52 protein-coding genes and 2 pseudogenes (1 of these 54 running past the window's edge) are annotated in these 57,671 nt (G+C 53.8%); 45 read left to right on the top strand and 9 right to left on the bottom strand.

The window, feature by feature from the left end; translation table 11 throughout:
- The 21 genes and pseudogenes from B9Y90_RS16320 to B9Y90_RS16215 form a co-directional block, all read left to right on the top strand.
- Positions 1 to 1,719, top strand: partial view of a type VI secretion system Vgr family protein gene (locus B9Y90_RS16320; protein WP_085541879.1) — the 3' portion only. Its footprint begins 633 nt before the window's first position; only the last 1,719 of its 2,352 coding nucleotides appear in the window; the start codon falls outside the window, past its left edge; it ends in the stop codon at positions 1,717 to 1,719.
- 14 nt (positions 1,720 to 1,733) lie between these two features.
- Positions 1,734 to 3,941 (top strand): M23 family metallopeptidase, encoded by a 2,208-nt coding sequence (locus B9Y90_RS16315; protein WP_085541878.1) that lies wholly within the window; start codon positions 1,734 to 1,736, stop codon positions 3,939 to 3,941.
- Between the two features lie 14 nt (positions 3,942 to 3,955).
- A complete protein-coding gene (locus B9Y90_RS16310; protein ID WP_085541877.1) occupies positions 3,956 to 4,558 on the top strand; it encodes a hypothetical protein in 603 nt (200 codons plus the stop codon).
- Between the two features lie 156 nt (positions 4,559 to 4,714).
- Positions 4,715 to 4,966 (top strand): hypothetical protein, encoded by a 252-nt coding sequence (locus B9Y90_RS27340; protein WP_254902709.1) that lies wholly within the window; start codon positions 4,715 to 4,717, stop codon positions 4,964 to 4,966.
- A 268-nt stretch (positions 4,967 to 5,234) separates the two neighbouring features.
- Positions 5,235 to 5,447, top strand: a complete 213-nt coding sequence (locus tag B9Y90_RS26930; RefSeq protein WP_176227877.1) for a hypothetical protein — start codon at positions 5,235 to 5,237, stop codon at positions 5,445 to 5,447.
- Complete coding sequence (locus B9Y90_RS27670; RefSeq protein ID WP_085541876.1) at positions 5,407 to 5,688, top strand: XAC2610-related protein; 282 nt, start codon at positions 5,407 to 5,409, stop codon at positions 5,686 to 5,688. The genes B9Y90_RS26930 and B9Y90_RS27670 overlap by 41 nt, the downstream gene beginning before the upstream one ends.
- Before the next feature lie 144 nt (positions 5,689 to 5,832).
- Positions 5,833 to 6,462, top strand: coding sequence for a hypothetical protein (locus tag B9Y90_RS16295; RefSeq protein WP_254902708.1), 630 nt, complete (start codon positions 5,833 to 5,835; stop codon positions 6,460 to 6,462).
- 41 nt (positions 6,463 to 6,503) lie between these two features.
- The gene (locus B9Y90_RS16290) at positions 6,504 to 7,712 is read left to right on the top strand and encodes a hypothetical protein (RefSeq protein ID WP_085541875.1); all 1,209 of its coding nucleotides are present in this window, start codon (positions 6,504 to 6,506) and stop codon (positions 7,710 to 7,712) included.
- The gene (locus tag B9Y90_RS16285; RefSeq protein ID WP_085541874.1) at positions 7,709 to 11,191 is read left to right on the top strand and encodes an ImcF-related family protein; all 3,483 of its coding nucleotides are present in this window, start codon (positions 7,709 to 7,711) and stop codon (positions 11,189 to 11,191) included. Before B9Y90_RS16290 ends, B9Y90_RS16285 begins: the two co-directional genes overlap by 4 nt.
- The gene (tssA, locus tag B9Y90_RS16280; RefSeq protein ID WP_085541873.1) at positions 11,191 to 12,792 is read left to right on the top strand and encodes a type VI secretion system protein TssA; all 1,602 of its coding nucleotides are present in this window, start codon (positions 11,191 to 11,193) and stop codon (positions 12,790 to 12,792) included. The genes B9Y90_RS16285 and tssA overlap by 1 nt, the downstream gene beginning before the upstream one ends.
- Positions 12,793 to 12,822: 30 nt before the next feature.
- Complete coding sequence (locus B9Y90_RS16275; protein WP_085541872.1) at positions 12,823 to 13,995, top strand: YwqJ-related putative deaminase; 1,173 nt, start codon at positions 12,823 to 12,825, stop codon at positions 13,993 to 13,995.
- 137 nt (positions 13,996 to 14,132) lie between these two features.
- Positions 14,133 to 14,390 (top strand): annotated as a pseudogene (locus B9Y90_RS16270) (type VI secretion system baseplate subunit TssF); the annotation flags it as partial.
- Between the two features lie 170 nt (positions 14,391 to 14,560).
- Positions 14,561 to 15,835, top strand: coding sequence for a PAAR domain-containing protein (locus B9Y90_RS16260; protein ID WP_085541871.1), 1,275 nt, complete (start codon positions 14,561 to 14,563; stop codon positions 15,833 to 15,835).
- Positions 15,836 to 16,261, top strand: coding sequence for a hypothetical protein (locus B9Y90_RS16255; protein WP_254902707.1), 426 nt, complete (start codon positions 15,836 to 15,838; stop codon positions 16,259 to 16,261). It abuts the gene before it with no gap.
- Positions 16,262 to 16,770: 509 nt separating this feature from the next.
- On the top strand, positions 16,771 to 17,199 hold the full coding sequence (locus B9Y90_RS16245; RefSeq protein WP_085541869.1) for a hypothetical protein: 429 nt from the start codon (positions 16,771 to 16,773) through the stop codon (positions 17,197 to 17,199).
- 596 nt (positions 17,200 to 17,795) lie between these two features.
- Positions 17,796 to 19,550 (top strand): type VI secretion system baseplate subunit TssF, encoded by a 1,755-nt coding sequence (gene tssF / locus B9Y90_RS16240; protein ID WP_085541868.1) that lies wholly within the window; start codon positions 17,796 to 17,798, stop codon positions 19,548 to 19,550.
- Complete coding sequence (gene tssG / locus B9Y90_RS16235) at positions 19,514 to 20,599, top strand: type VI secretion system baseplate subunit TssG (protein ID WP_085541867.1); 1,086 nt, start codon at positions 19,514 to 19,516, stop codon at positions 20,597 to 20,599. The genes tssF and tssG overlap by 37 nt, the downstream gene beginning before the upstream one ends.
- Complete coding sequence (gene tssJ / locus B9Y90_RS16230; protein ID WP_085541866.1) at positions 20,577 to 21,122, top strand: type VI secretion system lipoprotein TssJ; 546 nt, start codon at positions 20,577 to 20,579, stop codon at positions 21,120 to 21,122. Before tssG ends, tssJ begins: the two co-directional genes overlap by 23 nt.
- Entirely contained in the window at positions 21,122 to 21,580 is a 459-nt protein-coding gene (gene tssE, locus B9Y90_RS16225) for a type VI secretion system baseplate subunit TssE (protein WP_085541865.1), read from the top strand. The genes tssJ and tssE overlap by 1 nt, the downstream gene beginning before the upstream one ends.
- Positions 21,581 to 21,618: 38 nt before the next feature.
- The gene (locus tag B9Y90_RS16220) at positions 21,619 to 23,010 is read left to right on the top strand and encodes a VasL domain-containing protein (protein WP_085541864.1); all 1,392 of its coding nucleotides are present in this window, start codon (positions 21,619 to 21,621) and stop codon (positions 23,008 to 23,010) included.
- 38 nt (positions 23,011 to 23,048) lie between these two features.
- Entirely contained in the window at positions 23,049 to 23,693 is a 645-nt protein-coding gene (locus B9Y90_RS16215; RefSeq protein ID WP_085541863.1) for a hypothetical protein, read from the top strand.
- Positions 23,694 to 24,301: 608 nt separating this feature from the next.
- Here B9Y90_RS16215 and B9Y90_RS16210 read toward each other — a convergent pair.
- The 5 genes from B9Y90_RS16210 to B9Y90_RS16190 all read right to left on the bottom strand — a co-directional run bounded on the left by B9Y90_RS16210 (position 24,302) and on the right by B9Y90_RS16190 (position 30,244).
- A complete protein-coding gene (locus B9Y90_RS16210; protein ID WP_254902706.1) occupies positions 24,302 to 25,378 on the bottom strand; it encodes a restriction endonuclease in 1,077 nt (358 codons plus the stop codon).
- On the bottom strand, positions 25,314 to 26,453 hold the full coding sequence (locus tag B9Y90_RS16205) for a DNA cytosine methyltransferase (RefSeq protein WP_085541861.1): 1,140 nt from the start codon (positions 26,451 to 26,453) through the stop codon (positions 25,314 to 25,316). Before B9Y90_RS16205 ends, B9Y90_RS16210 begins: the two co-directional genes overlap by 65 nt.
- 535 nt (positions 26,454 to 26,988) lie before the next feature.
- Positions 26,989 to 27,870 carry a ParB/RepB/Spo0J family partition protein gene (locus B9Y90_RS16200; RefSeq protein ID WP_085541860.1) on the bottom strand — a complete coding sequence of 294 codons (882 nt, stop codon included), beginning with the start codon at positions 27,868 to 27,870 and terminating at the stop codon, positions 26,989 to 26,991.
- Between the two features lie 15 nt (positions 27,871 to 27,885).
- Positions 27,886 to 28,752 carry a ParB/RepB/Spo0J family partition protein gene (locus B9Y90_RS16195; RefSeq protein ID WP_085541859.1) on the bottom strand — a complete coding sequence of 289 codons (867 nt, stop codon included), beginning with the start codon at positions 28,750 to 28,752 and terminating at the stop codon, positions 27,886 to 27,888.
- A gap of 1 nt (position 28,753) precedes the next feature.
- Positions 28,754 to 30,244, bottom strand: coding sequence for a recombinase family protein (locus B9Y90_RS16190; protein WP_085541858.1), 1,491 nt, complete (start codon positions 30,242 to 30,244; stop codon positions 28,754 to 28,756).
- Positions 30,245 to 31,418: 1,174 nt separating this feature from the next.
- Here B9Y90_RS16190 and B9Y90_RS16185 point away from each other — a divergent pair.
- From B9Y90_RS16185 to B9Y90_RS16065, 24 genes are all read left to right on the top strand, one after another.
- Positions 31,419 to 32,219: a PFL_4669 family integrating conjugative element protein gene (locus B9Y90_RS16185; protein ID WP_085541857.1), complete on the top strand. Its 801-nt coding sequence runs from the start codon at positions 31,419 to 31,421 to the stop codon at positions 32,217 to 32,219.
- Positions 32,216 to 34,243 carry a DNA topoisomerase III gene (locus B9Y90_RS16180; RefSeq protein ID WP_085541856.1) on the top strand — a complete coding sequence of 676 codons (2,028 nt, stop codon included), beginning with the start codon at positions 32,216 to 32,218 and terminating at the stop codon, positions 34,241 to 34,243. The genes B9Y90_RS16185 and B9Y90_RS16180 overlap by 4 nt, the downstream gene beginning before the upstream one ends.
- A 793-nt stretch (positions 34,244 to 35,036) precedes the next feature.
- Positions 35,037 to 35,525 carry an STY4534 family ICE replication protein gene (locus B9Y90_RS16175; RefSeq protein WP_085541855.1) on the top strand — a complete coding sequence of 163 codons (489 nt, stop codon included), beginning with the start codon at positions 35,037 to 35,039 and terminating at the stop codon, positions 35,523 to 35,525.
- Positions 35,526 to 35,602: 77 nt separating this feature from the next.
- Entirely contained in the window at positions 35,603 to 35,806 is a 204-nt protein-coding gene (locus tag B9Y90_RS16170; protein ID WP_085541854.1) for a hypothetical protein, read from the top strand.
- A 13-nt stretch (positions 35,807 to 35,819) separates the two neighbouring features.
- Positions 35,820 to 36,371, top strand: a complete 552-nt coding sequence (gene ssb / locus B9Y90_RS16165) for a single-stranded DNA-binding protein (protein ID WP_085541853.1) — start codon at positions 35,820 to 35,822, stop codon at positions 36,369 to 36,371.
- A gap of 78 nt (positions 36,372 to 36,449) precedes the next feature.
- Entirely contained in the window at positions 36,450 to 36,887 is a 438-nt protein-coding gene (locus tag B9Y90_RS16160) for a DUF29 domain-containing protein (RefSeq protein WP_085541852.1), read from the top strand.
- A 162-nt stretch (positions 36,888 to 37,049) separates the two neighbouring features.
- Positions 37,050 to 37,703: a PFGI-1 class ICE element type IV pilus protein PilL2 gene (pilL2, locus tag B9Y90_RS16155; protein WP_085541851.1), complete on the top strand. Its 654-nt coding sequence runs from the start codon at positions 37,050 to 37,052 to the stop codon at positions 37,701 to 37,703.
- Positions 37,700 to 38,422, top strand: coding sequence for a hypothetical protein (locus B9Y90_RS16150; protein WP_085541850.1), 723 nt, complete (start codon positions 37,700 to 37,702; stop codon positions 38,420 to 38,422). Before pilL2 ends, B9Y90_RS16150 begins: the two co-directional genes overlap by 4 nt.
- 7 nt (positions 38,423 to 38,429) lie before the next feature.
- The gene (locus tag B9Y90_RS16145) at positions 38,430 to 39,155 is read left to right on the top strand and encodes a TIGR03759 family integrating conjugative element protein (protein WP_085541849.1); all 726 of its coding nucleotides are present in this window, start codon (positions 38,430 to 38,432) and stop codon (positions 39,153 to 39,155) included.
- A complete protein-coding gene (locus B9Y90_RS16140) occupies positions 39,134 to 39,709 on the top strand; it encodes a lysozyme family protein (protein WP_085541848.1) in 576 nt (191 codons plus the stop codon). The genes B9Y90_RS16145 and B9Y90_RS16140 overlap by 22 nt, the downstream gene beginning before the upstream one ends.
- Positions 39,706 to 40,242, top strand: a complete 537-nt coding sequence (locus B9Y90_RS16135) for an integrating conjugative element protein (protein ID WP_085541847.1) — start codon at positions 39,706 to 39,708, stop codon at positions 40,240 to 40,242. The genes B9Y90_RS16140 and B9Y90_RS16135 overlap by 4 nt, the downstream gene beginning before the upstream one ends.
- The gene (locus tag B9Y90_RS16130; RefSeq protein ID WP_085541846.1) at positions 40,242 to 40,817 is read left to right on the top strand and encodes a restriction endonuclease; all 576 of its coding nucleotides are present in this window, start codon (positions 40,242 to 40,244) and stop codon (positions 40,815 to 40,817) included. Before B9Y90_RS16135 ends, B9Y90_RS16130 begins: the two co-directional genes overlap by 1 nt.
- A gap of 331 nt (positions 40,818 to 41,148) precedes the next feature.
- Entirely contained in the window at positions 41,149 to 43,299 is a 2,151-nt protein-coding gene (traD, locus tag B9Y90_RS16120; protein WP_085541844.1) for a type IV conjugative transfer system coupling protein TraD, read from the top strand.
- Positions 43,280 to 44,038 (top strand): TIGR03747 family integrating conjugative element membrane protein, encoded by a 759-nt coding sequence (locus tag B9Y90_RS16115; protein WP_085541843.1) that lies wholly within the window; start codon positions 43,280 to 43,282, stop codon positions 44,036 to 44,038. The genes traD and B9Y90_RS16115 overlap by 20 nt, the downstream gene beginning before the upstream one ends.
- 598 nt (positions 44,039 to 44,636) lie before the next feature.
- Positions 44,637 to 44,975, top strand: a complete 339-nt coding sequence (locus tag B9Y90_RS16110; protein ID WP_085541842.1) for an integrative conjugative element protein, RAQPRD family — start codon at positions 44,637 to 44,639, stop codon at positions 44,973 to 44,975.
- On the top strand, positions 44,975 to 45,217 hold the full coding sequence (locus B9Y90_RS16105; protein ID WP_085541841.1) for a TIGR03758 family integrating conjugative element protein: 243 nt from the start codon (positions 44,975 to 44,977) through the stop codon (positions 45,215 to 45,217). The genes B9Y90_RS16110 and B9Y90_RS16105 overlap by 1 nt, the downstream gene beginning before the upstream one ends.
- A gap of 44 nt (positions 45,218 to 45,261) precedes the next feature.
- The gene (locus tag B9Y90_RS16100) at positions 45,262 to 45,648 is read left to right on the top strand and encodes a TIGR03745 family integrating conjugative element membrane protein (protein ID WP_085541840.1); all 387 of its coding nucleotides are present in this window, start codon (positions 45,262 to 45,264) and stop codon (positions 45,646 to 45,648) included.
- Between the two features lie 19 nt (positions 45,649 to 45,667).
- Complete coding sequence (locus B9Y90_RS16095) at positions 45,668 to 46,036, top strand: TIGR03750 family conjugal transfer protein (protein WP_085541839.1); 369 nt, start codon at positions 45,668 to 45,670, stop codon at positions 46,034 to 46,036.
- On the top strand, positions 46,033 to 46,692 hold the full coding sequence (locus tag B9Y90_RS16090; RefSeq protein WP_085541838.1) for a PFL_4703 family integrating conjugative element protein: 660 nt from the start codon (positions 46,033 to 46,035) through the stop codon (positions 46,690 to 46,692). The genes B9Y90_RS16095 and B9Y90_RS16090 overlap by 4 nt, the downstream gene beginning before the upstream one ends.
- 92 nt (positions 46,693 to 46,784) lie before the next feature.
- The gene (locus B9Y90_RS16085; RefSeq protein ID WP_254902710.1) at positions 46,785 to 47,648 is read left to right on the top strand and encodes a TIGR03749 family integrating conjugative element protein; all 864 of its coding nucleotides are present in this window, start codon (positions 46,785 to 46,787) and stop codon (positions 47,646 to 47,648) included.
- Positions 47,645 to 49,168, top strand: a complete 1,524-nt coding sequence (locus B9Y90_RS16080) for a TIGR03752 family integrating conjugative element protein (RefSeq protein WP_085541836.1) — start codon at positions 47,645 to 47,647, stop codon at positions 49,166 to 49,168. Before B9Y90_RS16085 ends, B9Y90_RS16080 begins: the two co-directional genes overlap by 4 nt.
- A gap of 16 nt (positions 49,169 to 49,184) precedes the next feature.
- Positions 49,185 to 49,640 (top strand): TIGR03751 family conjugal transfer lipoprotein, encoded by a 456-nt coding sequence (locus tag B9Y90_RS16075; protein ID WP_085541921.1) that lies wholly within the window; start codon positions 49,185 to 49,187, stop codon positions 49,638 to 49,640.
- A 77-nt stretch (positions 49,641 to 49,717) separates the two neighbouring features.
- Positions 49,718 to 52,570 carry a conjugative transfer ATPase gene (locus B9Y90_RS16070; RefSeq protein WP_441302657.1) on the top strand — a complete coding sequence of 951 codons (2,853 nt, stop codon included), beginning with the start codon at positions 49,718 to 49,720 and terminating at the stop codon, positions 52,568 to 52,570.
- A complete protein-coding gene (locus tag B9Y90_RS16065; protein ID WP_085541834.1) occupies positions 52,564 to 52,974 on the top strand; it encodes a hypothetical protein in 411 nt (136 codons plus the stop codon). Before B9Y90_RS16070 ends, B9Y90_RS16065 begins: the two co-directional genes overlap by 7 nt.
- Positions 52,975 to 53,267: 293 nt before the next feature.
- Here the strand turns inward: B9Y90_RS16065 and istB are convergent, their stop codons facing one another.
- The 4 genes and pseudogenes from istB to B9Y90_RS16040 form a co-directional block, all read right to left on the bottom strand.
- A complete protein-coding gene (istB, locus tag B9Y90_RS16060) occupies positions 53,268 to 54,014 on the bottom strand; it encodes an IS21-like element helper ATPase IstB (protein WP_085541833.1) in 747 nt (248 codons plus the stop codon).
- Between the two features lie 14 nt (positions 54,015 to 54,028).
- A pseudogene (gene istA, locus B9Y90_RS16055) lies at positions 54,029 to 55,570 on the bottom strand (IS21 family transposase).
- A 439-nt stretch (positions 55,571 to 56,009) separates the two neighbouring features.
- Positions 56,010 to 56,327: a hypothetical protein gene (locus tag B9Y90_RS16045; RefSeq protein WP_139827408.1), complete on the bottom strand. Its 318-nt coding sequence runs from the start codon at positions 56,325 to 56,327 to the stop codon at positions 56,010 to 56,012.
- A 56-nt stretch (positions 56,328 to 56,383) separates the two neighbouring features.
- Complete coding sequence (locus B9Y90_RS16040; RefSeq protein WP_085541920.1) at positions 56,384 to 56,875, bottom strand: Hcp family type VI secretion system effector; 492 nt, start codon at positions 56,873 to 56,875, stop codon at positions 56,384 to 56,386.
- Positions 56,876 to 57,671: the final 796 nt, after the last annotated feature.

Below are 57,671 nucleotides of genomic sequence, written 5' to 3'. Positions count from 1 at the left end.
ACACTGCCATCGGTTCCGCCATCAGGACAACATTCGGACGGTGTGGACTCGGTCTGGGGCATGGAGAGCCATCATAACGTGGTGCAGAAGCAGGTCAGCACCCGTGATTACAACTATCGCCAGGCTACGGATGACATGAACACCCAGGTCGATGCGACCCGCGGGGATTCCACCACCTACGGTGATGCCTATCACTATGCGGATAACTATCTGACACCGGGTAGTACCTATGACCGCAATCCGGCCCCGGAGTCTGGAGCCTTTTTTGCCCGCATTCGTCATGAGCGTTATCTGAATGGCCAGACGCAGACTCATGCCATCACCAGCTGCCCGACCCTCTCTCCGGGTCAGGTACTGAAAGTCGCCGGCGGGTACGAAGTGGCAGATGTGTTTGCTCAGGGCGTGGTCGTCACGGCGATGCACAGCCATGCGCGCCGTGATGAAGACTTTGGCGTCAACTTAGACGGCATCCCGGACAGCACTGATTTTAGTTTCCGCCCTGAGCCTGGCTCACGCCCGGTGATGGCCGGCACATTGCCGGCACGCGTCACGAGCACCACCGAGAACGACACCTACGGCCACATCGATAAAGACGGCCGCTATCGCGTCAACATGCTGTTTGACCGTGATAACTGGGAAACCGGGTTTGAGAGCCTGTGGGTGCGCCAGTCACGCCCGTATGCCGGTGACACCTACGGTCTGCACCTGCCGCTGCTGGCAGGCACCGAAGTGGCGATTGGTTTTGAGGACGGTAATCCGGACAGACCGTACATCTCGGGCGTGCTGCACGATTCAGCCCACGGTGACCATGTCACTATCCGAAACTACAAACGTAACGTCCTGCGCACCCCGGCGAACAACAAAATCCGCCTCGATGACAGCCGTAACCAGGAGCATATCAAGGTCTCCACCGAGTACGGCGGCAAGAGTCAGCTGAATCTCGGACATTTAGTTGATGCGGAGAAGCAGAAGCGCGGTGAGGGTTTTGAACTCAGAACCGACAGCTGGGGAGCCATCCGGGCACAGAAAGGGATGTTCATCAGCGCTGATGGCCAGACGAAAGCACAGGGTCAGGTGCTGGAGATGCAGCCAGCGGTCAGCAATCTGGGTGATGCCCGGGAGCAGATGACGTCTATCTCCGATGATGCGCAGAAGGCGACCGCGAACCCGGCCGATCTCCAGGCGCAAATCAAGCTGCTGGAACAGCAGCTGACAGACCTTAAAAAATCAGTACTGCTGCTCAGTGCGCCGGAAGGAATGGCGCTGACCAGCGGACAACATCTGCAGGTATCAGCCGGGCAGAACCTGATAGCCACTGCCGGTAAAAATGCCGACGTCGGCGTGGTGAAAAATCTGTTCGTCGGGGTAGGTAATGCCCTGAGCGTGTTTGTTCGTAAGCTGGGGATCAAGCTCATCGCGAACCAGGGGCCGGTGAGAATCCAGGCACAGAATGACCTGATGGAGCTTATCGCTCGTGGAGAAATCAGCGTCGTCAGTACCGAAGATCGTATCGAGATTATTGCCAAGAAGCAGGTCACGATCAACGGGGGTGGAAGCTATATCACCCTCGATGCCAATGGCATTGAATCTGCCACACAGGGGGAGTACCGGACTAAAGCCGGGCATTACGGACGAAAAGAAAAGGCTAACAAGCCAGAAGACTTCCCGAATGTGGCTCCTGATACCACAGAACCTTCCAGTAAATTCAGCTTTTCCTGACAAGGAGTCAGTTTATGATTATCAGCCCACCGCTTTTGAAAGCGAAAGATGCCCATGAAACTGATGCGGCCTGGATTGAAAGAGTCATGACCGTAGTTGACCGCCGTGGGTATCCGGTTAACGGTTATGGTTCGTGGCATGGCGGAATACATATACGTCAGACTGACGAAGGGAGACCTGCTGAGAGCGTGCGGGCGATAGCGGATGGTACCGTAGTTTCACTCCGCAAAAGCTCAGACAAGCGCGATCAGGCACCATTTAACATCAACGCCGATAAACCCAATACAAAGGGGAGTGATGATGGTTATGTGCTGATAAAGCATGAAACCGAGATCGGTAGCGGTGATGAAGCAAAAGTGGCTTTCTACTCCCTATACATGCACCTGAAGTCGCTGGCTGAAACTGTTAAAGCCGGTGAGAAAGTTTACCGTAAGGATCCGTTAGGCCTTCCGGGCATGGTGGATGGAGTCAATGCTTTCCATTTCCAGATTTTCTGCGATGACGACAACATCAGCAAGCTGACGGGCAGGAAATCAGGAGAACTGGATATTTCGAAGAATGGCCGCACTGATGCGGTTTACGGTGATATTCACTTTTATCTGCCTCCGCAGACAAAGTTTTATGACAAGGCCCCAGCAGATAACAGCACGTCTATCACCGGACTTTCTGAGCTCTATACCAGCAATGCGCCTCTGTATGCCAGCATGACTCTGGCCCAAGGCAACTGCACGATGGTAACGCGGCAGAAAAATACGCAGGTTGACGGGAAATATGATCTGCTGGGCGAGCCACTGGTTAATGCTGATGGCAATGATTACGAATACAATCTCTATAAAACCGCGATGCGGAATTATAAGGAAAGCCCGAGTGCTGGGTTCGAATTACTTCGCTTTGGGCGGGTAATCAACACGGACAATGAAACCCTGGTACCGGCAGACGCTCCATTATGGATGATGGTCAATTACCCGGGGGGAAAGGGGGTAGTCAATCTTGCTGATTCCGGTATTAAAAAGTTTAGTGACGCTGATTTCCCTCACTGGACGGGCTGGCAGATGGTTGATGACGATACTGATAGCGATAGCCAGTGTAATTCAGCCATTATCAAGAAGCTGCAGGAAGATAGTGAGTTCGATAACCAGTGTGGAAAGTTAATCTGTCATTTCCCGTTTGAATGGGAAAAAAGTACGATCGACACCCGCTTCTCGTGGCTGAAAACGGGAAGTGAAGAGCATGATCCGATGACGGATGAAGATTACGCAAAATTCAAAGCTCATGCAGAAGCGCTGTGCTTTGAATCAGCATTCAGCAGCGGAAGCCTTTGGCACTTCAATCCCACCAAACTTATAAATAATTTGAGAGCGTGCGGCTGGCTTAGCCATGAAGAAATTTCCTCCTTGATTCCAAGGAAATATTATGAAGGCTACCCCAGCAAACCAGTTAATGTGACAGTTCCATGGGCTACTTCGTTTGGTAGGTGGGAGAAGTATGTGAAAGATTTTAACAATACGTGTAATAAGTACAATATAATATCCCCGCCAAGACGTTCTGCATTTTTAGGACAGATTTATATTGAGACTGGAATGCTCAGGACAATGACTGAAGGCGGAAAGGGGCAGAAAAATAGCAAAGGAAAGTTTGTATCCCCAGCGGCTGAGTATTATCAGCCATTTTATGGCAGAGGTTTCATGCAGCTAACTTGGCCACAAAATTTCGATGACTATAGAAAATTTAGAACGAAAGTGAAGTTACCTGATGAAACTTCAGGGTATGTTTACGATGATAGTCGAATAACAAATGTAAGTGAACACTACTGGGCAGATCCAAGAAAGACAGTTGTAGATAAACACACCCATGAAAAACACACGGTTATTGACGATGAACTATTAAAAAGATGGCACCCACGTTACGATCCTAAAATTGTTGCTGAAGATTCTTTTTGTGCAACTGATAGTGCTGGTTTTTATTGGGTTTCAAAACATCATAGTCACGAAATTAATATTAATCGAGCCCCGGACAATGGAATTACGTCAGAATCAATTGGTAGATGTTCAGTTCTAGTTAATGGTGGCGGGTATGGATATTTTGAACGACAGGCCTATACACGGTATGCGTTCTACTATTTAAATGATGTCGTAACAAGAAATGCCAAAGAAACAGTTCAAGTACAAAAAGGTCGTAGTACTGTAAAAATCACTGTTGATTACACCAGACAGTGCAAGTGAGATGGCGGTTAATTATGAATAATACAATTTTACTGTTGGGTTTTGTTAGTGCCATTAATTTTTTTTCATTGGGTGCGTCTGCGAATGATGTAGATGTGTCATCGGCAGTTAAAAGCTATACCTTCAAGGATGGAGAACCTTACGGCCTATCACAAGTATATCAAATTGATGCACCTGACACCGGTTTCCCGCCTTATTATATTTTCCAGAAGTTAGGTAAAGGGAACGCATACCCATTTGCTTTTAATCGCGAAGGACTACCTGGTAAAGATGAGCCATACAGTCGGTGTAACGTAGTGCTCAAAGTTAATGATCAATATCTCATACCAAACAGGAATTATAAATCTGGATATGCCGAAGATTCTGAACCATGCCTCGGTATCGATAGAATGCAGATTATTAAAGGTAACAAAGATATTAAATGGTATGTGACCGAGGCTTTATATCAGTCAGAAGGTGATACACCAGATAAAACTGAAGAAATATATTTTTATTCTGACAATTATTTTTGCTTCTCAAAAGATTTTAGTTCAAAATTAGCTGCAGGAAAAATTAAAATAAAAGACCTCGAGAGTTTATCTGTGGATGGGAAAAACGCTGAGGAGTGTGCTAAATAAAACTCAGTGGTGATGCTAATTTACACTAGGATCGCGTTGATAATGAATAGAGCTCAAGCTGACAGATTTTATTAATACACTACATATTATTTTATTGTAGAGGCACTGTCGCAGAAGGGGGTAATTAGAGTACCTCATATATAGATTGACTAACAAATGAACCTTATTATTTCAACAATTGCCGGTTTTTTTATTTCATTTAATGCATATGCATCAGGAGTTACATTAAATGGTACTGACTCGATAACCGTTGACATTAACAATCATACAAAGACTCTTAAGTTTGATACTGTTATCAATGGCTATAGTGTTAAATGTAGTGGTGATAAAATAATTCTCTGGGGTAAGCCGAAAATAATTAATGAGGGCAATCCTCAGGATACAAATGTATTTGGAGCGCAGATATAAAAAAATTGAACAGAGTGTGAGTGAAGGTGTTTTTAGCATTGATTTTATAAAAGGAAAGAATCTCGCCTATATCGGAACCAATCAGGGGTTGTTTTTTAATCTTGCAAATGGAAATTTGAAGCGAGTTGGGTCAGAATTTGATCCTACGGATGATAATAACTTTGAAACGTGCGAGAAAAATAGCTCGTGGGAATTTAATAGATATCCTTGAGCAACAGCCCGTGTAAGCCCTGCTGGAGAAGCACTCAAAATTCCTAATGATACTATCATGAAATATATTTTTTTCTTCCTGTGCATTTTTACAAAGATTGCAATTGGATGTGATAATTGCATTTTAGATGTTAATAGTGCGAAAAATATTTCTGCAAAGGTTTTGCTGAAAGATAATGATTCGTTGGAAGTATCAGTTTTAGAAGCCGGCAAGCAGATTAATCTAGAAAATGTTGATGTGTCATCGGAGAAAAAATCACATTACATTTGAAGATTACAATCGTGATGGTTATAAAGATTTTAGTATTTGGCATCTGGATGAGGGAATGGGCACTTATAAAATCTATAGATTATTTGTCTTTTCCCCTGCTGACAAAAAATTCAAAGAGATAAAGCCTACATGTGGCGATAACTTTGTTAACGTAAGGGTTGAAGGTCATGATCTGATTAATATGATTTATGACGATAACACTCCAAAGTCATGCTCTATCCCACTCAAAAATCTTAAATAACTGCATTCGATATGTAAGCGTGAGAGATGGAGTTAAAGAAAAATTTAATTGAAAAATTGTACCAATAGTCGAAGTCTGGGGAAAAGTGAAATTTCATAGTCATTAGGACATCCCTGAAAGGATGTACGCACAGGACGTAATGTTATGAAAAAAGTTTACATGCCATTCATTATCGGTTTCAGTTCTTTCTCTATGGCTTCTGTTCTTGCTGCTAACGCAGGATTTGTATCTGTAACTAGAACCCTGTCATCTGATTCAAGTGCCAACATTTCTTCGTCATCCAGTTTTGAAGCATGCAATATGCATTTTAGTGATTTTAAATACCCCGCATTGTCTGATGATGAGTACTTCCAAAAAAAATCACCAATATCGGAGTGGACTTGCCTGTATTCTGGTGAAGCATTTGAAGCAGGATATGATGTACAGCAAGTTAACAACAAGGGGGGCAGCGTTAGTGCCGCTGATAATAAAATTGTTTATGACTACATGAATAAGGTATGGAAATCAATTCCGGATGCTACATATGTGAAAAATGGGAAGGAAAATCATCTATCTCTATTTCAAGTTAAAAGCAAAGATGCATCTGGTTTTATGGCTGTTAATGCCATGGCGAAACTTAAAGATGGAACGCTAGGCCAGAGTGTTTATTTTTGTTTGATACATAAAAATAATGCCATATGTGGTTCTGGTGTTAATTCTTCGGATAATAAAGGTGAAGATCTATCTAAAGAAACATTGAAATTGCTTGAGAGCATTTCATTTGATGGTGACTAGCCTTAGTTAAAATTTGGAAATTTTAAAGCATGAGAGTGTGAATGTCGTATTCCCTGAAAGATCTTCCGAAATGTTATCCCCGGCAAGTTCCACCTAAAATATCCCGTTGGCTTGCCGTATTGGTTGCGATGCTGGCCATCAGCGTGATTCTTATGCGGATATTCGGACGATACATCGATAACAGTCACTTCTGGATGTTGGCCATTGGCACACCATTAGTTGTGTGGATTGTGTGTTTCACTATTCGCATGTGGGCCTGGTCATTACAGGACAGTAAAGCGAATGGTTTTGACCGGCGTCGGGAGCAATGGATCTTGAGTGAGACCCGTAGGGCTCGTCGTGCGCTTCAGGTGTTGAATACGACATTTATTACAGCCCATCAGGAAGACGAACAGCGTTCTGTCGCTGATGATATGCTCAATAATCACAGCATTATCATTTCGCAGTCGGACTGGAAAGGCGAAAAAAGCAGGAGGCTGAGCCGTATTACGGCAGAACCAGAAGATACTCTTGGATTGGTTATATCACGTTTGTTCTCTGAGCTTATTGCCGATCTTCCAGTTCACCAGTTTCCTGAGAACGCTTCGCTTGTTGTCATCCTCGATGTCTCGTCATCTCTGCCACTCTCTGCTGTCAGAAAAATCTGGCAGGAAGCCTGGCAGGAGAGTGGCATAACCTGCGCGCTTGAGTACACAGACAGCAATGGGCCGGGGGTAGTCAACCACTGGCTGGATCACCGCATTAAAGATGATGCGATGTTATTGATTGTTGGTCTCCAGATTGATCCGGCTGTTTCAAATAATACTGCTGAAACAGCCGTTGCTTTGCTTCTTGGCAACCGCCTGACCCAGGAGGCACTCGAACCTCTCGCGTTGCTGCATCGGCCAGATGCTGCTCCTACCGGTGAGCTGAGGGAGGGGATGAATATGGCCGCCTATAACGTCCCGCTCAAAGAAAATATCGTGAAAAATTTATGGCTTGCCGGGCTGACGGGTGAGCAGCGTGCAGAAGTTATTGAGTGCCAGAATGTGCACCCTACGCAGACTGTAGAAGACGAAGCCGTCATTTCGCTCGATACATCTATGGGACATGCCGGTGCCGCGGCCCCCTGGCTGGCTATCGCTGCCGCCACTGAAATCGCCCTACAAACTCAGTCACCACAGATGATTATCTGCGGTGATACCACACAGAATGTGCTGTGGAGCACGCTCATTACCCCGATTGCTTCCCGACAGGAGATGGATCCGTGAAGCTACCTTTAGCACCGAAGACTACGGAAGGCCGCTATCTTGCTGTCGCATTGATTTTCTTTTTGCTGTTAGCCGTTATGACGTTCATGCTCTGGAAGCATCCGGACATAGCAGGGATTGAAGACGGAAGTCAGCAGCAAATTTACTGGCTTATCGCCGGCGGATGTATTTCAGGCTGCACCCTTATTGTATCCGTGGTGCTCCTGGCGGCGGTACGAAGTGCCGGTAAGCAGGAGTTTAATGCGCTTGTCGACAACACCAACGGTGATGATGAGAAAAAGAAACGGGAAAGTGATAAAGCGCCTGTTCACCCTGCGGTGGCCATGTGTAACAAGATTCGGGGACATCTTCGCGCCCGTATTGGCCTTTACTGGCGTCGTAAAACCCGTCTGTTGTTAATCACCGGCGATGAGGTGGCAATCGAACTGCTGGTACCTGGCCTGCAGGAAAACCAGTGGCTTGAAGGTAACCGTACCGTTCTGATTTACGGCGGCAGTCTGACTGCTGAGCCCGATAAGGAAAAATACGCCGCGCTGCGTAAACTGCGCCGCGGTCGTCCACTTGACGGTATTGTACGCGTCATGCCGCGGTCGCTTAATCTCACCCCTCAGATTAGTGATAACGATTTACGCGGACTGGAAAAAATCAGTGAACTGCTCCGTTATTCCACGCCGGTCTGGCTGTGGCAGTTGTGTGACAGCAAGTGGTCGCAGGCAAAACGCACTGAACAGGCGGTAGGGGCCAGTTTCCCACTGCGTGCCAGGCCTGACGATATTACCCGCCAGCTTGAGCTGATGCTGCCGGCCCTGCGAACGCAGGGCGTGAGTCAGGTCGCTGAGAGCAATGGTCACGATTTCCTGCTGCGCCTGGGCCAGCACCTTAAAGACGGCGGTATCACTCGCTGGGCTCAGCAACTGGTGCCATGGCTGCCTGCCTCACAGCAGCGCGTTCCGCTGCGTGGCCTGATGTTCAGCCTGCCGGAGAATAAACCTGCCGCTATCGCAGGAGAAACAGTCGGTGCTGCACCTGCCGAGGCTGAGAAATATATCCCGGAATCACAACGCCATGCGCTGACCCTGCCGGTAACCTGGCAGGGGATTGTGGATGACTGCACCCGCGTGCGTGGCCGCCGCGTCGGTATGGCCCGGGAGCAGACGCTGGCCTGGACGCTGATGGCCATTATCGGTGTCTGGGGGGCGGGGACGCTGCTGTCGTTTGCGGTCAACCGCCTGCAGATTGTCTCTGTGGCGCAGCAGGCGCATGCTCTGGTGGAGCATCCCTCCGTATCGGATTATCAGCTGACGGCTCTGCATACCCTGCGTAATGACGCCGGCCGCCTGCAGCACCGTATTCAGGACGGCGCGCCATGGTATCAGCGCTTCGGTCTGGACCATAATCAGCAGCAGCTCGACGCGATGCTGCCCTGGTACGGCGTGGCGAACAACCGCCTGATCCGCGACCCGGCAAATGCCGCCCTGACGCAGAAGCTCAGCGTGCTGGCTGGCTCCGCTCCCGGCAGCGACCAGCGGGCACAGCTGGCGAAGCCGGGCTATGACCAGCTGAAGGCATGGCTGATGATGGCCCGTCCGGATAAAGCCGATGGCGCGTATTATGCTCAGACCATGAAAGCCGTGCAGCCGACGCGGATGGGCATTTCAACCGGCCTGTGGCAAAGCCTGTCGCCGGATTTGTGGGCCTTCTACATTTCCGAACTGCCAAAACAGCCACAGTGGAAAATCACGCCGGATGCGCAGCTGGTGAGCCAGAGCCGTCAGGTGTTGTTACAGCAAATCGGACGGCGTAACGCTGAAAGCACCCTGTATGAAAACATGCTCAAATCCGTGCGTCGTAACTTTGCCGATGTCTCTCTGGAAGATATGACCGGCGGTACCGATGCGCGGCGACTGTTCACCACTGAGGAAGTGGTGCCAGGCATGTTTACCCGCCAGGCGTGGGAAGGGGGCATTCAGCAGGCCATCGAAAAGGCCGCAAATTTCCGCCGGGATGAAATTGACTGGGTGCTGAGCGACAACCGGAAAGCGGTTTCCTCAGACCTGTCGTCTGAAGCCCTGAAAGCACGCCTGACACAACGTTACTTCACCGACTTTGCTGGCAGTTGGTTGAGCTTCCTCAACAGCCTGCGACTTAATCCGGCAAACAACATTGCTGATGTTACCGACCAGCTGACGCTGATGAGTGATGTCCGGCAGTCGCCACTGATTGCCCTGATGAACACCCTCGCCTGGCAGGGGCAGACTGGCCAGCAAAGCGAAGGCCTTTCGGATTCCATCATCAAATCGGCTAAAGACCTCGTAGGCGGGCAGGACAAACCTGCCATTGACCAGTCTGCCTCTGGCCCGCAGGGCCCGCTGGATGAAACCTTTGGCACGCTGCTTCAGCTTCTGGGTAAAAACAAAGGCAGCAACGTCATGTCGGCTGACACCTCACTGAGCCTGCAGACGTATCTGACCCGCATCACCCGCGTGCGTCTGCTTCTGCAACAGGTGGCCAGTGCCTCTGACCCGCAGGCGATGATGCAGACTCTGGCGCAGACCGTATTTCAGGGCAAAAGCGTCGATCTGACCGGCACCCAGCAGTACGGCAGTCTGATTTCGGCAAGCCTTGGCGAAGAGTGGAGCGGTTTTGGCAGCACGATGTTTGTTCAGCCACTGACCCAGGCCTGGGAGACCGTGCTTCAGCCGTCGGCAGCGAGTCTGAATGACAAATGGAGCCGGTCAGTGGTGACGAACTGGCACACCGCTTTTGACGGACGTTTCCCGTTTGCGACGAGCAAAAGTGATGCCTCCCTGCCAATGCTGGCTGAGTTTTTGCGCAAGGACAGCGGACGTATTGAGCGCTTCCTGACCACAGAGCTCAGCGGGGTACTGCACAAAGAGGGCAGCCAGTGGGTACCGGATAAGGTCAACAGCCAGGGGCTGAGCTTTAACCCGGCTTTCCTACGGTCGATTAATCAACTGAGCCAGCTGTCAGACATTCTGTTCACCGATGGAAGCCAGGGCATCAGCTTTGAGCTGCAGGCGCGCCCTGTACCGCAGGTGGTCGAAACACAGCTGATCATAGATGGCCAGCCGCTGCACTATTTCAATCAGATGGCTGACTGGCAGAGTTTCCGCTGGCCGGGAGAGACTTACAAGCCCGGGACGATGCTGACCTGGAGTACGACCAACGCCGGTACACGCCTGTTCGGGGATTACAGCGGGACATGGGGGTTCATTCGCTGGCTGGACCAGGGTAAGCGCGAGCAGCTTGACCGCAGCCAGTGGATGATGAGTTTTACTGCCCCGGACGGTCGAACCCTGCAGTGGGTATTGCGCTCACAACTCGGAAAAGGTCCGCTGGCGCTGCTGGATCTGCGCGGATTCACGCTGCCGGATCAGATCTTCAGTGTCGACAGCGCGGCCACCGCGCAGGCGCTGATGGCCAACACCGGAAACAGTGACATGGATGGAGTGGAATAATGAGCACACTGCAGAATCTGGTCGCGGCCTGTCACGCTGACGACACGCAGCTGCGGCAACAGGCGCAGACACGCACGGAAAACTGGCAGGCCTGGCTTGCACCGGTAAGTGACACCAGTCCGACCGGAGAAGACCCCGGCTATGACGATGATTTTCAGCGTATCCGTGAGGAGGTCAATAAGCTTTCCGGTATAGATACCGGGCTGATTTGCACGCTTGCCGAAAAATTGCTGACCACCACAGCCAAAGATATCCGGATTGCCACCTATTACTGCTGGGCGCGTCTGCATCAGGACGGGGAGACCGGCTTTGCCGAAGGGCTTGAACTGCTGGCGGGATTGCTACAGCGCTATGGAACGCAGCTTCATCCTCAACGTGAGCGGAGCCGTAAACCGGCCCTGGAGTGGCTCGCAGGCTCCCGTGTTCTGGACAGCCTGTCACTCTGGCCGGAAGTGGTACGCGACGATGCACTGCGCACTGCCGGTGCGCTGTTGCTCATCCGCGACAGTCTGGAGACAGCGCCGGAAGCGTCACGGCCAGAGCTGAATGCCCTGTACAGCGCGCTGGAATCTCGCCTGATGAAAGCCGGGGGGGTGGATGCAGTGGTACCGCAGAATGCAGGCAATAAGGCTCACTCACAGACCTCCACACACACGGCCGAGCCAGACGCGCCGGTTCTGAACCGCATTACCTCCGGCCAGGATTTGCTGGCCCAGGCCCGTACACTGACGGAATATCTGCGTGAGCAGCCCGATGGCTGGCTTGCCGCGCACCGACTGATGAAAAGCCTGCGTCATGACACGCTGAGTGCTATTCCGGCCCCGGATGCCGAAGGGAAAACGCGCATCGAACCGCCGCGCGCTGACCAGCGGGCCATGCTCAAACGCCTGTACCTGCAGCAGAGCTGGCTGGAGATACTGGAGCAGGCGGACAGTACCTTCTCGCGTGGCGCCAATCACCTCTGGCTGGACTTGCAGTGGTATGTCCACCAGGCCCTGATGAAATCGGGGCAGGATGTACTGGCTGATATCATCGCCGACGACCTGAAAGGGTTGCTGCGTCGCTTTACCGGGCTTGAAACCCTGGCCTTTAATGACGGTACGCCGTTTGCCGATGAGGTCACGTTGAACTGGATAAACCAGAGCGTGCTGGACGATATGTCCGGCTGGCGGGATGAGCCGGTCAGTGCTGTCAGTGAGGCGGATAATGATATCCTGGCCCTCGAGCCGGAAGCACTGGATAAAGCCGACACAGACGGTCTGGATGCCACTCTTTACTGGCTGCAGACCCGCCCGGGCACTGACGCCACAAAAGACAAATGGTTACTGCGTTTGCTGATGGCCCGAGTGGCTGAGCAGAAGGGCAAGAATGAGCTGGCTCTGCATCTTCTGGGTGAGCTCGACAGTGCCGCACAGTCAATCACCCTCACGCAGTGGACACCGGCACTGTTGTTTGAAGTGAAATCACGTCGCCTCAGACTGCTGCGCATGAAAGCCACACGCAGTGAAACTGATAAATCACGGCTTCAGCCCGAGATGGATTCGCTTCTGTCCGGTCTGATTGCGCTCGATCCGGCCAGCAGTGCAGTGCTTTGTGGATAACCCGGACAGAATTCAGCTAAAGGGGAAAATATGGCAGCAGAAGGCTTTTACCTGGTGCAGGGCGACAAGACGACCTGCGGCGGGAAAATCACCACGGGCGCAGAGGATCACACTCTGTTTGATAAACCTGTTGCCCGGGAGCAGGACAGTGTGACCTGCGGGAAGCATGCCGGACTATTCAAGATAGCCGGTGGCATCGACAACGATACCATTCATGACCGGCGAATGGCCGGAACCCTCGACAGCTACAGCACCTGCCCCTGCAAGGCGAAGTTTATTCCGTCGATGATGGATGATACTTACCAGAAATATACATTTATGGATAGTTCCGTTATGTTTAAATGCGATGATCATAAAGCGACCGAAGCATATCGTCGGCAATATACGTTGGAATATGAAAAGTTTACAGAGAAAACCAAAATCATCATTAAGGCTGCTGAATCTTTCCCGGAAAACTATAAAGAACAGAAAAAATATCATCCATCAGGGCTGAAAGAACAAGATGGAAAATTTAAATATACTAACAGGGCTTTGAGTGACTATTCTGCACATGCAGGTTATTCTTGTGGGAGTCACGTTTATAGAGATGAGTTTGTTAATATAAAAGGCAGTTTGTCCAGTAAAGATTGTTTTCCTGGGGTTGAATTAATTCCAAATGAATGCGGTTCCGATCGTGATATCACGTATCTTAAGGGAAAGGAACGCATTAGCGCCCAGAAATTAAAACGCCTTAAATCAGCGATTGAACCCAAAAATAAGGAATATGATTTTTATCGTATTGCTAACGTTGGGATTTTCATGTCAAAACTTGACGAGCTTTACAAAACAGATGGTGAAACCCACTTGCATCCAATGACGAAATATCTGATTGAAAGTCATCTCGAACGTAATAATTATGTACTGCCGACCAGGGCGGGAATTGCGGGTTTGCATGCTGAGGTTCAGGCGCTTAATGATTTGTTTATAAAAGCTGATAAGTCAAACCACATAATAACGGAAGATGCTATGAGTAAAGCCACATATACAGAGACAATGCTCAGCTCAGTCATTTTCACCAAAAGGTTGACGCCAAAAACAGAGCGTGGAAGTGATTTTCCCGCCTGCCATAATTGTGCGGGGATACTGGAATTAGCCTGTGTTATCACCGGCATCACTCGCAATCCACAAGACAGATATCACAACAGCAATAGGCGAAACGGGTAATCATATGCATGATAAATGTAATGTAAGCTAACTGTTTTAAATAAGGAAAGATGTGGTTTGGCGATTTTATAATGGCATCTGTATATAAGATGAAAATGATTCTGGCAGATTTTTTTATATTTTCTAAGTTATCAAAAATGAATGATTTAACCTTGCGTTATTATGACGCTGAAATGCACTATCTGCTGGAAGTCGGTGAAGAGTTTGCCCGTGCTCACCCCGAGCAGGCGGCAATGCTCAATCTCGATAAAGCGGGGGCACGCGACTCGTATGTGGAGCGGCTGTTCGAGGGCTTTGCCTTCCTGATAGGCCGGCTGCGTGAAAAGCTTGATGATGACCTTCCCAAACTGACCGAAGGGCTGGTTAGCCTGCTGTGGCCACATTACCTGCACACCCAAGGCGCCGCCTCAGACTGCTACGTATGAAAGCCACACGCAGTGAAACCGATAAATCACGACTTCAGCCCGAGATGGATAGGCTTCTGTCCGGCCTGATTGCGCTCGATCCGGCCAGCAGTGCAGTGCTGTGCGGATAAGCCGGACAGAATTCAGCTAAAGGGAAAAATATGGCAGCAGAAGGCTTTTATCTGGTGCAGGGCGACAAGACGAGCTGTGGCGGGAGAATCACCACGGGCGCAGAGGATCATACTCTGTTTGATAAACCTGTAGCCCGGGAGCAGGACAGTGTGACCTGTGGTAAACATGCCGGGCTTTTCAAGATAGCCGGTGGCATCGACAACGACACCATCCACGACAGGCGAATGGCCGGAACCCTCGACAGCTACAGTACCTGCCCCTGCAAGGCGAAGTTTATTCCGTCGATGATGGATGATACGTACGAGAAGAGCAGTGGAGCTTCCGCTGGAGAATCGGCAGCAGGCTTTACGGCCCCAGTGCAGACCGCCCCTGAACTGCCAGGTTATCTGACAGGTGAGCAAAAGCCGACAGGGTTTGTTCCCGATTATCCTGTCCTGATAAATACACACCACTTACCCGATGACAAACTTCGGGCTATGCTGGAAGCTAACAGACAGGCTTGGATGATCCTGACTTTGCCTGAATGCCTTGAAATTATAACGTCATGGGATTTTGTTAAGCATACATGGACTTCTATTACGAAGAGCGCTCTTGGCAGTATCGTAAAAACCTATTGGACGAATATTAATGATGTAATAAGTGCGTCAAAGATTGTCACTCAGTTGGGTGCAATGGGGATAAAAGGAACCGTATTTGTTAACCATAAAGGAACTGAGCTTATAAAGCTCACTGGTTATCCAGGGATCCGAAAAGCTCTTAATGCCCCAGTATTCTCATTGAAACACCCAAAAATCATTGAAATGGCAATTGGAAAATACGGACTTGCAAAGACTGTTGTAGACGGAGCCATTGTGGGGTTAATTTATGTATCTGCTGTTGATACAGTTGATTTCATTCTCAATGATGAAACATCCCTTGCGGAGTTTATGGGGACATTAGCTACCGATATCGTGAAAGTTGGTCTTTCGTCAGCTGTGATTTGGGGCGTTGGCTATGCTGTTAATGCATTTTTACCCTTTGTTCTTGGGCCTTTAGCCGTTGTTGTATTTGCTGGGATGGGTACAGCAATAATACTTAATGCTCTTGATAAAGAATACGGCATTACGGATAGGCTGGTAGCCTATATAGAGTCAGCACAGCAGGAGTTTGTTGACAGAGCCAGAGGTATTGAGCGCGGAGTGTGGGATTTGGGGGCTATGTATGTTGATGGCATGCTTGATAAGGGACGAAGGGTTATCGAGGCAGAAATTAAACGCTATATCCGAAATGCTATCCGTGATGTTGGCTTGAGGAGCTTGGAATAAATGTTTCCGTTGAAAGAACGAATAATTCTTTTCTTTTTAAATATGCTGATTGCATTTTTGATGATCGTATTCACTTGTGTGGGTGTTACATCGGTTATTAAATACCTGTCATTTCCAGATGTGTTTGAATATTCTACCGGATGCGTTATTTTATCTTTTTCAGCTATTGTTCTTGGGCCTGTGTTTATTAGTGGGTTTCCGGTGGTTTTTCTTGGCAGACGGTTGGAGTATAAGATAGCAGCCATTTTAAACAAGGTCATAATTTGGGGATTTGTTTTGGCTATTTTATCTGGCGCTCTGTTTCGCATCTATTATATTTCGGAAGTTAAGAGCCAAGGGTATGTTGAATGTCATAATAAAAATGTTGGGGCCTTTTCTGCACTGTCGACAAAATATGCTTTAACGTTGGGCGATTGTGGGCGGTAAAGAAAGTAGAGAAATGCCGTATAATAACGTGGTGTTCACTAATGATTTAATGAGGTTTCAGCGGAGGTTGTGTTGATGCTTGAGACTAAAGTGCGGCCTGTTTTAGCTATATTGCTCATCCTGGGGTTGTGTGGCCTTTTTTTTACCTTGGGAATGATATGTTTAATAATTGTTTTTCTTTTGGTGATGGTGTCGTCTTTTCGTGGCTGACGTTTTCTTTTATTGTTTTGCCTGTAATAATGATCTTTCCACTCATATATTTCATGTTGCTTTTATTCAAAGGGGAAGAATGCGCATTCAAAAAAATGGATGCGTATGTGGCCTATCTAAAATGGGGCTGTATTGCTTTGGTTGTCATGGGAGTTCTATATTCAGTGCTTTATCCAACAGTTCTGGTAAAAAAAAGATATTTACAGTGCAATGGCATCCCGTCAGGCTGGATGCCTGGGACGGCTACTCATTATGTCCGTGATTCGTCTTTGTGCAACGTAAGTGATAAGTAAATATCAATGCATCTTTTTAAACAACGAGTAATTGCATTTTTCGGAGTAGTATTCTTCCAGGTGGTTTCCATCGGTTTTTCATATCTCAGTATTTTTAAGTTGCACGAATACTTTTCTTACCCCGATGTTATTAACTTCTCATTTTGGGTGGTTTTTGCTGCTGCATTTTTCTTTTTTTTCTCACCGTTATTGGCGATGATCTTCCCCGTTATTGTTACCGGGAAGCAGATAACCGTTACATTAGGTAAAAAATTACTGAAAACCACGTTTATCATCTTAGGGCTAACTGTCCTGGGAATGTTCATCTTTTCAGAAATATATGCGACATCTCTAATGCATAAAGGTTACACCGAATGCCAGGGGAGCCCTTCAGGTTGGATGCCTGGTATGGCAAAAAAATATGCCATAGAACCTTCCCTTTGTACTCAGCATTGATAGGCTCTACCCTTGCCAGAGTCCCAAAGCCTACTTCAGTGATAAACAGGCAGTAATTGGCGACCTAACTTCACAGGTAATTGATTTATGAGTCCTAAACACAGGTTTTTTGGGAATCTTATTATTTGGTGTGTTTCATCATTAGGTCCTTTGTGGTTCGCAACTGATGCACATAGTGAGTTATTTGGGTTTGGAAGTGACATTGTATTTTCACCGACTGTTTCCGCTCTGCTAATGATTCCGGTTATTCTGCTATTTCCATGTATATATTGGTGTTTGGCTATGCGGTACGGTGAGGAACAGGCGGTTATTAAATGCAAAAAAACAAGCAGAGTATTTATTGGTCTGGTTGGTGTTTTTGTCGTCAGTTCAGTCATCTTTTCGTTTACGTACACTTCGATACTTGAAACTAAAGGCTACGTGAAATGCACCGGCCGCCCTGATGGATGGCGGGGATGGCTGCCGAGTATGTACTACCACCATCGGTATGTGGGCAGCGTGATAATTAATAAGATGTTCCTGCCCTCAGGAACATCTTCGGTACAATTTCATTTAGATAATACTATTCATTCGGCAATTATTGAGCAGAAATAAATATGGATGATTTAACCCTGCGTTATTATGACGCTGAAATGCGCTACCTGCTGGAGGCCGGCGAAGAGTTTGCCCGTGCTCACCCCGAGCAGGCGGCAATGCTCAATCTCGATAAGGCGGACGCGTGCGACCCGTACGTAGAGCGTCTGTTCGAGGGCTTTGCCTTCCTGATGGGCCGGCTGCGTGAAAAGCTTGATGACGACCTGCCTGAACTGACGGAAGGGCTTGTTAGCCTTTTATGGCCGCACTACCTGCGTACCATTCCGTCAATGTCGGTGGTGGAGTTCACCCCCGACTGGCGCGAAATGAAAGAGCAGATGCGTATAGTCAAAGGTTTCGAGGTGAACTCGCGGCCGATCGGTGAGAAGGGCACTCGCTGTCGGTACACCACAACCAAAGAGATTACCCTTCAGCCGTTGTCGCTGGAACACGCCCGCCTGTTGACTGACCCTGACGGGCGTTCGGTCATCAGCCTGCGGTTTAACTGCAGCCATCTTGCCGACTGGAGCCGTGCCGATCTCAGCCAGATCCCGTTCTACTTCAACGCCGACGCCCCGCTGGCCTGCGCCATGCATGAGGCCTTTACCATGAACACTGCCCGCCTCTGGCTGCGGATGCCGGGTGACATGGAAAGAAGATCGCTCAACGGGTATTTCACCTCGCTGGGATTTGGTGATGATGATGACCTGTGGCCGAAGGGAAGCAGCAGCTTTAGCGGCTATCAGTTGCTGCTGGAGTACTTCACCTTCCGTGAGAAATTTATGTTCACAGGGCTGCGTGGGCTGGAGACCGTGGTTTTTCCGGCTGAGCTCCCATGGTTTGAAATCGACGTGGTACTGGCGGAGCGCTGGGAGCATGACTTCAGCTTTACCGAAAAGCATCTGCGCCTGAACTGTGTGCCGGTGATTAACCTGTTCCCGCTGGAATCTGACCCGCTGACGCTCAACTCCCTGCAGACCGAATACATGCTGCGCCCGATGCGCGTGCAGGATGGCCATACCGAGATTTATGCGGTGGATTCGGTGATGTCATCGAGCCAGCATACCTACGTGCCGTTTTCGAGTTTCCGCCACAAAGGCGGAATGATGCGCCATGAAGCCCCGGAATATTACTACCACACCCGCGTGCGCCGTGGCCCGTCGGGCCTGCATAACACCTGGCTCATTCTTGGTGGCGAAGCGTTTGATAACCACACGGTGCCGGAGGATGAAAGCCTGTCACTGACGCTCACCGGCACCAACGGCCAGCTGCCACGACGAGCACTGCAGAGCACTGTGCTCGATACGGTAATGAAAACCACCTCGGCCAGCATCGCCGTGCGTAACCTGTGTGCCCCAACGTTGCCCTGTTACCCACCGGCGCAGGACCGTTTTCACTGGCGCGTACTGAGTCACCTTGGCAGCGGATTCCTGTCGATGATGGATAATGCCGACGTGTTGCGCGGCACCCTGGCGCTGTACGAATGGACCGACAGTGAGATGAACCGCCGTCGCCTGGAAGCCATCATTGACGTGAAGCACGGCGAAACTGAGCGCTTTGAGCAGGGCTATCTGGTGCGCGGCGTGCAGATTGAAGTCACGCTGGACAGCCACGGCTTTGCCGGGCGCGGCGATATCTGCCTGTTTGGCGAGATGCTGAGTCGTTTCTTTGCGCTCTATACCGACATTTATCTGTTTAACCGCCTGATTATCATTCTGCAACCGACCGGAGAGCGCCTGGAATGGGAAGAGAAGCACAACCGCCGCATTCCCGGCTGACCCTGCGGCTGGAGGCTGACCTTCACCGCATCAACTTTTACCGTTTATGCCAGCTGCTGGAGAAGCGTAATCCGGGCGGGCCGCTGATGGGCTCGACCAGCCATCCCGCGGATGACCCGGTGCGGTTTGCGCCACATCCGGGGATGGGATTTCCAGCCAGCGAACTGAAGGCTGTTGAATATGACGAAGATGATGACAGCAAGCCACCACTCATCCGCACCACCTTTATGGGGATGTACGGTGTCGATTCACCGTTGCCGACGGCGTACCTCGATGACATCACTCAACGTCGCGAAGGGCATGAGGCGCTACAGGGCTTTCTGGATATCTTCAGCCACCGCATCCTGACGCAGTTTTACCGCATCTGGCGAAAATACTCGTACCCGGCCACGTTTGAGCCCGGCGGCACCGACAGCATTTCGCAGTCGCTGCTGGGCCTGGTGGGGCTGGGTATTCCAGGCACCGCAAACCACATCGCCACCCCGGTATCCCGTTTTCTGTCACTGCTTGGCGTACTGCAACAACCCGGTAAAACCCAGGGGGGGATGCAGGCGCTGGTGAGCCTGCTGGCACCGGATACCACAGTAAAGGTGAGCCCGTATTGCCTGCGACCGGTGGAGGTCAGTCAGCCGCTGGGTTTTTACGGTGATGACGATTTTCTTCTCGACGGTAACACGCCGCTGGGTGATGAGGCGATGGATGCCAACAGCCAGTTGCTGATTGCCTTGTCCACCGAAAACGAACAGGAATCACAGGGCTGGAAACCAGATGGCCTGTTGTATCAGGACTTTCTGGTGATGCTGCGTGTCTATCTCGGCTGGCGTTTTAAGGCAAAAATCACCCTGACTGCCCGGACCCGCCTGCTGGCCGCGCCGCCGCTCGGCGAAGGCCCATTCTGGCTGGGGATGAATGGCGTGCTGGGGGCGGAAGACGAAGACCTCCCGGAGGATACCCCACAGACCTTTACGACGGAACTGGGCTATTACACTGGCCTGCAGCCCGCAACACCACAACAAGGAAACCGACGTGTTACGTACAAGTTTAACTAAAACAGCGCGCTGGCTGTTACCCCTGCTGGCATTCAGTCTGGCGGGCTGCGGGGTGACGCAGGGCATCAGCGATGGTACCAAATCGGCATTTAACGCCGTGTTCTACAAAAAGATTAAGGTGCTGCACCTGGATTTCACGGCGCGTGAAACACTGAACACGGATCCCCGAGAGAGTAACTCACTGTCCGAGCCGGTGGTGGTCCGTATTTACCAGTTGAAAGACCGCAAAGCATTCGACAAAACGGTCTACCAGCAGCTCCTCAAGGATGGTGACGCGATCCTGAAAGCCGATCTGCTGGCCAGCCGTGACGTGGTGGTCAAGCCGGGGGGGGATGCCAGCCTCGATATGCCGATAGAGGAGGATGCAAAATTCGTAGCGGTGGTGGGGATGTTCCGCTATCCGGACAGGGCGGATAGCACCTGGAAACGGGTGCTGGAATGTGAAGAGCTGGACCCGGATAAACCGCGTATTCTTGAAGTGGAGAACAATCACCTGATTTTGCAGCCGCTTAAGGATGACTGATGGCACAGGGACACAACACGCCTTCACTGTATGAGATGCTGGCAGGCAACTTCACTGGTGGCCTCGACATCCACCAGGTCAGCGAAGAAAACCAGGTTATTCTGTCGGTACTCGATAACATGCAGCGTATTCTCAACTGCCGCGCAGGTACGCTGACGCATCTGCCCGGCTATGGCTTGCCGGATATGACCAAAATCTTGCAGGGGATGCCGGGTACCGCTCATCAACTGATGGGGACACTCTCTGACGTCCTGCTGAAATTTGAACCACGCCTGAAGGAAATCAATGTAGTCATGCTGGAGCAGACGCAGCCCGGCGAACTGCGCTACGCCATTGATGCAGAGCTGAAAGGTGTCGGCCTGGTGCGATATGGTACTGAATTTAGGCCTGAAGGGCGGGTGCTTATCCGGTATATGAAACAACAGCAGTATCTTGAACCCCGGGCGTCAGTGCGCTGACTGGCGAAGGCTATTTTTTCTCTTTTCGAGTTACCTCCATGACGCATTTATCTGAACGTTACCTTAAAACTGGTGGCGATCCGCGTACGCTGTCGGATTATGCCGCGCTGCGCGATGAGCTTAATAAGCTGACCCATCCTGCCCGCCCTGATGTGAACTGGCGTTATGTTGAAAAACTTTGCCTTTCATTGTTTGAGCAAAACGGTGTGGAGCTGCAAACGGCGGCCTGGTACACACTCGCCCGTGCGCAACTGGCCGGGCTGTTCGGCCTGAATGAGGGATTGTCCATCCTTGAAGCCCTGATAAGCCATCAGTGGGGCACACTCTGGCCGCATGCGGTACACGCCCGCATGGAAATCCTCAGTGGTCTGAGCCAGCGTCTTCAGCAACTGATGCGCACACTCCCACTGAACTGCAGTGATCTTAGCCAGCTTTATCGCGCAGAGCAGCAATTTACCCGCCTGGGTGCAGTATTACAGCGTCTGGAACTCAAACACCTGAGCCAGCTCGATACCCTACGAACCCTGATGCACAACAGTGCCGTCCGCCTGGAAAATAGTGCCAGCGCATCCGGTTCTGGTGCAGTCATTGAATCTGGTATTGTGCTGCCTGCTACGCTAATGAATAGCGAGGGTGCATCAGCTGACACACAGTCCGGTATTCCACTGGTAGAGAAAGACGAACCGATGAATGCGGTGAAGTGGGTGTATGTGGCACAGCCCGAACATCAACCGAATATAGAGGTGTTAACAGCGATGCCGGCTCCGGTAAATCCCTGGAAACCCTTTACTGCGGGAATGGCTATCATGCTTGTGATAAGCGCTATAGTAGCGTGGGGCTGGCAGTACCTGCACCGACCCGATCCGCTACAAACGCAGCTTGCTGCATCACTGACACCTTTGCCTGTAGTGCTCTCGCCTGTACAACTGGAAGCGCTGCGTCATCAGGTCCCCTCATCGGAAACAATGATAAAGAATACCCGCCAGCAGCTGACCCGGCTGGAACAAATGCCCCCCGACTGGAGCGTTGCGTACAGCCGTCACCTGGTTCAACAGGCCCTTACGTTGTGGCCGGAGCAGGCAGCTCCGCTGGCACTGGAATGGCAACAAAGGCTTAACGGTGCTGCCCCGCCGCCGGAGAGCCTGAATGGCTGGCATCAGGGGATGACAATGCTACAGCAACTGAGCGACCGCCTGAACGGGTTGGATGAACAGAAGAGGAAATACATGACGGTCAGCGAACTAAAATCAGTGGTCTTTTCAGCCATGCAGTCATTTAACCGTGCTATTCCAGTGGAAGAGCAGTTGCGGATACTGATGCAAACTCCAGCAGGACAGCCGATGCCAAGCGTCACACAGACCCTCACGGAAATGCACCTGAAGCAGCTCACCGTCCAATATGCCAAATTAAAACATAATGCATCAGAGTAAACGTCTGCAAACAGCACAAAAAACAGGCACTCAGGATCATGAATAATGTCCCTCTTTTCCGTAATAACCGTACCCGATGGACCCTGAATGACTTGAACTTTCTGGAGAATAACTACGCCACTATGCCTGTCGCTGAAATTTCCGCAAGGTTGGGGCGAACACCTGGAGCTGTTCAATTAATGGCTGACAAACTCGGCTGTCGCAGGAAGAAAAATGCCCCCTGGAGTGATGCTGAAACGGAGATTATTCGAACGCACTATACCAGGGGGACTGAGGCAGGATCTCTTACGCAGTTACTTCCGGGCAGAAGCATCAATGCGATATTTTCAAAAGCAGAAACGATGGGCGTATTAAGCGGCCGGTTTTGGCGAGACGAAGAGCTCGATATTCTGAAAGAAGATTACCCAAGAGTAGGCACAGCGGTAACCGACCGCCTGCCAGGCAGAAATGCAATATCCGTGAGGATGATGGCAAAGAGGATGGGGCTGAAGAAGTCCCGGAACAGCAACGTTGGTTTTCGTCCGTGGAGTAACGAGGAATGGGCACTGCTGGAAAAAAATCTGCATCTGAGTGTGACAGAGCAGCAGGCTACATTGTTTTCCGACAGGACGGTCAATGCTGTAGACAAAGCCCGAAGGCGATTCTTAAAGAAGAAATGCCCGAAGTCTTATCAGACTTCGTAAATGACAGGAATGTAACGGGGCTTATATTATCGGTATGAACATCGGCATCTGACGCGATCTTCCGAGTCAATACTTCAGCGCCTGACCCAATACCCGCATCTCCCCCAAATCGGATCCCTCTTGAGTCCGGGATGAGTTGCCCGCAACATTACCTTACGCCTTGGGGCTTTATCGTTCGAGGGGAATAAGGAGTGCGTGCTGCTTGAGAAAAACCGATATCTGGGGCTATCTGACCTGCATAAATTATTTCCGGGGCGAAGCTACCAAGCAGTATGCCATGCTTGCATAAGATTAAAGCAATTACAGGGGAAGGATTAAAATATGATGGCCTGATTGCTGATGTCTAGGACAGTCGCGAGTTATTTTCTGGCATTGTGCGCGCGTTTTTATTTGTTCATGGGAGTGATTGGGTGATCTCCGTTCATGAAAATATGCAGTAGGTAAGCCTCGCGGCGCCTTGCTTTTGCCTTCCACCGTACTGGACGTGTGCATGCTGTGGTACATTGCTTCGCGAACGCTGCTCAGGGAGCCACCAAGTTCGGTGTTATTTATCCGGGATTACGACTGCGCCAGGTTTGTTCCCGGCGCTAAAGATATTTAAAGTATAGTCAGTGGGTTACGCAGTTTTCCATAAACGCATTCAGGAATTGATCTGTAATTCCCTGCGGTTTACGTCGTTCACAAAGAGAATACAGCTCTTCTACTGCAGAGTATGGAAAAAATTTTGTGTCCAGCTCTCGGAATTGGGGCATGTTTGCAAACTCAATGACTTTGGTGCGGTATTCATCTGGAGCTACGATTGTCCATCTGATATCTTGAAGCCGTGGGGCATAGTCGCAAAAATTCTTCATTCGGGTTAACCCGCTTTTTATCCCAGTGCTATGCTCAATTTCCATAACGGCGGGCATTAATTTTCCGTTTCTAAACCAGATGCAGTCTATTAATTTTGCACCATCAATAGCCTCGCTGTATGAGCTTAATACTTTTTCGTTTGAAAGGTTGTCAATTACACCATCCATTTGAGCAATAACTTTTCCGTTATATTTAAGCCCGCGATCATTAGCTGCCACCCATGTTCTGTAGCCTAGGTGGTGTCCGATTTTTACTAACGCTATCTGTATTTGCGCATGCCTTCTTGATTCTTCAATCGACATGCCTTCAACTGGTCTAATTGTTTCTAAATCAACGCTTTGATATACAACCTCAGTTTTCATCTCTGATATAATAATATTGGCTTTGTACTCAGAAAGTTTACCGTTTTCGTGTGGTGAGTTAGGTAAATATATAAGATGCTTGTGGCCTTTCTTTATAGTCTGTTTAGTGTTAGTAACTTCTAAACGATCGAGTTTACACCAATAAAATTGCGGTGTGTGAGCAAGCAAGCTCTCAATAACGGAACGGGAGTTATAGCTTGCGCCTAACACTCTATCTAAATTGATCGGTGCATCCTCTTGAATTGCGTTGGCCAGACGCCAAAGCATTTGACTGGATATACTGTCTATCTTTGCATCTTTGAACGTTTCACCTCTGGTTGGGTTAAAACGCTTAAAGCGTATCGGGCCTTGTGGCGACTTAATCGAGTCGACAACAATCTTCCCTGCATTGCTTTCATTCACATAATCAAACTGCCTGTTTTTGGGCAGGTTGGCTATCGCATTCACAAGATTCATTGCTGTCAAATTCATCTTTTATTCCTAAATGCTCTAAGATAGATTTAGCTATTCCGAAGGCTGCAAGATAAGGAACACCATTGCCAACAGTTTTGAACATATTTGAAAGAGTCATATAAGATGGCAATTCAAACTCTTTTGGCAAAGACTGAATGGCAAGTGCTTCTGCAACTGTTATTCTACGTGGCTTGTATGGATGCAAATGGACTTCATTATTACCATAAGCAGCTGTTGGCGAATATCTCCAGCGATGGAGGCGCTTGTAAGATTTTTTACTGTCGTCGCCTTCTGCAACAGTCTTAAAACGAACTAATCCAGCTCTGGCCGTAAACACATGCTTTGCGTTCACATGCTCATAAACATTATTTTTCTTAAACCAGTAATCAACAGTTAATTCTTTAGGGAGCGGCTCCGGCATTGCCAGTATTGAATTTTCTACAAATTCATTTGTTGTTGGCCAACTGTAACTAAAAGCATTACGTTCCGGGTATATTCTGCCACTCCAGTTAAATGACTTGGCTAATTTTTTGCTTTGGAAACCCAATAGAATAATGCGCTCCCGATCTTGGGGAGCACCGTATTCAACAGAATTAATCAATTTTTCATGAAGAGTGTAACCCACATTCTTCAACTGTTTTTTGAGGTGCTCAAAAAACTCGCGATGTTTGAGTGTGCGATATAGACCTTTGACGTTCTCGAATAAGAAGAAGTCAGGTTTCATCTCTACGATTATATCAATATAGCTTTGGGACAACTTACCATTCTCACCGTCGCGCCCTTTGTTTTTGCCCGCAACTGAGAAGTCCGGACAAGGGGGGCCACCGATGAAGCCAGTCAGTCTTTTTTCTTTCTTGAGGATTTTAATAGCATCTTTCAAATGTTTGTGATCAACTTCCTCGATGCTCTTTTCTGCATAACCAAAACGAGGGATAGGCTTGTTCATCACCGCCCGCGAGTGCTTGTAAGCATCCATAAACGGCGGGTGAAACTCATTCACAAAAACCACTTCGTAGCCTGAGTTTTCAAAGCCTAGGTCGAGAAAGCCTGAGCCGGAAAAGAAAGAGAAGATGGCGGGTTTAAGTGTGGACATTTTTTACCTATTGCTGATCATGGAGTCATGCGAAAATGCCCCTGCATCTTAACAGATGAGGAGGTCATTGCAACGGATTGCGGGTAGTTAGAGAGGCGCGATTACTAAGATGGACTGTGCCAATCTCTATTAAATTTAAATGGGTATTTGATGACTCACAAGTTCCGCGTATCCCCTTGGTTCGACTGGGACTGTTGATTTTTTCGAATTTTTTAAAACCTTCCCCGTTACCCCTTTCCTGGCTGACTATCAAGGCAATGCCCCCTCTGGCACTTGGACGCGATCGAGTTGTTGTACAAACGCGTGGCGAAGCTAATGAAACACTTTTCTCTATGCAGCAGGAGCGTTAGGAGATTTACGCTTTACCCGCGTAAATCGCTGTGTATACCAAGTTCAACGCTTCCCATACTCTCGGTCCGTAATTGGCGAGTAGTAGAGTAGAAAGCCGTTAAACGTACCATCAGTCCGAAGTGTATAATAATGACAGCCTGCTTCAGGTATAATAAGGGTACGTTTATCTGTTTTTCGGTCTGTATTATTTGTTTTCTATTTTTTTAAGGCTTTCAATACCTACAATTTTTTTTAGCACATCAAGATACTCACATTTGTTATCATAAAGCCAGTGAATAACATCATTTGTGCGAAGCAATTTGGCTATGTAAGATTTAACTATAATCAGATTAAGATTGTTTTCGGCATACTCATTCTGAATGTTTTGTGTTTCAATCTGAAGTGCGGCCATTTCTTTTTCCAGCCGGGCAAGGGTTTTTACCATGTCTTTGTCTTCGGTAGTATTCTCAATTTGTCTGACAAGGTGCTCTGAAGGTAAAGTATGCAACATTGAGAGTGCAAATTTTTTGGTAAAGTTATTAAGTGCTATCATCGTGGTAACAAATTCAATCTGTTTATAGGGTTTAATCCTGCGTAGTATGTCGAAAACGTTCTGAGATACATTTTTTTCAGCCAACAAAGCAAGCACCTCTTTTGCTATGCCATCAGAAATACGGAGTCGGGTATTGATAATACTTTGAGATAAACCAAGCACGGCACAAAGCTTCTCAACCGGGACACCAGATTCAACCGCTTTTTGAAGCATCTTTTGTTCCTGAAGAATGGTTAAATGATTGACTCGTTTGTTATAGGAGTAAGTATCTTCAACCGGAGATATAAGACAATGGGCATGAGTTATATTCAGATCTTTCAATGCTTCTATACGTAAATGCCCGTCCAGTATTTTTTGCTCTCCATTATTATGAATAAATATCATGACTGGCTCGATTAAACCAATTTCGGCAATTGAGCTGACTATTTGTTTGTATTTTCCGCTGGATTTAATGTTGACAGGTAGTGTTCGTGATGGGATTAATGTCTCTATTAGATATGACTGAAAGTGATTATTAAAACATTGCTTTATCATTTTTATTTCCTCTTGTTACCTGTCGGAAACCAAAGCTTCAGGGATATCATTGATGTTGTTGGCATGTAATAAATTACAGAAATCACTGTCCTGGGTTAGTTTTCTGAAAACCTCTTTTACTACCATAAGTGTTTCACGTGCATATTTTGCTTTTACATGAATATCTTTGTGCTCGTCTGCATTTCTTTGATAGATAACAGCAAGCTCCTCTGGAGTATATTTTTTCTGAATTCGGTTTGATGTATATGTTTTGTTCGTTGAGCCTTTGTTACCTTTTTTTCTGTTTTCAATTATTCGTTTGATAATATTGATTTGTCTTCCTTTGATATTTCCGTTCAGCAAAGCCTCTGTCAGTGAATCCTGGATGGATTCATCGGTAGAGCGGGATATTTCTACCGCAAGGTACAAAGGAATATGACCGGATTCGAAAGCAGCAAGTAGCTTCTTTTCACCTCTTCCCAGCAGTGTTATTACTCCCTGTACCCAACTGATCGTATACCCGAGACGCTCACTGATATCTTTGTCATTTAGTCCCTGATCTTTTAGCAGCCTAACGCTGTCAAGAAGTTCTGTTGCTCTGGGTTTTCTTCTGGCTATATTCTCAGCGAGACTCATCAGGTGCCCTGTTTCTTCATTAACATCCCTGATGACTGCAGGTATGTGAGTTTCCTGATAATGTTGATAAGCTTCAAGTCTTCCCTGTCCACAAATTAAAGCATATTCAAATTTATCATGAACAATTCGGCGAACTGTCACCGGACGTTTGAGGCCAATTTTATGAATATTTTCTTTAATCTCATTGTGAGTGAATTTATCTCTTTTTCGAGGATTGACAACCATTATTTTACTGATTTCAATAAGCTCAATATTTTCTTTGTGCATGTTATAATTCCTGTAGTTTTATTCTTCTGATTAATCGATAAAAGGATATGAGATTATCAAATCGATATAAATCGAAGCAGTAAGGGTTGTTTTCCTTCAGGGATATTGTTTGTGACATGATGTCTATCGCCGGGAAAATATAGTAATCCACAACGGTTTGATTAGTACTGTCCATTCTTACCGCAATGTTAATATCGGGGGGGAAATTGCTGTTGAAATTTATCTTCCACCTTAGACTATTTGGGCTTGTGCGCCGACATCGGGAAGTCTGTATTGAAAGGGTAAACTCATCATTGATATGAAAAACGCCTGTCGTTGAAGCATCGCTAATCCAGCCACCTTCATTGCTAATATTGCCGATGATTGAACTGGTTATCTCTGTGTTTAAATTCTTAATGAATTTGTTGGTTTCAAGCCAGCTATAATCAGTCTCTGGCGTATAACCGATTAAGTGATATACACGCAGAAGGCTTCCGAAATGATAACGATAGATGCTGCTGGAGGGGAAGTGCTCTTCTTCGTCAATAATAATACCCGAAAGTCGGCCTTTCTTTTTTAGTAATATGTGTAATTTTTCAAGTAATTCTTCTTCAGATAAACGGATAGTACGTGATCTGATAATCTCATTTGCACGATTAAATTTATCAAGGCTTATAACTGGAGTGTAAGCGCCATCGTATCGGATCCATTCATCTTCGGGATTGATGACATGTTGTTGTTTGAGTTTAAATGAGGTTTTATTATAAATACTGTTGCCAATATATTTTTCACTGGTTAGTATTTGATGAATCTTTGCTCTGCTCCATGTGTTTCCATTTTCTGCCGATATCTGTTTTCGGTTTAATTCCGATGCAATGACCAACTCTGGTTTACCTTCATCATTAAACATATCGAATATATGGTTAACAATGTCGATTTCATCCTGTGGCCCGGGTGTCAGAATGACTCGATCTGTCTGGATACTTTTACGCTGGCCGAATGTAAGCTGTCCCTTTTCGACATGATTCTCATCAATCAGTAAGCGACGCAGGCCATAACCTGGCAGGCCTCCCTGATGATATCCTCTTTTTATGAGATTCACCTGGCCCAGAAACACTTTCTCTGACTGGTTTCTGCTAAAGCTTGCTGCACCATGCCTTGAAAGTGCCAGGCCCAGTGTGAAAATTTCTGGCTGAGCTTCTGAGAAGTGTTCTGCACAATAAATAATTTTCACTCCATTTTTTTTAAGTAAATGAGAATAATGCCCCGCCTCGTCTGCGTCCTGAAAACGTCCAAAACGGCTCACGTCATAAACAAGAATGTATGAGACAGAGATTCGGTTATGTAATACATCATCAATCAGTTTTTTCAGTCCTGGCCTTCCTGATAAGTTTAATCCGCTTTTCCCTGCATCACTGTAAGATTTGATAATAGTAATGTTGTTTTTTTTAGCATGCTCTCTGATATATCCGGACTGATTGTCCAGAGAGTATTTCTGATGATCGGTGGACATTCTTATATATTCAGCGGCATAACAAATGGACAAATGATAGCTCCGAAATAATTAAGGGGAAATGAGTTTTTATAATTCATTGTCAGTCTCTTTTTTTCAATGTTTTTTTGATAGAAGTTTTATTTATTTGAAATTTATCAAATATATGGTTGATTGTGTGTGCATAGTTAAAACATTTTATAGAAATTATTGTCTATATTACTGCTGTTTCCGTTTGAATATTTTGATGATTGTAAATGTCAGGAGGATGAGCATTCAGGAATGGAGCAATGTTTTAGGTATGATTGTTGGTGGTATATGTTCTTTGATATCTGATTCAAAATTATAGGGTTTTGATAAAAACTCTACTACGCACCTCACCTGTCATGACGGGTGAGGTGCGTATGGCTTTTCGGTTTCCTGCAAAGCGAATTTACGTGAGGCCACAGACCCTTTGCACCAGAGTAGGGGCGACTGATGACAACACTCAAATGGAGATGACTTCTGATGATTGGCATTCAGTAAATCAACCCACTCTGCAGCGTTAGTTTGCTCGATTCTGATTAAAGGGCATCAATATAATCCGCGTACCACTGCATCATCTCGCGACGGTTTCCGATGTGTAGCCAGTAGGATTTTTCATCACATCAGACGCTGAGAGTGCATGCCAGGATTGCAGCCAGCTGTATTTACCGTTGAATGGCTACTGGGTGTGAACGCAACTGGAGTTGGTTAAAAAGCATACGCCGCTGGCAGTGCCAGCAGCGATTAAAAAACAGACAGCACTGCTGTGTCGGCTAATTAGCAGGGATATGCCTTAGAGCTGAGGGATGTATCGTAAGGCCGTACAGTGAGTCGCTCTGTGCTATGCCCGCAGGGCATGGAAGGCGATGCGACTGAGCGATATTGGCCCGCAGTGATGTTGATTCGCCGAAGCCCGCTCCGCAGGGGCGGTACTGGCGGCTATGTTCCCCATTCCCTTGTGCTGCCAGACCGCCTTTACTTTTCCCGGCTTACCTGCTGCTCAGTTGCCCGGGGTCGCAGACAAACGAAGCCTGATGCGAAGGTTTTTTGTTTCTACTGATTTTTTCAGTGAGGACAAAATGGGTTTTGAATTGAGCGCCTGTCGTTCTGTTTCGGATGATAACCCTTCATCTATACACGTATTAACGTCTTGTTAGGTAAGGGGTCCACGATGGCAGAAGAAAAGAACGCACAATCCAGCGCCCGGCGTGCCGGCGCGCTAAAATCATCGCTCAGCATTGAACTACATTCCGACTACGCGATCCGACTCTGGGCTGGACGGCAGGAGGAGAAACGAACCAAGGGGGAGAGGGCAGGGCGGTCAGCCATTGCCAGTATGCCGCAGGTCATCTATGCGGCGGGCAGGGTCTATCAGGATTCTGCCGCCGATAATCCCTATGCGGATGCCGTGATGGTTCAGCTTGAGCAAGCGCTGACGCAGGCCTCGGCGCAAATCCAGGTGAAAGTCAGTGAACTGGAGATTGTGCTGAGTGCCATTCCGTCGCAGATTTCACTGACCACTATCGCTTCGGTTAACCCCCTGAATATCGGCGTGTTCAGTCGCTCCCCGCTGGGTTACCGTTGCGTCTGGCTGCTGGTCGGCTATGACCAGCTGGCGATGAAAGCCTTTCAGGCGCACCATTATGGCCTGATATCCCGCCAGCGGCGGGACGGCCTGCTGAATCAGGGCGGGCATCTGGTGCGCAGAATTTATGGCATTTTACGCAGCTGGCCGCGCGTTGACGTCACCCGGGCTGATATTCTTAACCAGACTCCACGGGGGGTTGATGCGGTGTCCCGCCTGGGAATACCCGATGAGGCCATTATGTCGGGGGCGGTTCGTTCCAGTTTCTCCCCGCCGCTTCGCCGTGTGATCCCCGCTGATGTCGTACCTGCTGTGGCAGAGACCGAAGCGAAGCCCCCCGTAGCTCAGGGTAACGACCCGGCTGAATCATTGGATCCTGATGCATGACTGGCCAGACGTTGTACCTGTGCGAGAAGCCGTCGCAGGCTAAAGACATTGCCCGCGTCATGGGGTTGTCGCAGCGGGGCCAGGGCTATATATCCGGGCCGGGAACGACGGTGACCTGGGCTGTCGGGCACCTGCTGGAAAACGCGCCCCCGGATGCATACGGTGAACAGTATGGTTCGCCCTGGAAAGCGGAGTCTTTACCTGTTCTTCCCCCGTGCTGGAAAATGGTTGTCAAGAAAGACACGGCGGATCAGTTTGCGGTGATTAATAAATTGCTTAAACAGGTGGATGCGGTGGTGATTGCCACCGACGCTGACCGGGAAGGCGAGGTCATTGCCCGTGAATTGCTGGATCACTGCCAGTTTACGGGGGGAGTAAAGAGACTGTGGTTGTCAGCGCTGGACGAAGCCAGCGTCAGGCGGGCTCTCGACAACTTGCTGCCGGGTGATGAAACGGCGTTGCTGTATCAGGCAGGTCTTGGCCGCTCGCAGGCGGACTGGCTCGTCGGCATGAACATGACCCGGCTGTATACCGTTAAAGCCCGCGAACTGGGTTTTGGTGACGTGCTTTCTGTCGGGCGGGTGCAGACCCCCACGCTTGCCCTGGTAGTGCGGCGGGACAACGAGATTGCAAATTTTGTCCCCACCCCCTTCTGGCAGGTGTTGGCGCAGCTTGAAAAGAACGGCGTGCGCTTCCGGGCGGCCTGGGTCCCGGCGGCCAGCTACTGCGACGACGAGAAGCGCTGCGTGCAGCAGGCCGTCGCGCAGGCCGTGGAGCAACTGTGCCGCCAGACGGGGAGTGCGGTAGTGACCGGGGTGGTGACGAAGAGAGATAAAACACCCGCCCCACTGGGGTTTGACCTTGGCACACTGCAGGAGGTTTGCTCGCGCAAATGGGGCATGGGTGCAAATCAGGTGCTGGGCATTGCGCAGGCGCTGTATGAGACCCACAAGGCCACCACCTACCCGCGCACCGACTGTGGGTATCTGCCGGTCTCCATGCGTGAAGAGGTCCCGGCGGTGATGGCCGCCCTGGTTAAAACCGACCCGGCCATCGCCCCGATACTGGCCACCCTGGACCGGGCGTTTGTGTCGCGTATCTGGAACGATAAAAAAATCACCGCCCACCATGCCATCATCCCCACGCGCCAGGCCTGCGATATGGCGGCGCTGTCGGAGGATGAGCAGAAGGTGTATCAGCTCATCCGCCAGCATTATCTGGCGCAGTTCCTGCCCCTGCAGGAGACAGACATCACCGACGCCACGTTCAACATCGGTGGCCAGCTGTTCCGTACCCGGGGCCGGGTGGCGGTGGTGCCTGGCTGGCGGGCGCTGTTTGCCGCAGATAAAACGCCGCCGGACGATACCCCTGACAACGGTGAAGACGAGAACTCCCCGCTGCCACCCCTCAGCCAGACTGATGTCTGCCGGGTTAGCGGGGCAGAGGTGAAGGCGCAGCAGACCCGGCCGCCGCAGCCGTTCACCGAGGGCACCCTGATTGCGGCCATGAAAAACGCGGCCAGCTACGTGACGGACCCGCAGCTGAAAAAAGTCCTGCGCGATAATGCGGGCCTCGGGACCGAGGCCACGCGGGCTAACCTGCTGGAGACCCTGTTTAAGCGCGAGTATCTGATGAAAAAGGGCAAAATGGTCATCTCCACCCCGCTCGCGCGGGAGCTGATTGCCGCCCTGCCGGAGACGCTGACCAGCCCGGGGATGACCGCCCTGTGGGAGCAGTCGCTGGACGACATTGCGCAGGGGCGGATGACGCTGGCGGCGTTTATGCAGAAGCAGGTGCAGTGGACGTTGCATCTTGTCGAGCGGGGACGTACTCAGACCATCAGCCTGACCCCGCCGGTCACCCCACCGTGCCCGGTCTGCGGCGGCATAACCCGCAAACGCCAGGGGAAACAGGGTGTGTTCTACAGTTGTACCCGCTACCCTGAATGTAAGGGCATGGCGAATGTGCCGGGCAGTAAACCCCGCGGCAAGGGAAAAGGACGTAAAAATGCCCCGGCATCGTGAGCGGATCTGAAGATTGCCCGCGCCATGAATATTGCCGGGCAGCCCGACCCGGTCCGCCGCTGCGAATCGCCTGGCCAGCATGCCGGACTCTCTTCAAAATTCAGACCAGGGGTATCCGTTACCCTGTAGCGCGGGCGGCCAGCGTTGTGATAGGGTGACAGGGCTTTGATGTACACACCCCCGCCACTGCGGGACGGGCAGGCCACTTAACGGGCTGGTCTGGCCGACAGTGCGGCAGCCCGCCCCTCACATCCGGCGGGGCTGCAAGGCGCAGACGCTCCGTGAGAAGCGCGCCGGGAGCCTGAGAACCTCCCCGGAGTCACGCTGAACCCTTACCCCCGGTCCCGGTGTGGGCCCCGCGGCACTGTCGAAACGCAGTGCCGTTTTTATTTTCAGTGGTCAATAACCAGTTTCCCCGCCACCCGGCGTTGACAGCCGAAGTGTCAGGTTTAAAAATGAGCAGGCTTACCCGTTGTCTTTATGACAACCAGCCAATGCTTCCGTAACCTGAGAGAAGCGCCTTCGGGTGGTTACCAGCCAATGTTTCACCGATCTGAGAGAAACGCCTTCGGGTGATCAAATTGCCTCGCAGCCTGAAAGAGGCAGCCAGTCCGCTGGCGGTACATCCGTTAAACCTTTGAGAACGGATATCACCCCACCCGGTGATGAAGGTTCCATTTTACCATTCAGCTCAGTCAGCGCCCCGGCCCTGACACCCCGACGGGAAACCTTTTCCCGCCAGGGAAGATGCGTTTCTCCGCCGACACTTTTATTCACCCTGGAGAAACACATCATGACTGCAACCGCTCAACAACCACAATCCACCACGCCTGCTCAGTCCCCGCGAAGCGACTACTTCAACCTGAATATCAAAGGGCTGAGGTATCTGAGCAATATCCGCCAGGTGAACGCCCCGACCGGGACGTTCATCAGTTGTGTGATCAACGCGCTCAGCGGGGCCACCGACAATCCGTCCTACGTGCGTTTTGACGTCACCGTGGCCGGGAAGGAGGCCAGCAGCCTTATCAACCGGTGCCAGAAAGCGGTGGATGAGGACAAAAAGGTGCTGCTGGGGTTCACGCTCAGCCACCCCTCGACGGATATCTTCACGCTGAACAAGGGCGAACACGCCGGCGAACAGCGCGTCAGCCTCAAGGCCCGCCTGATTAAGGTGGACTGGGTCAAAATAGGCCAGGAGATGGTCTTTAAGGCTGAGAAAACTGACTCCCTGCCGCCCCAGAATGGCGCGGCGCAGCCGTCCTATGCAGAGAACTCATTCTGAGCGGTTTTCACCCTTAACTCCCCTGAATAACAGACCTTCCGTCAGGGAGGTCTGTTTTCTTATAAAGGAAATTTTCGATGATGCATTCAACGGGCATTCTGGCCGCAGCGTCAGGTTTTCACTTACCTTTGCAAATTCTCCGCAGTGGCCGCGGCTATTACATCGGCACCGCAAATGATGCGGGACCGGTCTCCCGCGAATCTGAAGAATATTTCAGAACGCGTCAGGTCGCTGAGCAGGCACTGCAGGGCAGTACCTGGACACAGCGCCAGGGGGCATAAAGGAGAACTGACTATGGCATCACGCGGCGTAAACAAAGTGGTATTACTCGGGTATCTCGGACAGGATCCGGAGGTACGCTGGTTACCGGGCGGGAGCTGTGTGGCGACGCTCTCCCTGGCCACCTCAGACACCTGGCGGGATAAAGCCACCGGAGAGCCACGGGAGAAGACCGAATGGCACCGGGTGGTGATTTTCAACAAGCTGGCCGAAGTGGCTGGCGAATATCTGCGCAAGGGCGCTCAGGTGTATATTGAGGGCGCACTGCAGACGCGAAAATGGCAGGATAAGTCCGGTCAGGATCGCTTCACGACGGAGATTATTGTCAACACTGGCGGCACGATGCAGATGCTGGGTGGTCGCCCGTCCAGCTCCGCTGCCCCGCCACAACCGGCAAACGGTGAAAAGGGCAACTCCCAACAGCCACAACCAGGTTCACGTCAAAACTCGTCCGGCACCGCTTCAGCGCCTTCAGGCGCAGGTGCTCCGATGGATTTTGACGACGACATCCCCTTTATTGGCCTGGGATATGGCCTTTCCAGGGGAGCCGTTTATGCGCTGGGCTGAGGCTTTGACGAACAGGTCATTCTTTGACACACTGCACGTAACGAATCGTGCTAATTTTTTAACCAACCGGAGGCTCCCATGGGAACTCGTTATCACACCGACGTGGTGGCCTGGGCCAGCGAACAGGCGGCCCTGCTGCGTGCCGGTAAGCTCAGTCAGATTGACATTGAAAACATTGCCGAGGAGATAGAGGACGTGGGCAAGAGTGAAAAACGCGAACTGGCAAGCCGGATAGCGGTTTTACTGGCTCATCTTCTTAAATGGAAATTTCAGCCCACTCACCGCGGTAAAAGCTGGGAACTGACGATAAAGGGGCAGCGGGAGCTGATCCAGCGTCGTCTGAACAAAACACCCAGCCTGAAAGCGGTCCTCAGTGATGCGGAATGGTTTGAGGATGTCTGGTTTGACGCACGCTCCGATGCGTCCAGAGAGACCGGGATCGGGCTGGAAAAGTTTCCGGTCACCTGCAGCTGGTCTTCAGATGACGTGCTGGAGCCAGAGTTTTATCCTGAATAAGCGATCTGCCCGCGCAGTCGGGCTTTTTGCCGTGATCGCACGACAACGCTGACGCCAGTCAGCGTTTTTTTTGCCTGCGTAAAATTGAGTTGTTAATTGAGCGATCCCCCCAGGGAACCGCAGAGTGAAGCCTGTTTTTTTATTCTACAGGAACGCTTTTTTATGGCTCTCACTCTCCGTCCTGTCGCCGCCACGCTCGCGGTGACTCTGCTGGCTGGCTGCCATGCCCCCCGGCCCCTTCAGTCCCGCGCCCCGGGCGAGCCCCTGCCTTCGGTGGTCGTCTCGCGCAATGTGCAGCCGCTCGTGGCGGGCGGTGGGGAGGTTGCCCCGGAAGTGGTGCGTTATGACCGCTACCTGCTGGTCAGCACCGACCCGGAGGCGACGCAGCGTGACCCGCTTTCCCAGATTATTGATATCCGCATTCCGGTCTCCCTGCACCCCACCATCGCGGATGCGCTGCGTTACGCCCTGCGCCAGTCCGGCTATGCGCTCTGCGCCGTGGGCCAGGCCAACGGTGTGCTCTACCGCCAGCCGCTGCCGGGGGTGCAGTACCAGCTGGGACCCATGCGGCTGCGCACGGCCCTGCAGGTGATGGCCGGTCCGGCCTGGCAGGTGGAGGTGGACGACGTGCAGCGCGTGGTCTGCCACAGCCTTCGCGATGGCTATCAGCTGCCCGCGACACAGCTGGCCCCGACTCCGGCCGTTGTGCCTGTGCCGGTTCCCCCCGCGCCAGTGGCGCAGCCAGTAACTCAGCCTCTGCCTGCGCGGCCTCAGCTTCAGCAGACCCGCCCGCACACCCGGTGGCTGACAAAATGAGCGGCCAGACCCCGTTATCCCCGGCGGTGAATCCCCGGCCCAGCGGTATCTGGCGTGTTGCCAGTATCAGCCTGGTGACGCTGACGCTGCTGGTCACCGGCGGCGTGACGCTGCACGTTCTGTCCCGCCAGGCCACACGGCTGACTCGGCTGGAGGTTGCACAGAACACCCGTCCTACCCGCGAAGCCCTGTCCTCGCTGCAGGCCTCGCTTTCGGCGCTGGCCACCCGCACCGGTGCGCTGGAGAGCAGGCTGAATCAGGAGGCCGGTGAGATAGCCTCACTTGAGCGTCGCCCGCAGACCGCGCCGGAGATGGCTGCGCAGATACAGCAGCTTCGCCAGGAGGAGCAGGCGCTCAGTGACCGGGTGGCGCATCTGCAGGCGAAGGATTCCCGGGTACCGGACGCAACGCCTGCGAAGGTTCAGGCAGTGCCATCCCCTCTGACTGTCGCTGCCCGTCCGGAGGCAAAACCCACTCCCCGTTCCAGCAGGAGCCACTCCGTCCTGGCGCAATCTGCCCCCTTTGTGCTGACCGGCACCGAACGGCGCGGGACACAGCTGCTGGCGGCGGTGGCTCCCCGGGGTTTTGACCACCTGTCGCAGGTGCAGCTGACGGGCCCCGGGGAGACGTTTATGGGCTGGGTGCTGGTTGAGGTCGACCCGCATCAGGCGCAGTTTCGCGCTGGCCATCGCCGGTTAACCCTGAAAAGTGAACAATGAGGTGAGGATGAAATCGTATCGTTTTGTCGGCCTGGCCAGCCTGCTGCTGTGCGGGAGCGTTAACGCTGCCTTTGCCGAGGTCCAGGGAGAGCAGCCGTCCGCGGTTGAGAACAGCCGCACGATGCAGACGCAGGTGCAGACGACGACACAGCAGGCCGGGCAGTGGGGCCTCGGCCCGGAAGAGATGCAGCGCTACCGGGAGCTGATGGCAGGGCCGCGCGGTGTGCAGTCCCCGGGGCTGGACCCGCTCTCGACGCTGGGGATTGAGGCCCGGAGCGATGCCGAGCGGCGGGAGTACGCCGACAAATGGGTGAGAGCCGAATTTGCGCGAACCGAGAAAGAGCTGCGTTTTCAGCGGGAGGTGAACGCCGCCTGGCAGCGGCTCTATCCCCAGGTGCTGCCGGTCAGCATGGGCAGCTCAGCGGGGATTGCCCACGATACTGGCGGCCGGCTGGCGCTGTTTGTCCGGGCGAAGGACTGCACGCAGTGCGATGCCCGCCTGTCGGCGGTCCTGGCCGACCCGCGGCCGGTGGACATTTACCTGGTGGACAGCCGGGGAGACGACGCCGTGCTGCGCCAGTGGGCGGGGGCGCACCGTATCCCGCCGGAACGGGTACGCCAGCATTCGGTGACGCTCAACCACGACGGCGGGCTCTGGATGCGGGTGGGGAGCGGCCTGATGCCGGTGGTGCTGCAGCAGGGGAGTGACGGATGGCATATCGCCGCGTACTGAGCCTTATCCTCGGGTGTGCCCTGGCGGGGAGTGGTATGGCGGCACGCCTGCCTGCGCTGGCCCCGCAGGCCGTCCCCGACGGCTACCGGCGTATCGCGCAGGCGCATCAGGTGCCGCCGGAGGCGCTGTATTCCCTGGCGCTGACCGAGTCCTCTGCCACCTTTCCCCGGGGGGAGCGTCCCTGGCCGTGGACGATAAACGTGGCGGGCAGGGGATACCGCTACCCCACCCGGCTGGCGGCCTGGCGGGCGCTGCAGGGGTTTATGCGTCGCACACCTCTGAAGCATATCGACGTGGGCGTGGCCCAGGTCAACCTGGGCTGGAACGGCGGGTATTTCATCTCCACCTGGCAGGCGTTTGACCCTTACCGCAATCTCAACGCCGCCGCCGACATTTTGCGCCACTGCTGGGACAGTCACCCCGGTAGCTGGCTCGCCGCCACCGGGTGCTACCACCATCCGGCCGGGGGACGCCCTGCTGCCACCTACACCGCCACCGTGACCCGTAAGCTCGACCAGCTGACGCTGGTCCCGGCATCCCGGAGACCCCAATGAAAACGTCCTCCTTTTACCGTTCCTTTCTGTTTACCGGGCTGCTGAGCGCGCTGCTCTTCCCGGCCCTGACCGCCGCCGCCCTGCATGTGATAGCCGACGTGGGCGGGGAGGATGCGGCCCCGTTTTACGGGAGCATCAACCGGCAGGACGGCACGCCGCAGAGTCTGTCCCCGGCGGCAGCGCCCGGGCAGGATGAGGCCGCCATGCTGCCGGTGACGACCCCTGAGCTGACGCCCGGGACGGTCAGCGACCGCCCGCTGCAGCTGCCCGGTATCGGGGCGTTGTTCCTGGTCGGGGAGGACCCGGCCTCCCGGGCCTGGCTGGCGCGTAACGCCGCCGCGCTGGCGGGGCGCCATGCCGTCGGGATGGTGGTAAACGTGACAGATATGGCGAACCTGCAGGCCCTGCGTGAGCTGGCCCCGGGTGTGGAGATAGCCCCGGCCAGCGGCAGCGAGCTGGCCCGTCGTCTGAGGCTGGAGCACTACCCGGTGCTTATCACCGACACAGGGCTGTCGGCGCGGGTGGCCCCATAATGTCTGCGCCGCAGATGGCGGGGCTGCTGCTCCTGAATCCGGAGATGATATTTCTGGTCCTGCTCAGCGGGCTGGTTTGTCTTCTGTGCTCCCTGACCCGGCGACGTCGCGGCCGGGCGAGCCTGCGGCGTCACCGTCGCTATCAGGCCACGGCGGCACGGGTACTGGACCGCCTTCCGCAGCTGGCCGGGGAGGGACAGCGGCTGAACTACCTGCGTCGCATCAACCCGTATGTGTTTGAGGCGCTGCTGCTCCTGGCCCTCACCCGTCAGGGGCTGAGGGTGGTGCGCAACGCGTCGTACAGCGCCGACGGCGGACTTGACGGCCAGGTGTGGATAGCGGGGGAGCGGTACCTTATTCAGGCGAAGCGCTACCGCCGGGCCATCACGCCCGCCCACGTGGCGGACTTTACCCGCCTGCTGGCCCGGGAGCGCTGCGCCGGGCTCTTCATCCATACCGGGCGCTCCGGGGAGAAAAGCTGGCAGCACAGCCGGGCTGCCGGTGCCCTGCATATCATCAGCGGCCAGAGATTGCTGGCCCTGCTGGCCGGGGAGCCTGACTGGCTGCCGCGTTAAGGCCTCAGGCCGTATCCCTTCTGCACGGCCTGCTATAAACAACTTCAATAATACAAGGATATACATGGATGAAAGATACCGCGAATGCTGTCTGTTCCGGGCTGTATGTTACCGGACGTGTGCTGTTCGCTCTGCTCTCAGAGGGCTGGACCGTATTGTGCTTCTGGCCTGCCGTGGTCTTCGGCCTGTGGGATATCGCCCGGGCGATGCTGGTCCTGACGGCGGGCCTGGCAGGCGGGGAGGAAAACCACCTCCTGGGTGTGTATCTTCAGGTGCTGATGTGCACCGTCCTGCTTCGCCTGCTGGTGAAGGTCTGGCAGTGGGGTGCACGATGAGCGACCGCTACGTGGTGGAGGCCCTGCTGCGCCCGGCGGTGGAGCTCAACACGGCCGTGGCGGCCGGAGTGGCGGCATATGTCTGCGTGGCCGCCCCCTGGGCGGTGGCCCTGGCGCCCTCGGTCAGCTACGTGACCGCCGGTGGATTTGCGGTGCTGTCGGCGGTGCGCCTGCGTCAGGGCATGCAGGTGCTGCGCTACCGGTGCAACCTTCGCCGCCTGCCGCGCTATGTGATGGCGAGCCGGGATATCCCGGTGAGTCACCGGCGGCTGTTTCTGGGGAAAGGGTTCCGCTGGACACAGAAGCACACCCAGCGCCTGCAGGACACTCTGCGTCCGGAGGTGGAGGGCTATGTGCAGCCCGCAGCCCTGTACCGCGCCGCACGCCAGCTGGAGAACGCCTGTGAGTACCGCCTGCCGTGGCTGACCCGGCTGCTCAGTACTGATTCACCGTTAAATCCGGTACGACCGCTGCCGCCGGTGGGCGGCAAAGCCGTCCTGCATGGCATTGAGCCGGATGAGGGGGAGGTCACCATGGCGCTCGGGGAGCGCGTCGGACACACTCTGGTGATGGGTACCACCCGGGTCGGCAAGACCCGCCTGGCAGAGCTGCTTATCACCCAAGATATCCGCCGCGGGGACATCACCATCGTGTTTGACCCGAAAGGGGATGCCGACCTGTTCCGCCGGGTCTGGGCGGAGGCGCACCGCGCCGGTCGCGGCGATGTGCTGACGGTATTCCATCTGGGCTGGCCGTCGCTCTCGGCCCGCTACAACGCCGTGGGGCGCTTTGGGCGCGTCTCCGAGGTGGCTTCCCGTGTCGTCGGTCAGCTGTCGGGGGAGGGCAACTCGGCGGCCTTCCGGGAGTTTGCCTGGCGCTTCGTCAACATCATCGCCCGCGCCCTGGTGGCCCTGGGGCACCGGCCCGACTACACGCTTATCATGCGCTACGTCAACAACATCAGCGAGCTCTATCTGCTCTACGCTGAAAAAGTGGTTCAGGCACAGCTCCCGGCGCTGATGCAGCAGATAGCCAACAGCGTGGGCGTCCTGACGGAGGAGGATGTGCCGCGCAACCTGCAGGGCCAGGCGGAGGCGGTAAAAATCTGGGCGACGGAGGTGGCGCTGAGCTCGCCCGAGGGGAAAGCCCTGTACGACCCGATACTCGACGGCCTGCGTTCGGCCGTCCGCTACGACCGGACCTACTTCGATAAAATCGTGGCCTCCCTGCTGCCGCTGCTGGAGAAGCTCACCACCGGCAAAACGGCCTCGCTGCTCTCCCCGGACTACCTGGACATGGACGACCCGCGCCCCATCTTTGACTGGGAGCAGGTGATACGCAAACGTGGGATAGTCTATATCGGCCTCGATGCCCTGAGCGACAGCGAGGTGGCCACTGCGGTGGGCAACAGCATGTTCGCCGACCTGGTGAGCGTCGCAGGCCACATCTACAAGCACGGTATCAACGCCGGTCTGCCCGGGGAGAACCCGGACAAGCTGCCCGTCAACCTCCACTGCGATGAGTTTAACGAGCTGATGGGGGATGAGTTCATCCCGCTTATCAACAAGGGCGGCGGGGCCGGGATGCAGGTCACCGCCTACACCCAGACCTCTTCGGATATCGAGGCCCGCATCGGCAGTGCTGCCAAAACCGCCCAGGTCACCGGGAACTTCAACACCCTCATCATGCTGCGCGTGCGCGACAACAAAACCGCCGAGCTGCTGACCACCCAGCTGCCGCAGGTGGAGATTTACACCAAAACCCTGGTCTCGGGGCACGCGGATATCTCCGACCCGGAGCGCGGGCAGGACTTTACCAGCAGCACTCAGGACCGGGTGGGGACGGTGAAAACCCCGCTGCTGGAGCCGACGGACGTGGTGAGCCTCCCGAAAGGCCAGGCGTTCGCCCTGCTCGAAGGGGGGCAGCTGTGGAAGGTCCGCATGCCGCTGCCCGCCAGCGAAGCGGACGAGCTGATGCCGAAAGACCTGGCGGCGGTGGCAGAGCAGATGCGGCGCAACTACCACTCCAGTGAGACCTGGTGGACAGGGGGCAGCCTCACACCTGATACCCCAACTGACACACAGCCCGACGTAGCGCCTGAGTCAGACACCGATACCGGAGGTCCGGATGGCAACGACGCAGCCTGACACGCCCCGCCAGCCAGTACGGCCGCAGAAGCACGGGATTATCTACAACGTGCTCTGGGGCTGGCCGTGGGCGCTTGTGGGGATGGTGTTGTCCTCGCTGCTCCTGAGCCTGCTGATTGAGTTTTTGTGCATGGCGTTTTTGTGGCCGGAGCAGGGCGCGGCCCACAGCCAGCGGATGCTGATAACCGAGAGCGGCTGGCTGTCGGCGGAGTTTACCCGCAGCCTGCTGCTCTCAGAGCCGTCGGTGACGGCGATAAGCGGGTTCAGCCATCTGTACCAGTGGGCCTTTGTGGACAGTGGTTTAATAGCGTGGATCAACGCGCAGTATCAGGGTGAGCTGCACAGCAATAATGAGATCTCAAGGCAGGTGAACGCCTGGTTGGGGTGGATTGCCGGGTACGTGCATGAATACCTGCTGGCCGCCATCTACGTGACCGGGGTGACAGTGATACGGGTCATTATCCTGGCGCTGTCAGGGCCATTGTTTGTACTGGTGGCAATGGTGGCCGTGGTGGAGGGGCTGAGCCGGCGGGATCTGCGGCGTTACGGGGCGGCGTATGAATCCAGCTTTGTGTATCACCATGCGCGGCGGTTGGTAAAACCCGCATTGTGTGTACCGTGCATGCTGTATCTGGCGTGGCCGGTGGCGGTGTACCCGAATCTGTTGCTGTTGCCCGCCGCACTCCTGTTCGGGATGGCGGTCACGGTGACGCTGGCGTCTTTCAAGAAATATATATAGGCTGGAAATCAGGCTGGACGATAGCGGGTAAAGCTTCGCTTTGGCCGCTATCGTCAGCAGACAAGCCGGAGCGCGTCAGCTGAATGGTGTCCCGCGTTCCGATGCTGACGCTGACGCGAAGAGGCATTTCATTGATGAAAAATATCGTTCATGAGGTGCTGGAAATCCTGCATGAGGTAGAAGACATTATCCACTAAGACGATGATGAACAGGCTAAATATCAGTCCCTGCCCGTCGAATTGTAGTGCGAAGATCAAGCGTTCCTTGCGTGGTAAGCGTGTATTAAAACAATACAATGGTATGCGTAAATTCCGCACGCTGTTGCAAAGCAAAACATAATAATAAATTCAGGGATATGATGCATAGTCTGATACCGTCTTACTGAGTAGTTTCACGAAAGCCCCTGGTTACTGATGTAAACAATGCGCTCAGTACTCTGGCACATTTGTCTGATGATCGGCGCTCTGTGATCGATCGCGGCAGCTTATGGGATCCGTTTTTATGGAAATTTTCGCCACCGCTTAAAGGGTTATTCGCTGACCCGGCTCCTCAAATCTTCCACCCTGAACGCACTTATTTCATGCAGAGGTGCGTCTCTATGCCATATCTTCCACCTAAACTTTTTTCCCGCGTCATCTGTGGCGGCCTGTTGGGCCTGTCGCTGTTGACGGCGCTGCCTGCACAGGCGTCCGAGAAGGACGAGCTCGCCAGTACTCAGCGCCTGCTCGACCAGGCCCAGGCCTCGCTTGAGCGCGCCCGGGTGGCCGCTGCGCAGGCTGACCCGGCGGAGCGCGGGCGCTTTTACTTCGACTATCGGCGGGCGACCACCGACCTGAACACCGTGCGGGCCGGGATAGACCACTACCTCACGCCGTCCCGGGCGCAGCCGCGCTACAGTGGGACCGTCACCGGACAGTACCGCCGGGAACGTCCCTGATGGCCATGACGGCGGGGCAGACGGCGGCCTTCACCGCGGCATCGGGTCACCTTGATATTCCCCTCATGCACCTTGTCTGCGTGGGCTTTCTGGTGGCGGTCCTGTTTCTGTGGGCCGCCTGGGCCCTGGCGGACGTCTGGGGCGGCTGGGCGAATGAAAAAGTGCGTCACGCGGCCCTGGTGCGGTTCGCTATCCGGGCTGTGGTGCTCATCGTGGTGAGCATCTGGATGTTCGCCAGCTGAACCCCTCTCTCTTTTTATCGATGACTTATCTGACGGAGCAACTTATGACTCAGCAGGACGGACTGCGTCCCCGTATTACCACGTTTTTCCACCGGCTGGCCTGGCGGGCCGGTCTCCTGGCCCTGTGGGTCTGGCTTGCCTGTGAGCCGGCCCTGGCCGACCTGCCGAAGGTGGACCCGCCGGTGAGCGGCGGGGGAGCCGGGCTGATGGGGCAGATTAAAGGCTATGTCCAGGACGGTATCGTGCTCGGCGGGCTGGTGATTGCCGCCATCGCCTTTATCAACGTGGCCGTGGCCGCCATCCACACCTTCACCGAAGTGCGCAATGAGAAGGCCTCCTGGACCAAGTTCGGGGCCATTGTGGTGGTCGGCGTGGTACTGCTGGTCGCGGTTATCTGGCTGCTCGGCAAATCGGCCACCATCATCCTCTGACGCAGGAGCGCGGTTAACGATGCAGACGATTCGTTTTTTACCTGACCGGCTGAACGCCGAACCGGTGGTGTTCCGGGGCTTCACCACCCCGGAGATGGGGCTGGCGGCGCTGGCCGGGTTGGGGCTCGGCCTGGTGTGGTCGCTGCCCCTGCTGCCTCTGGCCGGCTGGGTGATTATCCCGACGGGCATGCTGGTGACACCGCTGCTGGTTATCGGCTTCGGCGGGAAGTGGCTGATGCGCCTCAAGCGCGGCAAGCCGGAGAACTTTATCTGGCAGCAGCTGGCGATGAAAAAACGCCAGCTGGGTATCGGGGATACGTCGCTGATTATCATCTCGCAGGGCTGGGCCCTGCGCCGCAGCCGGGCTGTGGCCGGGAGGCTGTCATGAGCCGATTCCGCCATGCCCTGCAGAACCGGGACCAGCATATCCGCACGCTCAGGGTGACCTGCGGGGTGTTACTGCTCCTGCTGCTGGTCACCCTCGGCGGCTGGATGACCGCCCCCGACCGGCTGACCCTGCACATCCCGCCTGACCTGCGCACCGGCAGCACCCGCCCGTGGTGGGAGGTGCCCGCGCCGACGGTTTACAGCTTCGCCTTCTATATCTTCCAGCAGCTGAACGCCTGGCCGAAGAGCGGCGCGGAGGACTACCCGGCGAAAATCGCTGCCCTTTCGCCGTACCTGACCCCGGCCTGCAAAAGTTTTCTCGAGGCGGATGCGAAGACACGGACCGACAGTGGGGAACTGGCCGGTCGCGTGCGCGTGGTCTACGAGATACCCGGCCGGGGCTACACCGGCAGCAGCGTGACGGTCTACGACCGTGACAACTGGGGCGTGCGGCTGGACGTGGTGGCGGATGAGTACTTTCAGGCCGAGCCGGTGAAGCGCGCCCTGGTGCGCTTCCCGTTGAAGGTGGTGCGCTGGAGCGGGGATGCTGAGCGTAATCCGTTTGGTCTGGCGCTGGACTGCTATGACGGCGTGCCGCAGCGGCTGGAGGCCGCCCCGGTGGCGACGAAACCGGCGCAACAGGGGGTATTCCAGTGAAGATGAAACCGAAACCGGACCCACAAAAATTTCTCCGGTGGTCTGCCTGCCCGGGGCAGCTGGCGTTCAGTCTGGTCTGTGTGGTCAGCGGCATGTTTTCCTCTGCCACGCAGGCCGACGAGCTGATGAAGTGGGAGCGTATCCCGCTGCAGATCCCGCTCAGCACGGCGCATGAGCGGGTGGTGTTTGTGGATAAAAACGTACGGGTGGGCTTTCCCCCTGCGCTCAACGGTAAGCTGCGGGTGCAGAGCACCGGCGGGGCGGTGTACCTGAAGGCAGAAACGACATTCCCGACCACCCGGCTGCAGCTGCAGGACGTGGAGACCGGGGAGGTCATTCTGCTCGACGTCACGGCTGCGGAAACCGGCCCTGAGGAGCCGGTGCGTCTGGTCTACAGCGGGGATGTCACCCGGCTTAACAGTCAGCGTGATTTACGTGAGACCGGGGTGAAGACGGGTTCAGAGAATGCGCCTTCCGGGGGTACAGGTTCCCCGGATGCTGCAGATACTGCTGCTCCGCCGAAAAAGCCTCACTTCAATGCGCCGCTACCGGTGGTGCTGACCCGCTATGCGGCCCAGAGCCTGTATGCCCCGCAGCGTACCGTGGAGGCTGTGCCGGGTATCCACCCCCTGAACCCGCATCTGCCGGGGCACATCACCACCCTGTATCCGGCTGAGCCCGTGGCGGTGACGCCGCTGGCCGCCTGGGGCGTCGGGCCGCGCGCCGTGGTGGCGCTGCAGGTGCGTAACACGCAGGCCCGCAGGCTGGTCCTCGATCCTCGCAGGCTGCAGGGCGAATTCGTGGCCGCCACCTTCCAGCACCGCTGGCTGGGCCCGGCGGGCACGCCGGAAGACACCACCGTGCTGTACCTGGTCACCGCCGGGCGGCCAGAGATGGCCTTTATCGCTGAACCGGTTGCCGCACATCTGCGCGTGAAAAAGGGGGCAAAACCATGAAGGTGAAATCCAGTCTCCTGGTGAAGGTCATCGTCCCGGCCATGCTTGCCGGTGGGGTGGTGGTGGGGCTGCGGAGTTGCGGCGCGCACCGTGCCTCCCCGGCAGACGCGCAGCGGGCGGCGCTCACCCACACCCTGGCCGACCTGTCGCCGGATGAACTCAAATCCCTGGGTGTCGAGGGTGACACGCCGGAGGATACCCTGCACACCCTGATTGGCTCCCTCAATACCGTGCGGGCGGAGCAGAAGCAGCTGAGCCAGGAAAATGAGGCGCTACGCAAGCAGAATGAACAGCTGAGCCACCGCGGGCAGGACGTGACGGGTCAGGTGAGTGACGCGGTGGGCACCCTGCAAAAGCAGTACGACGCCCGGACCCGCCAGTTGCAGGATGAGCAGCAGACGCTCAAAAGCCAGCTGCAGTCGATGGCCGACCGGCTGGCGAATGCCGGAGCCACGTCAACGGCCACTGGCCAGGGGGCCTCCGGCGACAGCGATATTCCGACCGGGCTGGGGCTGGATGGTCTGGGTCATACGCAGGCCAGCCCGGCGACCGCCGGGGCCGACGGCCTGATGTGGGTCACCCCCACAGACCAGCAGCCCGCCCTTCCCGGGCAGGCGGACGGCAAAACCGGGCCGCAGTTCCCGAGCTCGTTCCTGGACGATAACCCGCTTACCCGCCAGAAGGCGGCGTACGAGATGCAGGTCAAGGGCCACACTACCGAAAACGGCACCCCGGCAAAACCCATTGAACATCCGGTCTTCACCCTGCCGGAGAATTCCACCCTCGTGGGCAGCCGGGCGATGACCGCCCTGCTTGGGCGGGTGCCCATCAACGGGACGGTCACCGATCCGTATCCGTTCAAAATCCTGATAGGCAAGGACAACCTGACGGCCAACGGCATCGAGCTGCCGGACGTGGAGGGGGCGGTGGTCTCCGGCTCGGCCAGCGGGGACTGGACGCTGTCGTGTGTCCGCGGCCAGGTGACCTCCATTACCTTTGTGTTCGCAGACGGGACGGTACGCACCCTGCCGCACCCGGTGGAGCTGGCGAGCGGCACGGGCAGCGCCAGCAGCAAAACCGACACAGGCACCAGCGGTGGGATTGGCTGGATATCCGATGACGACGGCATCCCCTGCATCAGCGGGACCCGCAAATCCAACGCCTCAACCTACCTGCCGACCCTGTTTGGCCTGTCGGCGGCGGGGGCCGCCGGGGAGGCGATGAGCCAGAGCCAGCAAACCACGCAGACCAACGGCTACGGCGGGGTGACTTCCACCCTGACCGGGGATGCGGGCAAGGCGGCGCTCGGGAAAGCGATCGCCGGGGGCATGAGCGAGACCGGAGAGTGGGTGAAGCAGCGTTACGGGCAGATGTTCGACGCCATCTACGTCCCGCCGGGGGCCCATCTGGCGGTGCACATCACCCGCCAGCTCAATATCGATTATGAAGACCCCGGCCGCCGGGTGCGCTACGACTTCACCCTCCCGGGTGAGAAGGGTGCAGATGGCGGACTGGATTGAGGATCTTACTATGAATATGACGATTAGCTATCACACACCTCGTCTGGCCAGCCTGAGTGACAGAGGCTGCAGGCTGGCCTGCCTGGTGCTGGCCGGTTGCCTGATGAGCGGGTGCGCCACTTCCAAAGAGGAGATGCTGCCCGCTGGCGACCATACCATGCTGGCGCTGTGGAACGGGGAGGACGGCAGCGGGAGTGCCTCCCGTGCGACGGCGGTGGCCCGGCAGGCGCTGCGACGCCCCCTTAACAGCGCTGAACAACAGACCACCCCGGAAACGGACGACAGCTATGCGCGTACGGCGGCGAGTGAAATCAGCCAGCAGTTCCCGCGTCTGCCGAACCCCGACATGGTGATGTATATCTTCCCTCACCTGGCGGACGGTAACTCGCCGGTACCGGGCTACAGCACGGTGTTCTCCTTCTACGGGCAGACGCAGTACGCCATGCCCGGTGAACGCACGGGGGCGCTGTGATGCTGCGCACTTTGTTTCCGCTGTTTGATAAAAAACGTCTCAGGCGCACACGCCCGCTATTCCCACCACCGGAGGCTATGCCCGCCACACGTCGAACTGACCCGTCAGCTGAAACGGTTACCCCACATGATGAGGCCGTTACCGTGCCCGCCGGAGAAGGCGAGCCCCTGGTGATCGCCGGGCGTGAGGCCCTCCGGCGTCCGGGTAAGCTTGACGCGACTGCTGAACAGAAAGTGTACCAGACCGGACCTTCCCTGCTGGACTACCTGCCCTGGGCGGAGTTTCTCGACCATGAGCAGTGCCTGCTGCTTGACGACGGGGTGTCGGTCGGGGCAGTGTACGCTGTTTCCCCGGTGGCCACGGAGGGCAGAACCCTCGACCGTCTGATGCAAATCCGCGACACGGTGGAGGATGCGCTGCAGGACAGCTTCGACGAGCACGACGACAACCCCTGGGTGGTGCAGTTCTTCTGTCAGGACGAGGACAACGTGGACGCGTACCTGGATGGCCTGAAAGTGTATGTGAAGCCTCATGCGCGTGATACGGCGTTCACCCGGGACTGGCTGGCGGTCACCGGGCGCCATCTGCGCGGCATTGCCCGCCCGGAAGGGCTGTTTACCGATACGCTGATTACCGGCCAGCCCTGGCGGGGCCAGCAGCGCCGCACGCGGATGGTGATTTACCGTTATGTGGGGAATAATCATCGCGACCCGATGCCGCCGGTGGCCATGCTCAACCTGGTGGGCGAGCGGGTGACCAGCGCCCTTGGCGGGGCCGGCATTCTCAGCGTGCGCCAGAGCGGAGCGCAGGTCCACGACTGGCTGCTGCGTCTGTTCAATCCGTCCCCGCAGTGGGTGGATAAAGCCACCCTGTACCGGGAGGCGCGCTACTTTGACCGCCGGGAGGCCCCGGAAGGGGCAATGCCGGTGAGGAACGACTTTGCCGAGACCCTGTGGTTTACCCCGCCGCGCTCGGACGTGGAGCACGGGGTGTGGTGGCTGGACGATAAGGCCCACTGCGCCGTACCGGTGGAAAAGCTCCGGCGGCCCCCGGAGCCGGGACAGCTCACCGGGGAGCAGGCGCGGGGGGAGAAGAAAATCAACGCCCTGATGGACACCTTCCCGGCAGGGACGATGGTCTGCATGACCATCGTGGTGCAGCCTCAGGACACGCTCGAGGCTGATTTCACTAAGCTTGCGAAAAACGCCGTCGGGGAGAACACCGATTCCGGGCGCGTGCGCCAGGATGTGAAAACGGTAAAGGAGTACCTGGGCAACCGCCACAAGCTCTACCGCGCCGGCCTCACTTTCCTGCTGCGGGCCGACAACGTGGAGGCGCTGAACCACAAGCGCGTGGCGCTCAGCACCGTGCTGCTGGGGGCCGGGCTGCAGCCGGTCCGGCCGGAGTTCGATGTGGCCCCCCTTAACACCTGGCTGCGGGCGCTGCCGATGTGCTTTAACCCGCAGACTGACAAAAAGCACTGGTACACCCGCCTCACCTGGGTGCAGCACCTGGCGGGCCTCCTGCCGGTGACGGGGCGCGAGACCGGCACCGGGCATCCCGGGATGAGCTTCTTCAACCGGGGGGGCGATACCCTGACGTTCGACCCGCTCAATAAGCTCGACCGCAGCCAGAATGCCCACCTCCTGCTGTTCGGCCCGACCGGGGCGGGCAAGTCCGCGACCCTCTGCGCCCTGCTGTCACAGCTGATGGCGGTGCACCGGCCCCGGCTCTTTATCGCCGAAGCCGGCAACAGCTTCGGGCTGCTGGCGCAGTACTTTAAACGCCTCGGCCTGACCGTACACGTGGTCAGCATCAAACCCGGCAGCGGCGTGACCCTCCCGCCGTTCTCGTACGCACACCGCCTGGTGGAAGAGGCGCTGAGCGCCCTCCCCGCGGAGGTGGATGAAAACGACCTGCCGGATATCACCGAGGACAATGGCGAGGAAGACAAACGCGATATCCTGGGCGAAATGGAAATCTCGGCCAGGATGATGATAACCGGCGGGGACGCGAAGGAAGAGGCGGAGCTCAAACGCGCCGACCGGGCGATGATACGCGAGGCGCTGATGATGGCCGCCCGCCGGACGTACGAGGAGGGCCGGCAAATGCTGCCCTCTGACCTGCAAAAGGCGCTGTACGCTATCTCCACCGATGAGAGCGACCGCCGGAACAGCCAGCGCCGGGCCCGGGCGGCCGAGATGGCGGAGTCGCTCGGGATGTTCACCCAGGCCGGGAGTTTTGAGGCGGAGCTCTTTAACCGCGAGGGCAGCCTGTGGCCGGAGGCCGACGTCACCCTGATTGACCTCGGACACCTGGCCCGTGAGGGCTACGAGGCGCAGATGGCACTCACCATGGTGAGCCTGACCAATACCATCAACAACATCGCCGAACGGGACCAGTATTCCGGACGGGATATCGTGTTCACGGTGGACGAGGCCCACATCATGACCGTCAATCCACTGCTTGCCCCCTACATGACCAAGATTGTGAAGATGTGGCGCAAACTCGGGGCCTGGCTGTGGCTGGCGACCCAGAACCTCAAAGATTACCCGGACATTGCCGGGAAGATGCTGAACATGGCGGAGTGGTGGGTGTGCCTGACCATGCCGCCGGAGGAGGTGAAGGAGATTAGCCGCTTTAAGGCGCTGACGCCTGAGCAGGAGGCAGTGCTGCTCTCTGCCCGCAAGTTGTCCGGGTGCTACACCGAGGGCGTGGTGCTGGCGAAGAATATCGAGGCGCTGTTCCGGGCCGTGCCCCCGAGCCTGTACCTGGCACTGGGGATGACCGAGAAGGAGGAGAAGGCGGAGAGACGCCAGATAATGGACGAATATGGCTGCAGTGAGCTGGATGCGGCCATCCGGGTGGCCGCGGCCTTTGACCGGCAGCGCGGCCTGTCCACCTCCGGGACGGAGGACACCCCATGCTGACCCTGACGTGGCCAACCCCGACCATGGCTTCCCAGGCCAAAGACGGTGAGCAGGTGCTGTTCGGGCTGCTCCCCCAGGGGGGCCCGACCCTGAGCCCCCAGGATGCGCAGGCCCTGCACGCGCTGCGCGCCGCTATCCTCACCCGCCTCACGCCCCCGGTCTGCTTCACCTGTCATCCGCATCGGGTGGCGCAGCGCTGCAGCGTGGCCCTGCATGCGGAGGGGCAGGGCGGCGGGAGCATCGACCTGCTGGTGACGGTCAGCGGGCAGACACGGTTTCCCGAGGAGGGCGAGTACGCCCGACCCCGCTGGTATCTCACTGTCCCGGACGCCACAGACCTGGTCTACCTGGTCCTTTATCTGAATAACCTGGCCGATCGGGATAATAACGTTGACCCAAACTAACCATGATCATTATCGGATTGATAATATCAACAGGAGCATGAGCAGGAGCAAAGAAATGAAAATATCTTCCCGGATAGTGTGCCTGCTCCCGCTGCTGAGTGGCTGTGCGGATGCGATTCGGCGATGCTGAACAAAATATCAGCGATGGTGCCGGGGCTGTCACGTAGACCCTGTGCAGCCCGGCGGCAATATCGGCGACAGTATGCCGTGCGTATTACCATGAAGGAGATCGGTGAGTAACATTGATGGAGATCGGTTCGTGTCACTTTCACAGAACCATTTTTACATTAACTTCACTGATCTCCTTCGGTCAACGTGGTTTGCATTTTTCGCATTGATTCTCCTTTAAGTTCTATCTTGATACTCCCATGAACCAGGCGATCCAGGATGGCATCAGCATGCGTTGAGTCCCCGATCATCTTGTACCAGCTTTCCACCGGCAACTGGCTCACGACGATGATTGAGCCTCGCTGGTACATCAGATCCACTATTTCCAGTAGGTCGCTGCGTTGTTCTGACGACAGAGGCTCCAGCCCCCAGTCATCCAGAAGCAGCAGATCGCTGTGATTCAGTTTCGTCAGCAGTTTGCTGTATCTTCCGTCGGCATGCCCCTGATAGCACAGGTCCATCAACGCTTTCAGCCGGTAGTAGTAGACCTTGTATCCCTGCCGACAAGCATTATGCCCGAGCGCACACGCCAGGTACGTTTTACCGCTGCCTGTCGCGCCGGTCAGTAACAGGTTTTGTTTAAGGTTCAGCCAGTTTCCCTGCCCGAGTGAACGGATCAGGGCCTTATCCAGGCCCCTGCTGCTCCGGTAATCCAGTTTTGATAACTCGGCGCTGAGTCTGAACCGCGCCTGTTTCACCAGGCGCTCTGCTTTTCGGTTTTCGCGGCAGGTGAGTTCTTCTGAAGCCAGTAACGACAGGCGTTCCTCGAACCCCAGCTCCTGGTATGCTCCAGGTTGCGCGATCTGGTTTTTTAGCGCATCACGGAAGCCGGTGAGTTTCAGTTCCGTCAGTTGTTCGTAAAGATGGTTCATTATTGGCTTCCGTATCAGTGGTAGTATTTGCTGCCGCGAACGTTTTCATGTTCCAGCATTGATAACAGGTCAGGTTTGTTTTCAGGAACAGGCTGTTTATCCAGACCTTTTTCCAGGATCGATTTTATTCCCGCAAGCCGCCATACCTGAGTCTTCAGCGCCCGGGCACATGCTGCGTTCAGTCTCGCTTTGCTGTATTTTTTGTGAAGGTTCAGAAGTCCCAGGCAGAATCGGTAGCTTTGTTCCGGGTGGGGGCGTGAGTTCAGGATGTGCAGGACGTAGTCATGGGTTTCACTGCCAACGCGTCCGGCCTACTCCAGAAGCCGTTCCGGTGTCCAGGTGGCATGCTGGCGATGAGCCTCCGGCATATGCTCTTCACGGGTGCTGTAGCCATAGTTACGGTTGCGGGGATGTGTCGCCACTTCCTGCCCCTGATTGAACAGTCTGACCAGCTCACCCGAGATCCATGCTTCCAGCTGTAAGCCCAGTAGCGAACAGGGTACCGAGTAGTAATGTTTGTCGATCTCCACATGGTAATCAGCATGGATCCTGACTTTTTTCACCAGGGTATAGCTGTAACTGGCCTCAGGGAGTGGTTTCAGCTCAGGTTTATCGAGCTGAGTGAAGAGATCGGCTCGCGAGCCCCCCAGTTTCTGCATTACCTTGTTATTCAGCCTTTCCAGTAACTCCCGGATACGCTGGTTAAGTGATGCCAGGCTGTAGAAGGTTTCATGCCTGATACGGGCCATGATCCATCGTTCAACAACCTGGACACCCACTTCGGCTTTGGCTTTATCTTTCGGTTTACGCGGACGTGCTGGTATGACGGCAACATTGTAGTGTTCAAGCATCTGCTGATAGGTTGGATTAACGTCAGGATCATACTTGCATGCCCGTGACGTAGCGCTTTTCAGGTTGTCCGGAACAACAAGTTCGGGAACACCGCCAAGCCACTGGAAGCAACGAGCATGGCTCATCACCCAGTCTTCAAGCTGCTGGGACCAGGTGGCTTCTGCCCATGTGTAACTTGACGCCCCGAGAACAGCCACGATGATCTGCGCGGTTCTTATTTCTCCTGTATCGGGGTTGGTAATGTCGACGGTTGGTCCACAGTAATCAACGAAGAGTTTTTCACCGGCTTTATGGACCTGACGCATCGATGGCGAGGTGGTTTTCAGCCATTCGCGATACATCCGGCAGTAATGGTTATAACTGTAAGAACCGCCAGGATTGCGCTCTCCGTACTCTTCCCAGAGCAGTTGAAGCGTCACGCATTTATTACGCAGCTCTTTGTGTACCGTAGCCCAGTCTGGCAGGGAGTGTTTCTTCATCTTCACCTGCGTTTGAAGGAACGCATGCTTTAGTGCCGCATCATCCCATTCCGCAGGCAATGGCCACTGCTTTATACCAAGCTGAGCAGCCCGATTGGCATAGCGGGATACAACAGAAGGTGAGATCGCCAGACTCCGGCCAATCTGACGATGGCTGAGTCCTGAGCCATATTTAAGTCTAAGTATTTCCTTGAGTTTTCTCATAGAGATTGGAACTGTCGGCATAGGTATCCTTCACCAGATTGGCAAAAGATACAGATCAACACACCTGTGAAGCTCCAGTAACATTGATGGAGATCACCGAATAACAAAATGAGTCAAAAGTGATCTCCATGAATGTTATTCAGCGATCTGCTCAAATGTTATTACCCGATCTCGATGGATGTTATTGGGCGATCTCTATTCATGAAAATACGCATGCCGTGGATGAGCCGGGCTATACACCAGCCGCACACCACTCAAAATCTGTACAAGTGGCTCACGCCACTGGCACTACCTTTTGAGAAAAGCAATGGTGAATATCGTTGAGGAATTTGGTGGTATTTCGATTCAGCATTCATTCTGCCGAAAAAAGAAAGCACCGGCGATATAATCGTGCAGTGCTTTATCTGTCGCTAAAGGCCCGTTTAGCTATTCGGCGGGGGACTCATCGGGAATCAGGTAATTAGACTGTATAATCATTGATCAGTTGCTCAATAGCCATAATAGATTCTCCGGATTTCATCCGGTTAAGCATGTTGTTGTAAAACTGATAGAATTTCTTCTCAGCTTCACCGGGTTCTGCACTCTCTATTATTTCTGAGGTGATGTGCCCAAGCCTTGATTTTATCCCACGCACTCTGGCATCACCACGGTAGTATTTATCCAGCGCATTAGAAAACGCCATTTTTGTTAACAGTGCTTTTTGTCCTTCGCCAAGCGAATCAAAAGCGGTGCTGTTTGACTGCTTACTTACACATCCGCCCATATCATCTCCTTTCACAGTATGAATATTCTGGTAAATAATAATCAATTAAAAATTTCTAATACATACGGCGATTACGCAATGCTTCGCTCGCGCCATGAATCTGAGTGGGAGATATTGCCGTCTTTATAGTTCCAGGTGATTTTTTCATAACGCAACTCAATCTGTTCGAGATGATTATGCTTCTGTTTGGATGTATCCTTGATGTCATGCATCATCGGTGTTACCTGAACGACCTTTACGTTCTCAAGCTTTGTATTGAAGTATTCAGTCTCCTGACCGGCATCATTTATTTTATACCACTTGAATTCTGCAGATTTCAACGTCTGGCCTATGGTAACCGCTTTATAAAAATATGGGCTGGAAGAGTCTATTTCCTTAGTGAAAATTAAAGGTGTGTGAGTTCTGGTTCCAGTCAGCTTGCCTGTGTTATTGTCTGTCGGGATGTAAAGTTTGTGTAATATCTCAGATACTTCGATGCTACCTTCGCGGTCATTTACTTCAACAGAACCTTTGATATCTCTACCACTGTCATCTTTTAACCATAGATAAATTGGAATTGCCATGATATATTTCTCCATATGTTTTGGTTGTGATTTATTATATTGCCAATAAGACATTGATTTTGATGTTCGTATTGAATATGAGGCGGCTACTTTCCTCGTGGCCTCCGGTGTATGCATAAATATTGGTACGTTACCCTGAAACATTGAGTATCCATAATGGACGGTATGCATCAAATAATTATCTTCTGAAGTAACTAATCATATTCAGGACAATCCACATCAACCCTGTTACATCATTTACCTCATGTGAACATATTCGTGTGTCACGTTACAGCAAATGGCACTGACGGATATGAGAAATTTAGATATTCCAATGAATTTTCAGTCATTTCTCAATACCTGACGAAAAGGAATACTACGAGAAGATGATGGGGTATTTCGCAAAGTGGCGCAGTGGGAGATGCAGTGGTGGGGCTGTGGCAAAGCAGGACGAGCCATCGGCTACCGTGATCAGAGAGCAATGAGGCTGGCAGTCTGCCAGCTTTATATTTTTGTGAATACTCTTGATTGTAGGATGTGGATGTAACAACCCCTCTAGTTGGTTACTGGCCAGTTTGCCATAAGTTCCAGAAGTCTGGATTTTTCACTACTCAACAGAATTCCATCAGACGTCAGACGGGAAGACCAAAATCGATCAGATTAAACAGGCGATTGACGATGTCGAACAGGATATTCGTTCTCTTTATATCGCCATGATAAACGTAAGCGCTAAGTGAGCGCCGTATTGACAGTTATTTGTCGGTGAGTTCTACGTTCCAGGGCAGAAGTTCAGCCACTTTATTGGAAGGCCACTCCG

The organism is Cedecea sp. NFIX57 (genome assembly GCF_900177785.1).
Lineage (GTDB): Bacteria > Pseudomonadota > Gammaproteobacteria > Enterobacterales > Enterobacteriaceae > Cedecea > Cedecea neteri_C.
This window is presented reverse-complemented; position numbering and strand designations above follow the sequence as displayed.

Bases quoted from the DNA above. Each gene is read 5' to 3' on its own strand.
- istB (WP_085541833.1), bottom strand. From the start codon at position 54,014: ATGAACCATCTTTACGAACAACTGACGGAACTGAAACTCACCGGCTTC.
- B9Y90_RS16255 (WP_254902707.1), top strand. From the start codon at position 15,836: ATGTTTCCGTTGAAAGAACGAATAATTCTTTTCTTTTTAAATATGCTG.
- tssE (WP_085541865.1), top strand. From the start codon at position 21,122: ATGGCACAGGGACACAACACGCCTTCACTGTATGAGATGCTGGCAGGC.
- B9Y90_RS16040 (WP_085541920.1), bottom strand. From the start codon at position 56,875: ATGGCAATTCCAATTTATCTATGGTTAAAAGATGACAGTGGTAGAGAT.
- B9Y90_RS16140 (WP_085541848.1), top strand. From the start codon at position 39,134: ATGGCATATCGCCGCGTACTGAGCCTTATCCTCGGGTGTGCCCTGGCG.
- B9Y90_RS16145 (WP_085541849.1), top strand. From the start codon at position 38,430: ATGAAATCGTATCGTTTTGTCGGCCTGGCCAGCCTGCTGCTGTGCGGG.
- B9Y90_RS16130 (WP_085541846.1), top strand. From the start codon at position 40,242: ATGTCTGCGCCGCAGATGGCGGGGCTGCTGCTCCTGAATCCGGAGATG.
- B9Y90_RS16275 (WP_085541872.1), top strand. From the start codon at position 12,823: ATGGCAGCAGAAGGCTTTTACCTGGTGCAGGGCGACAAGACGACCTGC.
- B9Y90_RS16175 (WP_085541855.1), top strand. From the start codon at position 35,037: ATGACTGCAACCGCTCAACAACCACAATCCACCACGCCTGCTCAGTCC.
- tssG (WP_085541867.1), top strand. From the start codon at position 19,514: ATGGGAAGAGAAGCACAACCGCCGCATTCCCGGCTGACCCTGCGGCTG.
- traD (WP_085541844.1), top strand. From the start codon at position 41,149: ATGAGCGACCGCTACGTGGTGGAGGCCCTGCTGCGCCCGGCGGTGGAG.
- B9Y90_RS16215 (WP_085541863.1), top strand. From the start codon at position 23,049: ATGAATAATGTCCCTCTTTTCCGTAATAACCGTACCCGATGGACCCTG.
- ssb (WP_085541853.1), top strand. From the start codon at position 35,820: ATGGCATCACGCGGCGTAAACAAAGTGGTATTACTCGGGTATCTCGGA.
- pilL2 (WP_085541851.1), top strand. From the start codon at position 37,050: ATGGCTCTCACTCTCCGTCCTGTCGCCGCCACGCTCGCGGTGACTCTG.
- B9Y90_RS16210 (WP_254902706.1), bottom strand. From the start codon at position 25,378: ATGAATTTGACAGCAATGAATCTTGTGAATGCGATAGCCAACCTGCCC.
- B9Y90_RS26930 (WP_176227877.1), top strand. From the start codon at position 5,235: ATGAAATATATTTTTTTCTTCCTGTGCATTTTTACAAAGATTGCAATT.
- B9Y90_RS16070 (WP_441302657.1), top strand. From the start codon at position 49,718: ATGCCCGCCACACGTCGAACTGACCCGTCAGCTGAAACGGTTACCCCA.
- B9Y90_RS16100 (WP_085541840.1), top strand. From the start codon at position 45,262: ATGACTCAGCAGGACGGACTGCGTCCCCGTATTACCACGTTTTTCCAC.
- B9Y90_RS16170 (WP_085541854.1), top strand. From the start codon at position 35,603: ATGATGCATTCAACGGGCATTCTGGCCGCAGCGTCAGGTTTTCACTTA.
- B9Y90_RS16090 (WP_085541838.1), top strand. From the start codon at position 46,033: ATGAGCCGATTCCGCCATGCCCTGCAGAACCGGGACCAGCATATCCGC.
- B9Y90_RS27340 (WP_254902709.1), top strand. From the start codon at position 4,715: ATGAACCTTATTATTTCAACAATTGCCGGTTTTTTTATTTCATTTAAT.
- B9Y90_RS16180 (WP_085541856.1), top strand. From the start codon at position 32,216: ATGACTGGCCAGACGTTGTACCTGTGCGAGAAGCCGTCGCAGGCTAAA.
- B9Y90_RS16080 (WP_085541836.1), top strand. From the start codon at position 47,645: ATGAAGGTGAAATCCAGTCTCCTGGTGAAGGTCATCGTCCCGGCCATG.
- B9Y90_RS16075 (WP_085541921.1), top strand. From the start codon at position 49,185: ATGACGATTAGCTATCACACACCTCGTCTGGCCAGCCTGAGTGACAGA.
- B9Y90_RS16135 (WP_085541847.1), top strand. From the start codon at position 39,706: ATGAAAACGTCCTCCTTTTACCGTTCCTTTCTGTTTACCGGGCTGCTG.
- B9Y90_RS16205 (WP_085541861.1), bottom strand. From the start codon at position 26,453: ATGTCCACACTTAAACCCGCCATCTTCTCTTTCTTTTCCGGCTCAGGC.
- B9Y90_RS16115 (WP_085541843.1), top strand. From the start codon at position 43,280: ATGGCAACGACGCAGCCTGACACGCCCCGCCAGCCAGTACGGCCGCAG.
- B9Y90_RS16245 (WP_085541869.1), top strand. From the start codon at position 16,771: ATGCATCTTTTTAAACAACGAGTAATTGCATTTTTCGGAGTAGTATTC.
- B9Y90_RS16095 (WP_085541839.1), top strand. From the start codon at position 45,668: ATGCAGACGATTCGTTTTTTACCTGACCGGCTGAACGCCGAACCGGTG.
- B9Y90_RS16160 (WP_085541852.1), top strand. From the start codon at position 36,450: ATGGGAACTCGTTATCACACCGACGTGGTGGCCTGGGCCAGCGAACAG.
- B9Y90_RS16105 (WP_085541841.1), top strand. From the start codon at position 44,975: ATGGCCATGACGGCGGGGCAGACGGCGGCCTTCACCGCGGCATCGGGT.
- B9Y90_RS16195 (WP_085541859.1), bottom strand. From the start codon at position 28,752: ATGCACAAAGAAAATATTGAGCTTATTGAAATCAGTAAAATAATGGTT.
- B9Y90_RS16295 (WP_254902708.1), top strand. From the start codon at position 5,833: ATGAAAAAAGTTTACATGCCATTCATTATCGGTTTCAGTTCTTTCTCT.
- B9Y90_RS16200 (WP_085541860.1), bottom strand. From the start codon at position 27,870: ATGATAAAGCAATGTTTTAATAATCACTTTCAGTCATATCTAATAGAG.
- B9Y90_RS16065 (WP_085541834.1), top strand. From the start codon at position 52,564: ATGCTGACCCTGACGTGGCCAACCCCGACCATGGCTTCCCAGGCCAAA.
- B9Y90_RS16310 (WP_085541877.1), top strand. From the start codon at position 3,956: ATGAATAATACAATTTTACTGTTGGGTTTTGTTAGTGCCATTAATTTT.
- B9Y90_RS16315 (WP_085541878.1), top strand. From the start codon at position 1,734: ATGATTATCAGCCCACCGCTTTTGAAAGCGAAAGATGCCCATGAAACT.
- B9Y90_RS16190 (WP_085541858.1), bottom strand. From the start codon at position 30,244: ATGTCCACCGATCATCAGAAATACTCTCTGGACAATCAGTCCGGATAT.
- B9Y90_RS27670 (WP_085541876.1), top strand. From the start codon at position 5,407: ATGTTGATGTGTCATCGGAGAAAAAATCACATTACATTTGAAGATTAC.
- B9Y90_RS16260 (WP_085541871.1), top strand. From the start codon at position 14,561: ATGGCAGCAGAAGGCTTTTATCTGGTGCAGGGCGACAAGACGAGCTGT.
- B9Y90_RS16150 (WP_085541850.1), top strand. From the start codon at position 37,700: ATGAGCGGCCAGACCCCGTTATCCCCGGCGGTGAATCCCCGGCCCAGC.
- B9Y90_RS16185 (WP_085541857.1), top strand. From the start codon at position 31,419: ATGGCAGAAGAAAAGAACGCACAATCCAGCGCCCGGCGTGCCGGCGCG.
- B9Y90_RS16110 (WP_085541842.1), top strand. From the start codon at position 44,637: ATGCCATATCTTCCACCTAAACTTTTTTCCCGCGTCATCTGTGGCGGC.
- B9Y90_RS16085 (WP_254902710.1), top strand. From the start codon at position 46,785: ATGTTTTCCTCTGCCACGCAGGCCGACGAGCTGATGAAGTGGGAGCGT.
- B9Y90_RS16220 (WP_085541864.1), top strand. From the start codon at position 21,619: ATGACGCATTTATCTGAACGTTACCTTAAAACTGGTGGCGATCCGCGT.
- B9Y90_RS16290 (WP_085541875.1), top strand. From the start codon at position 6,504: ATGTCGTATTCCCTGAAAGATCTTCCGAAATGTTATCCCCGGCAAGTT.
- tssF (WP_085541868.1), top strand. From the start codon at position 17,796: ATGGATGATTTAACCCTGCGTTATTATGACGCTGAAATGCGCTACCTG.
- tssA (WP_085541873.1), top strand. From the start codon at position 11,191: ATGAGCACACTGCAGAATCTGGTCGCGGCCTGTCACGCTGACGACACG.